A 49,714-nucleotide genomic window follows, 5' to 3' on the forward strand; every position below is an offset into this window, starting at 1 on the left:
GGTCTTCAATCTGTTCGTACTGTGCTTGGGTGATTTCCATTAGCACAGTATATCAAATAGCGTTAACAGGCCCTAGGGGGCTCCAAGCCTGAGCGGGGGGTACCCCGGCAAACGCCGTTTCACCGGTGCGGCACCGGTGAAACGGCGGATCATTCGGGAAGCAGGGACTGCGGGGACTGGCCCGTGGGGGCGGGCGGATCGAGGGCCCCGGCGTGGTAGGCGAGCTCCAGGGCGTCCTGCAGCCACTTGAGCCGCTGCGCGGGCGTGCGGAGGAGAAAGGCCTCGCGGCGCAAACGGTCGGCGTCGGCCCATCCCCCCCAGGGATCGGCGGCTTCCGATGCGGGCAGCGGCGTCGGCTTACTTCCGGTCATGGTCCCCTCTCTGCTGGATCTCCCGCAGCCTCCGGGCATCCTCCTGGTCCGAGTCCCGCCCGGTGGCCTCCTTGAGGGCGATCAGGTCCTCAATGGCGGCCAGATGGCAGCGGCCATCGGGGAGCTCCACGTCCCGGGCCCGCTCCCACATACCCCCGAAAGGGAGGGGCGATTCGACGAACAAGTCTACCGTAGGGGAATTCCCGGATGCATCCCAGAAGCTGAACACGGTGAGCCCCTCCCGCTCGATCCAGTCGCGCCGCTGGTCGGGATCGGCGAATCCCTGGGGATCCACGGGCGCCCCGGCCTGGAAGCCCTGGGCCAGTAGGGTCTCCACGGCGCGCCGGGCATTGTCCGGCTCAAGATCCACCACCAGATCGATGTCGGCTGTCAGGCGGTCCAGCCCGTGGAGAACGGTGGCCAGTCCGCCGACAACCACGTAACGCACCCCGGCCGCATTCAAGGCCTCGAAAACGCGGGTAAAGTTGGTAGGCGCCAAACCGAACCCCGAAAACGGGCCGCCCGGGGGCGGCGGGATCATACCGGGCGGGCGCTCGGACCGCCGGACTGCGGGCCGGGATTCGTCCCGGCGCTCCTCTGGAAATTATTTCCCGCAACGCATCGCTTCTCAACCCGGGCGACGCCCTCCGGCGCCGAAAGCCTCCGCATGTCAAGTCTTTTTACGCTTCCCGGCCGGACGCGCGGTCCCTGTCCCGGAGTCTCGCCGACAGCAGTGGTTGCCGAATGGCTCCCCCAGACACCATGCCCTTCCCGGCCGGGGTGGCCTGTTCCGCGGTTTACAGGTAGGGTCGATTATCGTTTTTTTCAAACTCGTTCTCGGAGAGGAAATATCAACACCTCCGGGAACCAGCCGAAAATGGGGGGATCATGCAGACTGGACTGGGTTTGCGGACGCTGGGCGCCTGCTTGGGCGCCGCCTTGCTGGCCGCCTGCGCGGCGGAGGAGAACGGGACCACCGGAAGCCTCACCCTGGGAGTCACCGATGCCCCGGTGGACCAGGCGGCGGAGGTGGTGATGTCCTTCACCGGTGTCACGGTGAAGCCGGCGGAAGGCCCGGCCGTGGAGCGAAGCTTCGAGGAAGCCCGATCAGTGGATCTGCTGGCGCTCACGGGAGCCGCCCGGGAGAAGCTGCTGGACGGGGTCGCGATACCCGCGGGGGCGTACAGCTGGATCCGCCTGCACGTGGCGGCGGAACGGGGAGCCACCGACTCTTACCTGATGCGCAACGGGGAGAAGCATTCGCTGTACGTCCCCAGCGGCGGGCAGACCGGACTGAAGCTGGTTCGCGGCTTCACGCTCCAGGAAGACGGGAAGGCGGATTTCACGGTGGATTTCGAGCTGCGCAAGTCCATCCACCAGCCCCAGTCGGGCTCCGGCTATCAGCTACGCCCGAGCCTCCGGCTGGTGGACAATTCCTCCACGGGCCACCTGGAGGGCGTGGTGAGTGGCAGCTACGTCACCAACAAGTGCGGCGGCAGCGGGAACGGCCTCGCGGTGTATGTCTACGCCGGCGCGGACGCAACACCCGTGGATCTGGACGGCAGGGAGCCCGAGCCCGTGACCACCGCGCTGGTGGAACAGGACGACGAGAACGGCGCCTATGCCTATGCCGCCGGTTACCTGCCGAAGGGCGATTACACCGTGGCCTTCACCTGCAAGGCCGACAACGACGATCCGGAGCTGGACGACAGCGACGTGGGCCTGCGGGACGCGGCCAACGTGGAGATCGTCGCCGGGGAGACGACGACGCACGACTTCCCGTAGGCCTTTCCGCCCGCAAGGCGAGCACCTGCAAAGGCCCGGCGCAGCCGGGCCTTCCTACATCCCGGCCGGCCGAGCTCATTCCTTCTTCACCCACTCGCCGTTGTCGTTCTTGGTGTAATCCAGCTTCACCATGCTCCAGGCCACCCGCATGGCCACCTCCTCGCGGGGTTCATCGGGGTCCCTGCGGCTCCTTGGATCGGCGTATTCCTCGTAGGCGGAATTGTAAGCCTCCTTGAAGACCTCCTGCCCGCCCTCGGGCAGGTTGTTGCGGACCTGCTCGGGAAGCTCCTCCAACCGATCCTAAGGCATGGCGTTTCTCCGCACGGAATCTTTCCAAAACCCATCCCCTATCCCGCCGGCGGCGATCGCGCAAGCCGGGGAAGCCCCATTACCGGGAGCGGCCGAACGGACGCGCCCCCTAGGACCCTTCGGTCCTACAGGGCTTGCGGAATTTGCTAGGCTACCTGTCCGCTGGCCGCATTCACGCAATCACCTGGACAAGCCGCCCATGAACCATTCGCGCCTCGCCCTGCTACTGGGCGCATCGGTGGCCGTCAGTCCGCTGGCCATGGACGCCTACCTGCCCGCTTTTCCGGAGATCGCCCGGACCTTCGGGATCCCCAACCATCAGGTGGGGATGTCCGTGAGCATCTACCTGCTGGGGCTGGCGTTGGGCCACCTGATCGGCGGCCCGCTTTCGGACCGCTACGGGCGGCAGCGCGTCATGCTCGGCGGGCTGGGCATGTTCGTGGCGGGCAGCCTGCTGCTGGGCTTCAGCGCTTCCTTCGACGCGCTGCTGGGCTGGCGTTTCCTGCAAGCCCTGGGGGGCGGCTTCTGCGTGGTGAGCGTCCCGGCCATCGCCCGCGATCACACCAGCGGCGCGGAAGGGGCGCGCCTGTTCAGCCTCATCGCCCTGGTGACCTTCGTGGCGCCAGCCACGGCCCCCACCATCGGCACCGGCATCCTCCACCTCACCAGCTGGCCCGGGATCTTCTTCTTCCTGGCCCTGTACGCCGCCACCATCGCGGTCTTGCTCCGGGTCACCCTATTCCGCAGCTACCCGCATCAGCCCGGCCACTGCGCGCCGCTCCACACCCTGGTGACCAACTACCTGCACGTGCTGCGGCACGGTACCGCCATGCGCCTGCTCGGCATCCAGGCTTTGGTGTTCAGCGTAATGATGGTGTACATCACCCACGGCTCGTTCATACTCCAGGACTGGTACGGACTGTCCAAGCCCGTGTTCTCCGCCATCATGGCCGGCACCGTCGGCGCCATGGCGGCGTTCAACATCTCCAACAGGTGGCTCCTGCGCCGCTGGTCGCCCGCCATCATCCTCCGCGCCGCCGTCCTGCTCCAGGCCGCCGCCCTGCTCTATCTGGTGGCGGTGGTCCATACGAGCCCCCGCTTGGCGCTGTTCCTTCCCGGGCTGATCCTGGCCCTCGGCAGCTTCGGTGCCGGCGTGCCCAACACCTTCTCCCTGTTCCTGGAATTCTTTCGGGAGATGGCCGCCACCGCCGCGGCCCTGATGGGCGCGCTGCGATTCAGCATCGCCGGCACCATCAGCGGCCTTTCCTCCCAGGTCGTGGGCGGCAGCCTGTCCATGGTGGTGCTGATGATGGCGGGCTGCTCCCTGACGGCCCTCTTCCTGGCCTGGAACACCCCCCATGCTGTGGCCCGGAGCGGCGAGCAGCCGTCGTAGCTCCGGGCCACCTACCCCCTAGCGCCTAATGGCATTCCCGGAAAGACGTCCCCGTATGCCCGCAGCTTCGGGATAGAACCGGCGGTTCACGGGACCAAATCCTGAGGACCGAATCGCGACGCACCGGCGTTCAGGCCCTCCCGGACCCACGCCCGAGGCCGGGGACCCGGGACGACCCAACTCCTGCGCCCCTCGAAAAAGCCTCCCGATTTCGTCGAGAATGATCTGCAAGACCCTTTTCCCCTGCTAGGCCGGATACCGATTTTCATTAGCCGATACCGGGCTACCGGGAGCAACCATGTCGTCACCGGGCAGCGCCAACGCCTCCGGGGTGGATTTTCAGGACGTTCTCGAAGCATCGCAGGACCTCTACGCCCTGGTGGCCCCCGATCCGCCGGATTTCACACTTCTGGCGGCCCGCGACGGCTATGTGCGCAGTGCCATGCGCCCCCGGGAGGAGCTGATCGGACGGAGCATCTTCGATGCCTTTCCGCAGAACCCCGAAGTGCCGGAGGGTCAGGGCGGCAGCGTGCTGAGCGCCTCCTTCGAGCGGGTCCTGCGCAACAAGCAGACCCACAGCATCGGAACCTTCCGCTACGACGCCCCGGACCCCCAAAGCCCGGCGCAGTTCGCCGAACGCTACTGGAGCCCCCGCAATATCCCCGTTCTCGACGGGGAAGGCGAAGTACGCTACATCCTGCACCGAGTGGACGAGGTCACCGACTTCGTCCTGCGCGAGCGCTTCCAGGCTCCCCGCACCTCCAATGTCCGCGGCTCCAAAGAGGGCAAGCACGTGCTCATCGCCGAAGCCGACCCTGGCCGACGCCATTACCTGGAGCAGCTATTCACCACGCAGTGGCACGTGCAGACCGCCGCTTCGGCCCGGGAGGCCCTGGACGAGATCCAGCGCCACATGCCGGACGTGGTCTTCACGGGCATGGACCTGCCCGATCTACAGGGGGACGAGCTCACCAAGATGCTCCGGCAGGAATCGCATACCTCCGATCTGCCGGTAATCCTCACCCTGGCCAAGGCCAGTCCCCGGCAGTTCCGCGAGGCCTTCCGGGCCGGCGCCAACGAGGTGGTGAGCGGCCAAGCCTCGGCGCGGGAGCTGATCGCGCGCGCCGAGGCCCAGGTGGCGGCGGCCGAGCTGCGCAACCCCCTTACCCCCATCGCCAATATTGCCCAGCTCCTGCAGCTGAAGAAGGACGACATGGGATCGACGCAGCTGGAGGAAGCCTCCACAGTGCTGCCCCGGCAGATTACCCACCTGACCCGCATCGTCGACGACCTCCTGGACCTCTCCCGGATCGACCGGGGCCGGATCACCCTCCAGGAAGAGGCCGTGGACCTGCGCGGCGTGGTCCCGCAGGCGGTGGAATCCATTCCGAGCCTACACGAGGGGGACAGCCACGACTTCGCCCAATCCCTCCCCGAGCACCCCCTGGTGGTTAACGGCGACCCGGTCCGCCTCACCCAGGTCCTGACCAACCTCCTCGACAACGCCGTGAAGTACACTCCCAGCGAGGGCTGGATCCGGCTGGAGGCATCCCGGGAGGGCCAATGGGCGGTCCTGCGGGTCCTGGATAACGGTTCCGGCATCGAGCCGCACTTCCTGCCGAGGCTGTTCGACACCTTCGAGCGCGGCCCCAACCGGAGCACCCAGACCATGGGCCTGGGACTGGGCCTGCCCCTGGTTCGCCGCCTGACGGAGCTCCACGGCGGCACGGTGGAAGTCCATAGCCCCGGATCCGGCCAGGGCAGCCGGTTCTCCGTGTACCTGCCCGCCGCCGAGGCACAAACCGAGCGGAGTGGTCTCACCCAGGAGGCATCCGCGGCGTCCTCGGGCCGGGTCCTCGTAGTGGAGGACAACGAGGACGTGGCCAGCTCGCTGCGCTTCCTCCTCGAGGCGTTGGGCCAGGAGGTGGAGCACGCCGCCTCGGGGAAGGCCGCCCTGGAGGCCATGGAACGGAGCCGCCCGGCGCTCGTCCTCCTGGACATCGGGCTGCCGGACAGGAACGGCTTCGAGGTGGCCGGCGAGCTGCGCCGCTCCTCGCGTGGCACCCCCCTGGTGGCGCTCTCCGGGCACCCGCTCTCCAACTTCCCGGACGAGCCCGCGGAGGTCTTCGACGAATACCTGCTCAAGCCGCCCACTCTGGAGCGCCTGAAGCAGGCCTTGAGCCGAATGCGGGACGACTGACACGGAGGGCGCGCGGGTACCGGGATCAGGCCTCCGGCCGCTGCAGCAGGATGACGTCCGAGCCGATGAACCGGGCCGCCAGTCCCTCCTGCCGGGTCCACCATTCGAAGGTGGTCCGGGAGAAGAAGCCAATGTGGGTGGGATCGCGGATATAGTGCCAGGCGGCGAAGCGCTCGCGATCGAGGACCAGCTTGGTCATGAGGCCGAGCCAGCCCCCAGGCCGCAGCAGCGTCGCCAGGCGGCGCAGCTCCTCGCCGGGACGGGCCAGGTGCTCCACCACCTCCGTGGCGGTGATGAAATCGAGGCCGGAACGCAGGGCGGCGCGGTCCGGAGCGTAGAAGGGATCGTAGAGTGCCACCCGGTGGCCGGCCTCCTCCAGCATGGCGGCGAGCGCGGGAGCCGGACCGCAGCCGAAATCCAGGCCGGAGGCGCGGGCCGGCAGCCGCGCCATCAGCGGCTCCGCAAGCCGGCTCAGGAACCGCCGGTAGCCGGGATCGTCCGGGCGGTTCTCGTGGCGATCGTATTCGGCCCGCTCCGCCGCGGGCGAAAGGTGGTAGCGCGGCGGCACGAAGACGAAGCCGCATTCCGCGCAGCACAGGTACCGACGCCGGCCGTCCGCGTGATAGGGCATTGCCTCCCCCCGCCCGCAGAGCGGACAATCCGCCTCCCGCACCTTCCCGCCCTCCCCTGGATGGCCGGTCTGCGCCGGCATGCTGGTTCAATACACCTTGCGGCGCAGGGCCTTCTTCTCCTTGTGCCGCTTCTTGGCTTCCATGCGCCGGCGCTGGGAGGCCCGGCTCGGCCGGGAGGCTCGGCGTTTCGCGGGCCGCTGCCCGGCGCTCTGGACCAGGGCCTGCAGCCGGTTCAGGGCCTCGGCCCGGTTCTGCTCCCGGGTGCGATGATTCTGGGCCTTGATGACCACCACGCCGTCCTTGGTGATCCGCCGGTCCCGCATGGCCAGCATCCCTTGCCGGTAGTGCTCGGGCAGGGAGGAGGCCCGGACATCGAAGCGCAGATGCACGGCGCTGGCCACCTTGTCTACGTTCTGGCCGCCGGCCCCCTGGGCACGCACGGCCGTGATCTCGATTTCCTGGTCGGGAATCCCGACCTTATTGGAGATCCGAAGCATCGCGCCCCTCCGTCATGGCCAGGGAGGCGCCCACCGCCTCGCGCACCGCGGCGGCCAGCGCCTGTCCGGAGGCGGTATGGTAACCGGTAAAGGCCGTGCGGTCCCCGGGCCGGGCAACGACGGCCACGGCATCGGTGCCCGTGCCGGTGGCCGGGCGCCGGGAGCCCGGGACGGTCCGGCCGAGATCGCCGAGCACGGCGGTCTTGGCCTCCGCGACCAGGGCCAGCGCCTCCGCCCGGGCCGAGGCGGTCAGCTCCTGCCCGGTGACTGCGATCACGTTGATGGTGCCGGGACCCGCCGGCTCCGGGGCCGGATCACCGGCATGATGGGCATTGCTGGTGCCGACGGTTGCGAGCACGGACCAGAGGGGCGCCTGGCGTGGCGCCCGGGCCAGGCCGAGATCCTCGGCGGAAACCCCGGTCATGAGTCCGGTGAGCGGGCCCCGCCAGCCCTGCTCGGCGGCCAGCCGCTCGAAGGCCGCGGCGGGATCGGCGCAGGCCGCATGGCAGTCCGGGCCGTGCACGCAGAGATTCACCACCCGCCGGACCCGGACGTCCCCTCCGCCCACCGGGGCGGAGGAAAGCACCGGTCGCGGGCTGTCGAAATGGAGCGCGTTCCAGCGTGGATGGCGCTCCAGGTGGACGCCGGGAGGAAATTGCATGGGCCGGGCCGCGGGCTTGGAGAAGGGAGGCCAAATCTAGCAGATGGGCCCTCCGAGCCCAATGGCCCGCAGCGACTGCGGGCGACCGAGCCGCTTCGCTCCGCTCAGTGGCCCAGCTCGAAGGAGGAGAACCACTGCCCGGTCCCCTTGGGCTTCTGCGGGTCGTAGTACAGGGTATTGAGCCTGAGCCGGCCCGCGTCCCCGAGCAGGGGTCCGGAGGCCAGGGTGTGAAAGGCCTCGCCGCCGATGATCTGGTGGGTCAGGGTCACGTACAGCCGAGACAGGGCCCGGTCCCGGAGTACCGTCTCCATCATCTCCGGCCCGGCGAGGAGATACAGGCGAGTATAGCCCCGCCGTCCGAGGACGCCGGTCATGGCTCCCCCCTCCACGGACCGCCCGGTCCCGGCGAAGTGCACGTCGAGGCCGCGCTCCCGCCAATGCCGCACGCGGTCCTGCGGCGCGTCCTCGCCGGTGATGATGTGCACCTGCTGTTTGTGCGCCTCCAGGGACGGCGGCAGGGGAAAATCCAGCCGGCGGCTGACGATGGCCACGTCGGGCTGCTCGGTGAGGCCCCGCTCGTGCCGCCAGGCGCCGATATCGCGGGCTTCCTCCGATATCCCCACCTGCAGGATGTCCCCGAACTTGCCCTCTGCCAGGGCCCGCAGATAGCCACCGTGGGTGACCTGGCAGTCCGCCTGCGCCTGCAGCTCCTGGAATAGCCGCCAATCATGGCTGTTGGCGAGTCCCTCCAGCACGTAGGGCTCGTCGGTATCCGCCTCCGCGGCGGCGATGCGGCCGTCGATGCTGGATACGAAGTTGGCGTATACGAAAGGAGCTTCCGGCGTCCCCCGGCCCCGTATGTCGTGGGACAGGTAGGTACCCTCCAGGGTCCGTTCCGTCCCGGGCTCGGGATACAGCTCCATGATCTCCGCGCCCATGGCCTCCTCCTGATCCGATGCCGTTCATGCGGCGGCCCCGCGTCGGAGCCTCGGCTCCTATTGGGTTGGGTGGCGCGGGCGCGGATTGGTTTCCCGACAGGCGGCCGGGCTCCCCCCCGGAGGCGGGGCAGGACCGCTAGGCCAGGATCTCCATGGGCAGGCCCCCGGCGTCCCGCTCCGGATCTTCGGGCAGGCGGACGGCCCGGCCCGCTGCGATGCGCCGGGCCGTCCAGAGAACGGCCACCGCATCCAGCAGGTCGTCCCCGGCGAACCCGTCCGGCGGAAGGTCCGCCCGGGCGCGGTCCAGGCGGCCGCCCAGGTACCCTTCCACCAGGGCCGCGCGCTCCCGGCCGCCCGCCACGCTCCGCTTGTTATGGGTCATGGGCGCACCGCCGTTCCAGACCGCGAAGCTCACCTCCGGGTGCACCTCCCGAACCCAGCCCGGCCGGTCGGATCCGGCCACCAGAAAGGCGTCCATCTCCCGGATCTTGGGCAGGATATTCCACGCCTGCCGGGACAGCCTGGACCCGTGAATCCGGTCGCCGATGCGGCAGGCCTCCGCATGGGAGCTCGCTTCGAGCATGGGGCGGATGGGCGGCGGGAAGACGCTGCTTGAGCGGGGCCGGCCCAGGAGCCGCCGGGCCGCCCGGTCACAGGTCCGGACGCCGCGCTCCGGCAGTCCGATGGGGATGTCGGCGCCCACCACCCGTGGTCGGGGCTCCAGAAAGGTCAGCTCCTCCAGTTCATGAAGGATCCGGGCCGCCAGGCGACCGTTTTCCGGGTCGCCCCACAGGCACAGCCAGCCGCCCCTGCATCCGTCCAGTCCCGCCACCACCGTCATTCCTGCTTGCGCCTCCCGCGCTTTTCCGGGCCCGCATCGCGCTCCGCTTCACGCGTCCCGGACCGGCCTGCGGCGATCATCCGCGCTAAGCTCCGCGGAGCCTGTCGCAAGGGGGCGGACAGGCGACCGGGATCGCACCGCAGTTTCATTCCAGCCTGCCCCGCGCACCGGCTCGGGGCCCGTAAGGGGTGTACCCCCCCCCTTTTCAAGGGACTGCCCGTATGATGGCGGCCGCATTTGGGCTATGCTCCGACCCCAGAAGCCACCGTTTTTCCACTGTCACGGAGCGTATCCTTGGGCTTCCGGATCTACCATTTTCTGGTTCTTTCCTGTTTCCTCCTAGCGGCCTGCGATGACCGCCCCGCGGAGCAGTCCAGCGCCCGCAGCCTGGAGGAGATCAAGGCGTCCGGGAAGCTCGTGGTGCTGACCCGCAACGCGCCCACCACCTGGTACATCGACCGCGACGGCGAGGCCGCCGGTCCGGAGTACGAGATGGCACGGGACTTCGCGGAGCATCTGGGCGTGGAGGCGGAATTCAAGCTCCGCCCCAGCCTGGGCGCCATCCTGGACAGCCTCCAAGAAGGAGCCGGGGACCTGGCTGCGGCGGGCCTGACGCCCACCGACCAACGCCGAAAGCACTTCCGTTTCGGGCCGGGCTACCAGGACGTCACCCAGCAGGTGGTCTGCCGCAGGGACAATGTCCAGCCGGAGCGGGTGGCGGACCTCGCGGGCCTCGACCTCGCTGTGGTGGCGGACAGCAGCTACGCGGAGCGTCTTCGGGCCCTAGAGCCGGAGCACCCCGAGCTGCGCTGGCGGGAGATCCCGGAAACGAGCACCGAGGAGCTGCTGCAGAGCGTATGGAAGCGCGAGATCGACTGCACGGTGGCGGATTCCACCATCGTCGACATCAACCGCCGTTATTTCCCCGAGCTGAGCGCGCCCTTCAACCTGACCCGGGAGCAGTCCCTGGCGTGGGCACTTCCGGCATCGAGCGCGGACCTGGAGCGGGCCGTGGCGGAATGGCTGGAGGCATACCGCGCCGACAACCGGCTGAGCCGCCTCCAGGAGAAGTATTACGGCTTCTTCGAGGTCTTCGACTACGTGGACACGCGCGTCTACATGCGGCGCATCGACCGCCGATTCCCCAAGTTCCGCTCCTACTTCCGCCAGGCGGCCGAAAAGCACGATCTCCCCTACACCCTCATCGCCGCCCAGGGCTACCAGGAGTCCCACTGGCGCGCGAACGCCCGCAGTCCCACGGGCGTCCGCGGCATCATGATGCTCACCCTGCGCACGGCACGCTCGCTGGGCGTGGAGAACCGGCTGGACCCCAAGCAGAGCATCTTCGGCGGCGCCAAGTACCTGGCCCGCATGAAGAAGCGCTTCAGCGACGAGGTCACCGAGCCCGACCGCACCTGGCTGGCCCTGGCGGCCTACAATGTCGGCCGGGGCCATCTCCACGACGCCCAGAAGCTGGCGCGCAAGAAGGGCCTGAGCCCGTATCGATGGCGCAGCATGAAAAAGGTCCTGCCCCTGCTCGCCGACAAGGACTACTACCGGGACCTGAAGTACGGATACGCCCGCGGCACCGAGCCGGTTCGCTACGTGCGGCGCATCCGCGAGTACCGGCACGTGCTCAAGAACGAGATGCGGCAGCGGGAGGCCCGGGCAGGCGGCGGGGGATAGGACGGCCCGGCGGCGGGGTCTGATGGGGGCCCGGCTCAGGCCCCGGTTCCGGACTCGGCGCCGAGGGACGCATGGGCCTCCGCCAGGAGCTCGAAGGAGCGGAGGGTGGCCGACGGCTCGTACATCTGGGTGGTGGCCATGATCTCGTCGGCGCCGGTCCGCTCCGCGAACCGAGCGAGCCCCGCGCGCACGCTCTCGGGACCGCCCACCACCGAGGCCCACAGCATCTGGCTGACGCGCTCGCGCTCCTCCGGGCTCCAGTGCGCATCCATGTGCTCCACGGGCGGCGGCAGGGGCCCGGGGGTACGGCCGCGCACCATGGAGACGAACTGCTGCTGGACGGCGGTGAACTGGCGACGGGCTTCGGCGTCGCTGTCCGCCGCCGCCACGTTGAGGCCCGCCATGGTGTAGGGGCGATCGAGGTACTCGGAGGGCTGGAAGCGGTGGCGGTAGAGGGAGAGCGCCTCCAGCAGCTGATAGGGCGCAAAGTGCGAGGCGAAGGCATAGGGCAGCCCGAGCTGGGCGGCGAGCTCGGCGCTGTTCAGGCTCGACCCCAGCACCCAGACGGGCACCCCGAGCCCGGCGCCCGGAACGGCCTGCACCGGCCGGTCGGCCCCCGCCGGCCGGAAATAGTCCAGCAGCTCCTCCAGGTCCTGCGGGAAGCGCTCGGCGCCCTCGGTCCGCTCGCGCCGCAGGGCGCGAACCGTGCGCCGGTCGGTGCCGGGCGCGCGGCCCAGCCCCAAGTCGATGCGATCCGGATGGAGGGTGGCCAGGGTGCCGAACTGCTCGGCCACCACCAGCGGCGCGTGATTGGGCAGCATGACGCCGCCGGCACCGACCCGGATGGTCCGCGTGGCCTCGGCCACGTGGCCGATGAGGACGGCGGTGGCCGAGCTGCCGATTCCGGTCATGTTGTGGTGCTCGGCCAGCCAAAAGCGCCGGTAGCCCCAGGCCTCCGCGTGGCGTGCCAGCTCGCGGGTGTGCCGGAAGGCGTCGGCGGCGTCGCCGCCCTGCCGGATGGGTGCCAGGTCCAGGATGGAAAGCGCGGTCACGGCGGACTCCTTTCGCGGTTCCGGGCCTACCCGACCCTCCATGCCGGGGCCGGGCGGGAGCGCCCACGGCAGTCTAACCCACTATCCGGCCCCGCGCCGAGCATCCTTTCCGGAATGGCAATACCCGGAAAGGGTTACACGCATCCGCGGGAAACCAGTACAGTACAATCCTGCCCTTTTCACATCCGCAGGGAGGGGTCCCCATGAAGAGCCGCCGGCTGCTGCAGTTACCGTCCCTCGCCTTGCTGATCCTGGCGCTAGGCGCCGCGCATGCCGAGAAAGCGCCGCCCGTTTCCGACGGGGCGGCGGGCATCCGGGTAGAGACGGTGGCCGAAGGCCTGGAGCACCCCTGGTCCCTGGCCTTCCTCCCGGACGGCGACCTGCTCATCACCGAGCGGCCCGGCTCGCTGCTGCGGCTGGATCCGAAGAGCGGCGAGCGGGTGCGGATCGAGGGCGTTCCGGAGGTTAAAACCCGCACCCAGGGCGGCCTGCTGGACGTGGCCCTGCACCCGGACTTCTCCGACAACCGCTGGGTCTACCTGACCTGGTCCGGCCGCTGCGATTCCGGCAGCGCCACCCACCTCGGCCGCGGAAGGCTGGAAGGCGACCGTCTGGCGGATTTCGAGACCCTGTTCGTGGCCACGCCCTGTGTGGAAAGCCCCCAGCACTACGGCTCCCGGATCGTTTTCGATGGTCGGGGGCACCTGTTCATGACGGTGGGCGAACGGGGGCAGCGCCATCGCGCCCAGGACCTGAGCGACCACAACGGCTCAGTGCTGCGCCTCAATACCGACGGCTCGGTGCCCGAGGACAATCCCTTCGTAGGGCGCGATGACGCCCGGGACGCCATCTACAGCTACGGCCACCGCAATCCGCAGGGAGCGGCGCTGCACCCCGAGACCGGGCGCCTGTGGATCCACGAGCACGGCCCACGCGGCGGCGACGAGATCAACATCCCCGAGCCCGGGCGCAATTTCGGCTGGCCGAAGACCACCTACGGACGCGAATACTCCGGTCCGGAGATCGGACCCGACCGGCTGCAGGGCACCGTCCAGCCGATCCACTACTGGGTGCCCTCCATCGGACCTTCGGGCATGGCCTTCTACACCGGCGACCGCTTCCCCGATTGGCGGGGCGACCTGCTCGTTGGTGCCCTGGACCATACCCACCTGGCCCACCTGACGCTGGACGGCCGGGAGGTGGTCCGAGAGCGGCGCCTGCTCGACGACCGGGGCTGGCGGGTGCGGGCGGTTGCCAACGGACCCGACGGTTTCCTCTACCTCCTCACCGACGCGGACAACGGCCGCCTGGTGCGGCTGCGCCCGGCGGACTGAAGCACCGCCCCCGGACGAGCACGGAGGCCCCGGTATGGACGAGGAACCCCTGCCCGAGATCCCGGTGAGCTGCCCCTATTGCGGCGAGGGCTTTGCCACGCTGGTGGATACCAGCGGCCGGGACGCCGCCTACATCGAGGACTGCCCCGTATGCTGCGCGCCCATCGAATTCACCGTCTCCTGGCCCCCGGATGGCGGGCCGCCGGAGGTGGTCGTGGCGCGTGACGACGATTGACGGGACTGCCGCGCTCAGCTCCGCCGGCTCGCCAGCACCGCGTTCTCGATGAAGTCCCCGGCGCCCTGGTTGATGTCGTTGCCGTGCTGCCGGGTGCTCTCCGCGGCCACCTCCAGAAGCCGGTTCACCTCCGCCTCGGCGAGCACGCCCTTCTCCTCGAGGGCATTGAGAATGGTCATGATCATGGTGGTATTGGCGGTCTGGACCTCCCGGTCCGTGAATCCGCTTTCCTTGCCGGCCATCGCCGTCTCCTCGGCTCGTGTATTTGCAGTGTCTGTCCGTGGGCCTTAACGGCGGACCTCGGTCCGCGCCGGCCGCGAAAATAGGCCGCGGACGCCCGCGGCCTTTACCGGCTCCCCTCCCGGGACCGGTTTAAGGCCCGGGTACAACGTCGCGGCCGGAGGCCGCTCCCACGCATCCTGCTCCGACCTCAAACGCCCCGTGGGAGGGCCCTCCGGCCCCGACACGGAATCCCGGCTCCGGGAGGTCGGGGCTGGGACCCGCTCCTACCAGGGCAGCACCGAACCGTCCGAATGCCAGAAGGTGCCGGTATTCTCCGGATTCAGCTCGTCCATGCGCCGGATCAGGCGCTCGGCGGCCTCGTCGGGGGTGATATGGCCCTGGTTGCCGGTCATCTCCGTCTTCACGAAGCCCGGATGAAGGATAGCCACGGCGATGCCCCGCGGCCTGAGGTCCACGGCCAGGGACTTGCCCGCGGCGTTCAGCGCCGCCTTGCTCATGCGGTAGCCGTAGCGTCCGCCCGAATCGTTGTCATCGATGGAGCCCATCCGCGAGGTCATCAGACCCACCTTGGCGCCCTCGTTCAGCCGGTCCAGCAGGGCGTGGGTGACCCGAAGCGGACCGAGGGTGTTCACCTCGAACTGCTGCTCCATGGTCTCGAAGTTCATGTTCGAGAGGTTCTCGTCGAGCAGGATGCCGGCGTTGTTATAGAGGAGGTCGATGCGCTCGTCGCCCAGGGCGCCGGGCAGGCGCTGCACGTCCTCGGCCTTGGTCACGTCGATCCCCTCGATGATCCGCACGCCCAGCTCCTTGAGCGCGTCGGAGGGCTGGCGGCATACGGCGATGACCCGGTCGCCCCGCTCGTGCCATTGGCGGGCCAGCTCCAGGCCGATGCCGCGGTTGGCGCCGGTAATCAGGACAGTCTGTGCCATTGAACGCTCCTCAGCCGAAAGTTTTTGGAAATCAGAACGGAAAAGCCTACCAGGACCGCCGGGGTAGGGGCGCGATTCCGGCCACGCCATCCCTGGCCATATTTGGGCGGCACGGGCCACAATCAAGGGGAACCGGCTTCCATCGGCCAAGGAGCGGCACAACCGTGTCACACGCCACTATCGCTGAACAGCGCCTGGACCGCTACGGACCGGAAACGACCACCTACAGCCTCGCCATCATCACCGACGAGGACCAGGCCTCCCAGGTCAGCCTGGAGGACGGTCAGGTGGCCTGGCAGTCCATGCTCCGCTACGACCGGATGCTTCGCTCCCAGGACCCGGAAACCGGCCGGGCCCGCTACGCCTTCGAGGAGGTATCCGAGGCCGAGGGCGGCCGCCACCAGCTCATCAGCCTGGTGGCCGAGGGCGGACGCGGCGCGGAATTCTCCGAGCTGCTCCAGTTCGGCCACAAGCTGCTGGCCTTCGACGACCGCACCGGTCTGGTCTGCGAGATCCGCGACGGCCACAACCTGATTCCCCGTCAGATCCTCATCACCGGCAGCGGCGACGAGAAGTTCAAGGGCTTCAAGGCGGAGTGGGCCACCCTGAAGGACGACCAGATGGTGGTGGGCAGCCACGGCAAGGTGGGCCTCGACGGCGGCGCCGTGGTCCCCGGCAGCGAGGAGTGGGTGAAGCTCATCGACCGGGACTACCGCATCCACAGCGTCAACTGGCACCACCGCTACCAGGCCATGCGCGAGGCGCTGGGCATCGACGCCGCCCGCGGCTACCTAATCCACGAGGCGGCGGAGTGGCATCCCCGCAAGGAGCGCTGGTACTTCTTCCCGCGCAAGATCTCCCGGGAGCCCTTCGACGAGCCCGTGGACGAGCGCGAGCGCGGCGGCAGCACCCTGCTCGTGGCCGACGAGTCGTTCCGTGACATCGAGGTGCGCACGGTGGGCGAGCGCATCCCGGACCGGGGCGTCTCCTCCATCAAATTCATCCCCGGCCACCCGGAGGAGTGCGTGGCCCTGAAGAGCGTGGAGCGCGGTGACGTCACCGAGACCTACGCCTTCTGCTTCGACCTGGACGGCAACATGCTCAGCGACGAGATCTTCCTCGGCGCCTACAAGTGCGAGGGCGTGGAGATCGTCTAGGCCCACCCGGCCGGCTAGGCCTCCGCCGGCCGGTCCACCACCAGCACCCCCGAGCCCTGGAAGGCGCCGCCGCGCAGGGCCTCCAGGGCCTCGTTGGCCTCCTCCAGACCGAAGCGGGTGATCTGCGTGCGTACGGGCACCCTGGGGGCCAGCTCCAGGAATTCCACCCCGTCCCGCCGGGTCAGGTTGGCCACCGAGCGCAGCACCCGCTCCTCCCAGAGCAACCGGTAGGGGAACGCCGGGATATCGCTCATGTGGATGCCGGCGCTCACCACCGTGCCGCCGGGACGGACGGCGGCCAGGGCGGCGGGCACCAGGGCGCCCACCGGCGCGAAGATAATGGCCGCATCCAGCGTCCGGGGCGGCGCCTCGTCCGAGCCCCCCGCCCATGCCGCGCCCAGGGAGCGGGCGAACTCCTGCCCTTCCCGATCTCCCGGCTGGGTGAAGGCATAGACCTCCACGCTCTGGTGGCGGGCCACCTGAATGAGCACGTGCGCGGCGGAGCCGAATCCGTAGAAGCCGACCCGCTCGATCCCGTCCGCCATGCGCCAAGCCCGGTACCCGATCAGCCCGGCGCAGAGCAGGGGCGCCGCCTGCAGATCGGGGAACGCCTCCGGGATGGGGAAGCAGAAGCGGGCATCGGCGGCGCAGTACTCGGCGAAGCCGCCGTCGATGTGATAGCCGGTGAAGCGCGCCTGCTCGCACAGGTTCTCCCGACCAGCCCGGCAATACCGGCACTCACCGCAGGTGGAGCCCAGCCAGGGAACCCCCACCCGGTCTCCCGGACGGAACCCGGTTACCTCCGCACCGACGTCCTCCACCTCGCCCACCACCTGGTGTCCGGGGATCAACGGCAGCTTCGGCTCGTCCAGCTCGCCGTCGATGATGTGCAGGTCGGTCCGGCAGATCCCGCAGGCCCGCACCCGGATCAGGAGCTGGTCCCGCTCCGCCCGCGGCTTGGGCACCTCCTGGAGCTGAAGGGGAGTGCCCACCCCCTCGAAGACCATCGCGCGCATGGCATCCTCGGCGAGCTGTATTCCGGTCGGGTCTCCAGCATACCAACCGCGCCACAAACTACCGAGCCCGGTTCCCGGGACCGCGAAAGGCGCCCTCCGCCGGCCCTCAGGTCTTGAGCCGATAGCCGGTACGGAAGATCCACCAGACCGTGGTCATGCACAGGGCCAGGAACAGCAGGATCATGCCGAGGCTGACGGCGACGCTCACGTCCGCCAGGCCGAAGAAGCTCCAGCGGAAGCCGCTCACCAGGTAGACCACGGGGTTGAACAGGGTCACCGTCTGCCAGACCGGCGGCAGCATGTCGATGGAATAGAAGGTGCCGCCCAGGAAGGTCAGCGGCGTGAGCACCAGAAGCGGCACGAGCTGCAGCTTCTCGAAGTTGTCCGCCCAGATGCCGATGATGAAGCCGAACAGGCTGAAGGACAGGGCCGTAAGCACCAGGAACGCCAGCATCCAGACCGGATGGGCGATCTCCAGGGGCACGAACAGGGCCGCCGTGCCGAGGATGATGAGCCCCAGCACCACCGACTTGGTGGCGGCGGCGCCCACATAGCCGATCACCACCTCGAAGGCGGAAACCGGGGCGGAGAGCACCTCGAAGATGGTACCCGTGAAGCGCGGGAAGAAGATGGCGAAGGAGGCGTTGGACACGCTCTGGGTCAGCAGCATGAGCATGATGAGCCCCGGCACGATGAAGGAGCCGTAGGTGACCCCCTCCACCTCGGTGATGCGCGAGCCGATGGCGGCGCCGAAAACGACGAAATACAGGGAGGTGGAGATCACCGGCGAGACGATGCTCTGGAGCAGCGTGCGCCCGGTGCGCGCCATTTCGTAGCCGTAGATCGCTCGGATAGCGTGGATGTTCATTGCCGTTCCCGCACCAGGCTGACGAAGATGTCCTCCAGGGAGCTCTGCTCCGTGTGGAGGTCGGTGAAATGGATGCCGGCCTCGCCCAGCTCCGTGAGAAGCGCGGCGATGTCCGTGCCCTCGCCGTTGGAATCGTAGGTATAGGTGAGCTCGTAGCCGTCCGCCGCCAGATCCAGGTTGCGGCCGTCCAGGCCCTCCGGGATTCGCTCCAGCGGCTCGGAAAGCTGCAAGGTGAGCCGCTTGCCGCCGAGCTTGCGCATGAGCTCGTTCTTCTCCTCCACCACCACCAGGCTGCCCTTGTTGATGACCCCCACCCGATCGGCCATCTCCTCGGCCTCCTCGATGTAGTGGGTGGTCAGGATCACCGTTACGCCGGTCTCGCGCAGGTGGCGCACCACCTCCCACATGCCATGACGGAGGTCCACGTCCACCCCGGCGGTGGGCTCATCGAGGAACAGCACGCGGGGCTCGTGGGAAAGCGCCTTGGCGATGAGCAGGCGCCGCTTCATGCCCCCGGACAGCGTCATGATCTTGTTGTTTCGCTTGTCCCACAGAGACAGGTCGCGCAGCACCTTCTCGATGTGGTCGGGGTTGGGCGGCTTGCCGAACAGGCCGCGGCTGAAGCTCACCGTGGCCCAGACCGTCTCGAAGGACTCGGTGGTCAGCTCCTGCGGCACCAGGGCCACCCGCGAGCGCGCCTCCCGGTAGGCGGAGAAGTTATCGTGGCCCTCCACGAGCACGCGGCCGGAGGTGGCGTTGACCAGCCCGCAGATGATGCTGATCAGGGTCGTCTTGCCCGCCCCATTGGGGCCGAGCAGGGCGAAGATCTCACCGCGGTGGACCTCCAAGTCGATGTCGCGCAGGGCCTGGAAGCCGGAATCGTAGGTCTTGTTGAGGTTCGAAACGGATATGGCCGGCGTTGTCTCCGGGCGTCCCGCCCCGGAGGCCGGGAAATCGCGATCCAGGTCATGGGGCGCATGCCTGAGCTCGAAATCGTCCTTGCCGTACATCGCTTTGGGGGCTCCCCAGGGTTTTCCGTTGGATGGGAGACGGGTAGAGCACGTGGTTTTCAGCCGGTTAAACGAAACAGCATACCAAGAAGGGACGGGAATACGCCCGGGAACCTCCGGCCCTGGATCGACTCGGGATTGCAGTCGTTAGGATTGGCGCCGTATGGAGGACCGCCCGGTGTCCGGCATGGCCGGAGGTCATACCGTTCGACAACCTTTTCGGGACGGAATGCGGCGGCAACGGGCTCGGTATTGAGGGGATCCGGATCAAGGCAGCCCGCTGCGGACTTCCCCGGGAGGCGAAACGAGGGGCATTGCCTAGTCCGGATGACGTCCCGCCAGGGCGGCGAGCACCATTTGCAGGACCTCCTCGAAGGCCTCGTCGATGCCCGGGTCCTGCCACTGGGCGCTGTGCGCCGGATGGTGGAAGCGCATGGTGGCATCGAAGACCGCGCGCGCGGCGGCTCGCGCGTCGGTGACCGTGAAAATCCCCGCGGCCATCCCGTCCTGGATGATCCGCGCCAGCTGCCCGATCAGCGCCTCCACATGGGCGTCCACCACGCCGCGGGCCTGCTCGGCGAGGGCGTGGTAGGTGGCGAACAATTCCGGGTCGTCGAGCACCTTGCGCCGCTTGGCCCACGCGAGCGCCTGCAGCCATCGCCGCAGACGGTCGTCGGCGGGCCCCTTCTCCGCGGCGATGGCCTCCAGCGGCGCCGATACCCGGGCGAGCCAGCGCTCCGCCACCGCATCGCGCAGGGCGGCCTTGTTCGGGAAGTGCCGATATATGGTCCCGTGGCTGACATCCAGCGCGCGCGCCACATCCACCACCGTAGTCTTCGATGGCCCGAAGCGGCGCAGGACCTCCTCGGCGGCATCCAGAATGCGATCGGCGGTCAGCGGTTCATCCGTCACCGGGCGGGGTCCCTCCTTTGTGCTCGCTGTCCAGCATGGCCATCTGCTCGGCACCATAGCGTTCACCGGCCACCGCGTCCCGGGGCACGGCCGTCTCGATCCGCGCGAGCTCCTCCGCGCTCAGCACCACATCCAGCGCCCCGAGGGATTCCCGCAGCCGCTCGCGGGTACGGGCGCCGATCAAGGGGACGATATCGTCTCCCTGAGCGAGCACCCAGGCGATAGCGAGCTGGGCCACGGAGACGTTCTTCTCCGCCGCGAGGCCGTCCAGAGCCTGAACCAGCGCGAGATTGTTGTCGAGATTGCCGCCCTGGAAGCGCGGCAAATGGCCGCGAAAATCCCGGGCCCGCTCGGACCGGTCCCTGGACCAATGGCCGGAGAGCAGACCCCGCGACAGTACGCCGTAGGCGCTCACGGCGATACCCAGCTCCCGGCAGGCGGGCAGGATCTCCTCCTCGATGCCGCGCGAGAGCAGGGAGTACTCGATCTGCAGCCAGGTGAGTGGATGCTCGCGGTGCGCCCGGCGCAGGGTCTCCGCGCCGGCCTCCGAGAGGCCGAGGTGCCGCACGTGCCCGGCCTGCCGCATCTGCGCCATGGCTCCCACGGTCTCCTCGATGGGCACGTTCGGATCCACCCGGGCGGGCTGGTACAGGTCCACATAGTCGGTGCCGAGCCGCGTAAGCGTATGGGCCAGGAAGTTCTGCACGGCCTCGGGCCGGGCATCGACGCCGGTGAAGCGGCCCGCTGGGTCCCGCAGGGCGCCGAACTTCACGGCGATGAACAGCTCCTCGCGGGGCCGCTCCCAGAGGATTTCCCGCAGAAGCAGCTCATTGTGCCCCATGCCGTAGAAATCCCCGGTATCCAGCAGGGTCACCCCGCAGTCCAGCGCCTCGTTCACGGTGGCGATGGATTCCGCGGGATCCGCGGCGCCGTAGAAATCCGACATGCCCATGCAGCCCAGTCCCAGTGCGGAAACCTCGGGGCCGCCGGCCATTGCGCGCGTATGCATAACCATCCCCCCGCCTGTTCTTCGGTTGCTTGACCCGAAACAGCATGGCTGATCGAATAACAGAAATCAATATCTGTCATTTACAACAGGAGGCCATCATGCCGACGGTTCGCCTGACGGTTCCCCAGAACGATCTTTCCAAGGCCGACAAGGAGGAAATGGTGGAGCGCCTGACCCAGACGGTCAGCACCTTCTTCCAGGAACGGAAGCAGGAGGATGTACGGAACTTCGTCATGGTCCAGATCAGCGAGACCGCGGAAAGCGGTTACGCGCTGGGCGGCGAGATCATCGGGTGAGCGGACCCGCCGGGCGGATTCCGCTTCCGCCCGGCACCCTTTCGGTGTACCCCGGCACCTGGTGGCATCCGAAGCGCGCTGCGGCGGTTCGGCGGCGGAGATCGTGAAAGACCCCGTCTTGACCCCGGATGCCGGCAGGAAGGATCATAAGCCGCCCCCTTTCGCCAAGGAACGATAATCCAATGAGCAAGCCGGAAGTGAAGACCGACGAAAAGAAGCAGCACTTCGACGACATCTACGTCGCGGAGACCCCCGTTCCGTACAAGGAGCGGATCCTGGACGCGCTGGAGTACGTCTCCGACAACTTCAACCGCCAGACCTTCGACCGCCTGATCCTGCCCTGGGCGCAGCAGAAGGCCGCCGACGGCAGCCCGCTGAACTTCGTCGATCTGGCCGGCTGCTTCGGCAACACCACCATGGCCACCCTGAACGGCATGGACTACGACGCCATCCGCAACAACTGGCGCAGCGAGGAAGCGGCCAAAACCGTCGACCAGCCGCGCCGCTTCCCGGCCCACACCACGGGCATCGACATCTCCGCCAACGCCCTGGCCTACGGGAAGTCCGCCGGGCTCTACGACGAGACCATCGAGGCCGACCTCAACGCGCCGGCCCCCGAGACCCGGAAGGCGGTGGACGCGGCCCTGGAGAACGCCGACATCCTCATCTCCACGGCCGCCCTGGTCTACCTGGAGCCGGAGGCCGTGGCCGAACTACTGGACGCCTTCGCCAGGGGCTCCGGGGAAGGCTACATGCTGGTGAACTTCCTCAATCCCTTCGCCCCGGACCAGGCCGATGCCACCAAGCGCCAGCTCCTGGAACGCTTCGAGTTCGTCGGCAGCGGCGCCTCCCGGCACCGCAAGCTCTCGCCGCTGGAGCAGGAGAACTACCCCGGCGAGGAGTGGTCTCTGCTGGAGATCTGGGTGCTGCGGCGCAAGAGCTGAGCCCCGGCCCGGCCACGCCTTACCCCGTCGGCCCCGTTCCCCGGACGGGGCCGACGTGCGTCCGGGCCAGGCAATCTAGAACTTGAAGTAGACGAATAGCCGCCCGTGGTTCTTGGCATCCTTATCCACGCGGGCGTAGCGGGCCTTGATGTCGGAGCGCTCCAGGAACTTCAGCACCCGCTTCTTGAGCTGCCCGGAGCCCTTGCCGTGAATGATCTCCACGGTCTTCACCCGCTTCTCCTCGGCTTCGTCCATCACCCGATTCAGCTCCGCCTCGATGGCGGCGCCATTGCGGGCAATGGGATGCAAGTCGAGCTTCAGCTTGGCCATGCAGGCCTCCTTCAGGGGAAGTCGATCTCCGAAGCCACAGCCGAACCGGCGATCCGGACCTCTGCCACGCCTCTCCGCCGTCCTCCCACACCCTCGCCCCGCCAGAACCACCATCGCAAATTCCCCGGTCATCAAATGGGGTTTTTTCGTATGTGTTCCTGAAATCCCGGAACAAACCCCCGATCTGATCAAGTTCCGGCCAGAACCTCGGTGAATAATGGCGCCGCCCGTTCGAACCTGCCAGAAGGGGCTGCCGGAGCACGCGGCTCTTCGGGGTTGGAAACGAGCCCCGCGGCCAGGGGCTCAGCGCGGACAAAGGAGCCGGTATGTTTGGGACCAACACCCTTGCGGGGGTATGTCTGGCCGGGGTCGTGGGGCTCGCCCTCTATTCCGGAGTGGTGGCCCAGGGAGAGAACGGCCAGGCGGAACGGCCCTCGGGGGGCAGCTATTTCCCCGTGGCGGATATCGATTTCCAGAAGATCCTCAAGGAGGACCGCGCCCAGAAAGACCAGGTTATGCAGGAGCAGCAGGGGCTGCTGGAGAGACGCTACGACTTGTCGGACCGCCCCTCCGACACCATGATGTCCGCCAGCCGCAAACCGGTGCAGGAAGGGGTGCGCGTGAAGCTGCCCGAAGGCGTGGATTCCTGGGATGAACTGAATGACATGACCCCCGAGGAGATCCGCGAGAAGGACCTCTTCCCGCGGGGCTTCATGCCGCTTCCACACGCGAAGCACGAAACCGGCGGCATGGTCTTTCCCGAGGAGCAGATCGAGGCCATCCGCAAGGCCGAGGACCGCAACCTGGAGCGCTTCGATGTGGCCTTCGATCTCCCCGAGCACCTCCTGCCCGAATTCCCGCCGCCGCTGTTCCTGACCAACCGGCCGGACCTCGGCGACGTCTCCCAGGGCAAGGTGATCACCATCAAGAACTTCCACGAGCTGTTCCGGGGCGTGCTGACGCCCGTCCAGCTCGAGGGCATGCGCCTGCTGCTCACGCCCTTCCCGCAGCAGCAGTTCAACGCCACCCACGACCGCAAGGTGCTGGAGCCGAGCAACGGCGTCGCCTGCCTGGACTGCCACACCAACGGCCACACCAACGGGGCCTTCCACCTCAACCCGGACACCCGGCCGAACGAGGCGCGGTTACGGATCGAGACGGTAAGCCTGCGGGGCATGTTCAACCAGCAGATCCACGGCTCCAAGCGGGCCCTGCGCTCGGTGGAGGACTTCACGGAGTTCGAGCAGCGCACGGCCTACTTCGACGGCGACCAGGTGACCGCCGCCAAGAAGGGCGTGAACGTGCTCGACCGCGGTGGACAGGTGGCCGCCATGGGCCAGATGCAGACCATGTTCGACTTCCCGCCGGCGCCCAAGCTGAAGGCCGACGGCGACCTGGACCCGGCCAAGGCCACCGACCAGGAGCTGTTCGGCCAGAAGGTATTCCGCGGCAAGGGCCGGTGCGCCGAATGCCACAGCGGGGCCAACTTCACCGACAGCCTGATGCATGACCTACACGACGAGCGCTTCTTCGAGCCCCGCGAGATCAACGGCAAGTACACCATTCCCACCGGGCCCATCAAGACCTTCACCCTGCGGGGCATCAAGGACTCGCCGCCGTACCTCCATGACGACCGGCTGATGACCCTCGCGGATACGGTGGAGTACTTCAACCTGGTGCTGCAGCTGGACCTCAACCAGAAGGAGAAGGACGCGCTGGTGGCCTACATGAAGGTGATCTAGCGCCGCAACTACCCGGGGAGCTGGTCCGAGTGGAGCCGGAGTCCCGGGGTACCGGTGGAGGCGGCCTGAGGCGGACGGCCTCAGCCGTCCCCGTCCTCCGGGTTATCCGACGGCAGCCAGTAGTCGTAGACGCCCGGCACCCGGCTCGCGCGGGGGTAGGCGCTGGTGGCGTCGAGGTCGGCGTCGCTCTCGATGGGCACGGTGGCGCGGACCCCGAAAACGGGGACCCACCCGCCGTCCATGGCCAGCTGCCCGGCGGGCTCGGCATCGGGGCGCACCAGTCGCGCCCGCCGCTCCCAGCGGGCCGCCGTGTCCAGCTCGCGGGGCAGGGGATCGCCGGGACCCGGCTCCCCGGGCAGGCGGTAGGCGGTCAGATTCGGATCGCGCTCGTTCTCCATGGGCCGAAAATACCACAAGGGGCTTGGGCAAGGCGCGGTGGGAGCGGCCTCCGGCCGCGACGGGCCGGCCCGCGCCCTATGGGGCCGCCCCGCAGGCCCGCCGCAGCGCCCGCCGGTCCGCGGCCGCGAGCCGCAGGCGGGAAAAGTCCTCCCGCTCGTTCAGGTAATACATCACCGCGCCGCGATCGTCCACATGGCCGATTCCCAGGGCGTGGCCCAGCTCGTGGGCGAGGATGAAGCGCAGCCGCCCGGGGCCCCGGTACTGGTTGACGGCGATCTGCTCGGCGCCGCGCCCCGTGCGCATGTAGAAGCCCTGGTGGAATTCCCGCCCGGGCCGGGTCAGCTCCCGGGCCTCGCGGACCCGGCGGTTGTGGCGCTGCACCAGGGCGTTGACCCGCACGGCGAGCCGATTGGCCCGGGTCTTCAGCTCCTTCAGGGAGCGGCGCATCGCCTGCAGCTCGGCGCCTCGCCGGCGGAGCCGGCGCCTTCGGTCCTCCAGGGCCCGCAGCTCCTGCGCCGACGCCCCGCCCTCCTCGTTCACCCGCCGGACGCGGGCCTCGAAGGCCCGCTTCTCGCGCCGGTAGGCCCGCACCCGCTCCTCGAAGGGCGGCAGCTTCCCGCGCAGCCGCTCCTTGGCTTCCTCCAGCCGCTTCTTGCCCGTTTCGATCCGCTCGCGGAGAGCGCCCACGTTGTCCTCCAGGCTCTCCACCCGCTCCGCGGCCTGCTGGATGGCGCCGTAGCGCAGGTGGATGCGGAAGTCCGCCCCGCGCCGGTGCACGAACAGCTCCCGCCCGGCGGCCGCCTCCCAAGCCCGGGCGGCGTCGCGGATCGCCTGCCGGAATTCCGCACGGGAGAGATCGAAGCGGCGGTCCACCTCGCCGATGCTGTAGGCGATGGGCACATCGCAGGCGCGGGCCGCTCCTGGCGGGCCCGCCAGGAGCCCGACGCCGAGGATGAAGCCGAGCAGAATCCGTTGCATGACGCACCTTCCGGGAGTTGCCCGCCCCCTTGTACTACCCGTGGGAATCCCGGCCAATGGTTGTACCCCACGGTGCCCCGCAAGCCCGATCATTCCTCGGGATACCCCCGCTCCGCTCGGCGATCCGCGCATTCACGGGCTGATCCCAGTAAGGCGGGTCGCTGATGTTGTCCACCAGGAAATCGACGAAGGCCCGCACGCGGCGGGCCAGACGCCGGGTCGGCGGATAGACAGCGTGCAGCGCCAGCTCGTTCCAGCGGTAGTCGGTGAGGATGGGCACGAGCGCCCCCCGCCGCACCGCCTCGTAAATCGTGAACGTCGGCTCCAGGATGATCCCTTCCCCCTGGATGGCGGCCTCCCGCAGGAGCTCGCCGGTATTGGCCGCCGCCCGGATCGGCACCTGCACCTCCCCGGAGGAGCCGTCGGGGGCCTCATAGGGCCAGGAGGTGCCGTGCGCGGACAAGGTGTAGACCATGCAGTAGTGATGCACCAGATCCCCGGGCACCTCCGGCTCGCCGTGACGGCGCAAATACTCCGGGCTGGCGCAGACAATGGGCCTGATTGGGGCCATCCGGCGGGCGATCAGCGAGGAATCCTGCAGATTGCCGATGCGGACCGCCACATCGAAGCCGTCCTCGATGAGGTTCACATGGCGATCGCTGAAGTCCACATCGATCTGAACCTCCGGATGCAGCCGCATGAACTCCGTAAGGAGCGGCACCAGATGCGAAATGCCGAAGGTTACCGGCGCCGCGATCCGGAGCCTGCCCCGCAAGGCCCCGTGCGAATCGGCGACCGCCGATTCCGCTTCCTCCATGTCGGCCAATAGCTGCTTGCAGCGCTCGTAGAACTCCCGTCCCGCATCGGTGACCGTAAGCTGGCGGGTTGTACGTGTCAGGAGCTGGGCCCCCAGACGCCGCTCCAGGTCCGAGAGCCGCCGGCTCACCGCCGATTTGGCCACCCCCATGCGCTCCGCGGCCCGGCTGATATTGCCGCTGTCCACCACCCGGACATAGGTCTCAAGCTCGGTGAGCCGATCCAATTTGTTCTCCTGCAAAGAACAATCATTTCAATGAAGAACTGTTTGTTCGGTGCTCCGCGACCCCTAGGGTATCGATTATTGCCACTGGCCGGGAACTACCCGCCCGGCCGGAACTGAGACAAGAACAACCCGAGGAGCGCGAAATGAGCCGCATTCTGGTGCTTTACTATTCCATGTACGGACACGTCGAGACCCTGGCCCGGACCATCGCCGAGGGGGCCGGGCAGGTGCCGGGCGCCGATGTCCATACCAAACGGGTACCCGAGACCATGCCGGAGGAAGCCGCCCGCCAGGCCGGGGCCAAACTGGAACAGTCCGCGCCGGTCGCCGATCCCGCCGAGCTGCAGGACTACGACGCCATCCTGTTCGGCACGCCCACCCGCTTCGGGAACATGGCCGGGCAGATGCGCAACTTCCTGGACCAGACGGGGAGCCTGTGGTTTACGGGCGCGCTGACCGGCAAGGTCGCCAGCGTTTTCACATCCACGGGCTCCGGCGGCGGGAACGAGACCACCATTACCTCCTTCTGGCCCACCCTCGCCCACCACGGGATGGTCATCGTGGGGCTTCCATACGCGGCGCCCGAGCTCGCCGACATCTCCGAGGTCAAGGGCGGCAGCCCGTACGGCGCGGCCACCATCGCCGGCGACGGCAGCCGACAGCCCACGGAGAAGGAGCTGGCGCTCGCCCGCTTCCAGGGAGCACACGTCGCCGGGATCGCGGAACGGCTGCACGGGGGCTCCGAGACCGGCTCCCGCAAGGCCGGGACCCCGTGACCCCGCATCCGTGAACCGAGCTTCAGGAGACACGCAATGCACGCAATCGTCGGCATGGACCACATCGGACTGCGGGTAACGGAGCTGGCGCGCACCCGGCGCTTCTACGAGAAGCTGGGATTCGTCTTCCTGGACGGTCCCCTGGGCCCCGAGCCGGTGGCCATCATGGAGCACCCCGCGGGCGTGAACCTCAACCTCATCCTGAACGGGGACGAAAGCCTCCGGGCCAACCCGCTCATGGACTATCCGGAGAAGCCCGCCGGCTACACCCACGTCGCCCTGCGGGTGAGCGATGCCCGGGAGGTGCAGGAGGACCTTCGGGCCCAGGGCATCGCGGTGTCCGAGGGCCCGGTGGAACTGGGGGGCGGCCTCTCCCTGTTCGTGCGGGATCCGGACCGCAATGTCGTCGAGCTGCACCAGCCCGGCACGGGCTCCTGAATCCGCGCCGTAACCACCGCGAAGCGCTGAAACATGGCCACGGGGCGGGTACCCTGTGGCCATGCTACGTGCCGGGGTAGCCACGATCCCCGCCCGCCCCGGGCCGATGCCCGCCACTACTTTCCGGGAGAACCACCGTGCAGCTTCCGCTCTACCAGGTCGACGCCTTCGCGAACCGCCTGTTCACCGGCAACCCGGCGGCCGTGTGCCCGCTGTCCGAGTGGCCCTCGGAGGCGACCATGCAGGCCATAGCCACGGAGAACAACCTGTCCGAGACCGCCTTCGTCGTGCCAGGGAACGGCCGGCTGGGCATCCGCTGGTTCACCCCCAACCGCGAGGTGCACCTGTGCGGGCACGCCACCCTGGCTGCCGCCTGGGTCTGGCTGGAGCACTGCGCCGGCGAGCCCAAGCCGTCGGCCCTCCACTTCGACTCCGTGAGCGGTCCTCTGACGGTTACCCGCGAAGCGGACGGCAGGCTCACGTTGGACTTTCCGGTGGCGCCCGCCGAGCCGGCCGAGCCGCCCGCGCCCCTGACGGAAGGGCTGGATGCCGCGATCGTGGAGGTGGCGGCGGGCGACGACTGGCTGGTGCGCCTGGAGAACGAGGCGGCCGTACGGACCGTGGCGCCGGACATCGGCCGGCTGCGCGCCCTGGACCGGCGGGGCGTGATCGTCACCGCCGAGGGCGACGAGGCGGATTTCGTCTCCCGTTTCTTCGCCCCGAACTTCGGCATCGCCGAGGACCCGGTCACCGGCTCCGCCCACTGCATGCTGACCCCTTTCTGGGCGGAACGGCTGGGCAAGGAGCGGTTCCGGGCGCAGCAGCTCTCGGCGCGGGGCGGCGAGCTGGCATGCGCGCTCGCCGGAGATCGGGTCCGGATCGGCGGCCACGTGGTGCCCTACCTGGCGGGCACCCTTGAGCTTTCCGGGAATTAGCGCCGCCCGGGCGGTACGTGGAGGCGCCTGGCCGGCCGATTCCGGGGCATGCGGGCCCGGACTGATCCCGCCGCTGCCGATACCCCTTGCCCGGAAGGTGCCCTTGGGGGAGTGGCCTCCGCCCGCGTCACCATAAGGTGCGTGCTCCGCTGGGATCCGGAGCCGGTGGTAATGGCGGACGGCCAATGGGTCCCGAGCGGAGGGCACGCCTTCCTGGAACGGGCCTTCGCCTGGCTGCTCTACACCGCCCCTAACCGGTTCCCGGAATCACCCGGGAGCTCGCCGCCCGCTTGTTGCTCCGGCCCAGGGCGTTCAGGGCGTCCCAATAGGGGATCGGGTTGGCAATGATCGCCCGGGCGAAGCCGCGCGTGGACTCGATCAGCTCCCCGTCCCGCTGCTCGGGCCGCCCGCCCTTGCGCGCCCAGACCTGGATGGCCTCTTTCACGCGCGCCACTCGCTTCTCCATGCTGTCCCGCCACTCCAGGACCGCGCCCTCCCGGGCCACCAGCTCCTCCCAGCCGTTCAGGTCCAGCCGGGCGGCGGAAGCGGCGAGCTGCGCCCGGATGAAGAAATACTTGGTGGCCACGAAGCGGATGCCGTCCGCGATCCCCTCCTCCCGGGAGACCAGCTTCGCCTTGATGTCGAAGCAGCGCTGGTCGAAGCTGTGCAGCTGGTTGCACCAGTTGAAGGTGCTCTTCTTGCGCTGCAGGAAGGAAAGGATGAACCGGGCATTCTCCCGGATCCGGTCCTGCTCTTCCCGGAGCGCCGACCGGGAGGCGGTGACCTCGTCGAAGAACTGCATCCGCGCCTGGTAGCGATTCATGCCCAGCTGGTTGTAGCCGATGAACAGCAGCGCCCCGGTCGCCACCAGCAGCAGGACGAAGGCGAGCCCCAGCACGAATCCGGAAAGCACGGATCCCCCGTTTCCCCTGCGCAATAACCTCCCCTCCTCGCGGCTTGCCGAACAGCGCCCCGGAAGCCCGTTCCGGGGCCGGAGATGCCCAAGGGGCTTTTGTACCGCACGGGGAAGCTTTCCGGGAAGCGTGCGGGAGAATTTAAGTCCGGACGCGCCCCGCATTCGGCGACCGAATGCCCGTTGACGCCGGCTCAATACTTAGTAAGCTAACAAATATTAGCAAGCTAACCTTCGAGGACCGCCATGCTGCTCAACCTCCACCGCACCGCCGCCGCTCTCGCACTGGCCAGCATCGCCCTCTTCTGGCTTTCCACCGTGACGGTGGAAGCCATCGGCTCGCCCGACGCCATCGCCGCGGTCAAGCGGGCGATCCTGTGGGGCCTGCTGGTCCTGGTACCCGCCCTCATCGCCACCAATGCCAGCGGCTTCCGTCTGGCGCGGGGCATCCCGCCGGAGGTTGTCCGCCCCAAGCTGCGCCGGGCAGTGATGGCGGCCGCCAACGGCCTCCTCATACTGGTGCCGGCCGCCTTCTACCTGGACGCCCTGGCCCGGGCCGGCTCCTTCGGCACTCCGTTCGTCGCCGTCCAGGCCCTGGAGCTGGTGGCCGGGGCCACCAACTTCCTGCTGCTGGCCGCCAACGTCCGCGCCGGCCGGCGCCTGCACGGGCGGGTCGCGGGATGAGCCTGGCGCGCTGGGACTCCCTGGGCTACATCATCAACCACGTGGCCCGGCTGTTCGCCGACCGCCTGTCCCGCCGCATCCGGCGGCACGGCGTCACCATCGGCCAGTTCCCGCTGCTACTGGCCCTGTGGGAGGAGGAAGGAATCAGCCAGGCGGAGCTGTCCCGGCGCCTGGACATCGAGCCGGCCACCACCAACAACACCCTGCGCCGCATGGAGCGCGACGGCCTCGTCACGCGCCGGCGGGACGCCAATGACCAGCGGAGCACCCGGATCTATCCCACCGGGCGCGGCCGCGAACTGGAGGAACCGCTCACCGCCGAGGCGCGAGCCGTGAACGCCCGGGCTTCGCGGACGCTTTCGGGGGAAGAGGCCGCGGAGCTGCACCGCCTTCTGGGGAAGGTCATCCGGGCCCTGGAGCGGGAAGAGGCCCCCCTGCCCGGCTCCGGGGAGGGTCACTCGTCCAGCTCGGGGTAATGCCGGAAGATGCCGTCCTCGTTGAAGGGGATGCGCCGCTCGGAATCCAGGTAGGCGCTGATTCGAGGCAGGTCCCGCACGCGCTGATGCAGCAGGGTCACGCGCGGCGTGCTGTATTCCGCCCGGGCCATGGCGTTGGGGAAGGCGTAGCGCAGCCCCGCCACCACCTGGAACATCGACAGGTCCGCGTAGGTGCACGCCGTCCCGGCGAGCCAGCCGGCATCGGCGTTGTCGGCCAGGACACGCTCGAAGTAGCCGAGGAACTTCGGGAGCCGGTATTCCCGGAAGCCCTGGGCCTTATTGAGCGCCTCCTCCTTCTGGTCCTCGTAGTAAAGCTGTACGCCCACCGGATGGTGGGTGTCGTGAATCTCGCCCACGAAATCGGCGATGGTAAGCTGCAGCTGATTCACCCAGAGCCGGTCCAGCTCCCCTTCCGGCGCCAGGCCGTGCTTGCCGCCGAGATAGAGCAGGATATTCGCGGTCTGGGCGATCAAGTGGCCGTCCACATCCAGCACGGGCGGCGCGAACGCCGGCGGCCCGGGCTGCTCCCCCCACAGGATGCTCGATACCGCGCCGAAATTCGGGCCCTCCGGGGTCCGCCCCACATCCTCGTATTCCGCCCCGACCGCCTCCAGGGCAAGCCGCACGAGCTCGCCGCGCCCCTGGATCGTGGGCCAGTAATAAAGCCGGTAAGTCATTGCCGGGCCTCCATGGTTACTCCGGACGGGAGGGCAGCATGCCACCTGCCCTTCCCTTACGGGAGCCGTTTCCCGCCCATGGCGTCAATACGGAAAGCCGGAGGGGCCGGAATCCGGACGGGTACATCCAGGATTTTCCGGAAGGCAGCCAGCAAAAAGCAAGACCTGACCCCACTTAAAACGGCCCCTGGGCCCCGGATGGAGCCCGGCAAGGCTCCGCCCGGGCTTGCCGTCCCTTTGTGGTCTGGGCGGCCGTGGCGGTCCTACCCCAGGGCCTCCAACAGCGTCCGGGCAACCGTCGCGCTGGAGGTGGGATTCTGTCCCGTGATCAGATTGCCGTCAGTGACCACGTGCTCCTGCCATGCCTCGACGCCACTGTAGTCACCGCCCAGTTCGCGGAGCTTGTCCTCCAGCAAGAAGGGCAGGATATCCGCCAATCCGGTCTGCTGCTCCTCGGTGTTGGTGAACCCGGCCACCTGCCGGCCCGCCACGAGGGGCTGTCCGGAGGAATCGGTGGCCCCGATCAGAGCGGCCGGACCGTGGCATACCGCCGCTACCTGGCCACCGCCTTGGGCCAGCGCCGAGATCATGGCCGCGGAAGCCTCGTCGGTGGCCAGGTCGTACATCGGACCGTGGCCGCCGGGGGCGAACACCGCGTCGAAATCCTCCGCGCGCAGATCGCGCACCTTACGGGTACCGAGCAGCGCCTGGATGGCGTCGCCGTGGCGGCTGGTATCGGTTGACGGCAGGCTGCGCGGCTCGATGGGCACGTCGCCGCCCTCGGGGCTGGCTACGGTGATCTCGGCCCCGGCCTCGGAAAAGATCTCATAAGGTACGGCGAATTCGTCCAGCCAGACGCCGGTGCGGGCGCCCGGGACCATATGGTCAGTGCTGGTGCAAATTATCAGGATGCGCTTTGCCTGGCTCATGGATTGCTCCTGGTCGAATGGATGGACCGTTCAACGGACGCCATCCTAAGCACCCACCATTTATGCAACAATAGACATTTATTAAAAATTTCTTTTCGGGTTTGCAAAAATGGCCCTACTGCAAGGCATCGAGGAATTCGTGGCCATCGTGGACGAGGGCTCCATGACCGCGGCGGCCGAGCGTCTCGGGGTCTCCGTGGCTCGCGTAAGCCGCCAGCTAGAGCGGCTGGAGGACCGGCTGGGCGTCCGCCTTTTGGAGCGCTCCACCCGGCGGCATAGCCTTACCCCCGAAGGCGAGCGTTTCTATCAACAGGTTAGCCCCCTGACCACGGAGCTACGCGCCCTCACCGAAGAGATCGGCGACCACGCTTCCGAGCTTTCCGGACCCATCCGGCTCGCCTCCCCCGGCGGCTACATGGTCGACTATATGGCGCCCCGCCTGGCCCGGTTCTCGGCGGAGCACCCCGAGGTGACCATCGACTGGGAGGTCTCGTCCCGGGTAGTGGACCTGGTGTCGGAGCCCCTGGACCTCGCCGTCCGCCAATGCCAACTGGAGGACAGCTCCCTGGTGGCCCGCAAGCTCTTCGAGCGCCGGCTGGCCCTGTGCGCCAGCCCGGACTACCTCCGCGCCCGACCCGCCCCCGAGCATCCGGACCAGCTCAGCGACCACGACTGCCTCGTTGGCTGCAGCGACCGCTGGCCCTTCCGGACCAATGGCCAGACCTGGCAGGTCCGCGTAAACGGCCGTTGGCACAGCGACAACGGCGCCGCCCTGCTGGAGGCGGGCCGCCAAGGCCTGGGTCTGCTCTATCAGCCCCTGACCCTGGTGCACGAGGCCCTGGAGCAGGGCGAGCTGGTCGAGGTTTTGGCTGACTTCACCGTGGCCGACGTCCCCGTCTGGGCCGTCCACCCCAGCCGCCGCCACGTTCCGGCGCGGGTGCGCCGGCTAATCGAATACCTGGTTAATTGAAAGCGGGTCGGCCGGAACGGTCCCCATCTGGGAGCAGTCCAACGTCATTTCCCGGGTTGTCCGGCCCACCCGCACCTTCCGCACCCCCGTCGAGGACACCCCGCCTAGGCCGAGCCCGGCCGAAACCAACGGAAAGGAGCCCACTCCCGTGTCGACGAGCTTTTGGGACGAGCGTTACCAGGCGCGCGAATTCGCCTACGGGACCGCGCCCAATGACTTCCTGGTGGAGAACGCCGCTTACCTTCCGCCCCGGGGGCGGCTCCTGCTGCCCGCCGACGGCGAGGGGCGCAACAGCGTCTGGCTTGCGGAGCGGGGCTATCGGCCCACCGCGGTGGATTTCTCCAGCGTGGGCCTGGAGAAGGCACGGACCCTGGCCGCGGAGCGCGGCGTGGCCATCGAGACCGTACACACCGACCTCACCGACTGGGACTGGCCGGAGGACACCTTCGACGGCGTGGTCGCCGTGTTCTGCCACCTACCGCCCGGACACCGGCAGTACGTGCACCGCGCCATGCTCGGGGCCCTGCGCCCGGGCGGCCGGCTGCTGCTGGAGGCCTATACCCCCGACCAGCTCGCCTACCGCACCGGCGGTCCGCCCGTGGAGGAAATGCTATACAGCCGCGCGGCTCTGGAGGAGGACTTCGCCGGGGCCGCGATACTGCACCTGGAGGAAAAGGTGCGGCCCGTCATGGAGGGCAAATACCACCACGGCGATGGCGCCGTGATCCAGCTGGTGGCGGAGCGGCCCGCATAGCGTGTGCCCCCTTCGGAGACGCGCCCCCGGCCGCCCGGAGGCCTTAAACCACATGGAAAGCCGGGAGGCTCCATTAGGCAAAAAGCAAGACCTGACCCCCAGCTTCAAATTTGTGATCCCAGCTTTGGTAGTGCTCATGCCCGCTCCCTACCGCCCCGATGGCGACCCGCCCCACCCCGTCCCCCGACGGAACCTTGGGCGCAACGCTGGAATGCCGGCAGGTGGCGTTGTTGGGAGGCCTCCTGGAGATTGCGGAACACGGCCAGGATGTCCTCCCGGGCGGTCGCGTGCAGCAGTCGGTCATACAGCCTGCCGTTGGCAATTTCCGCGCCGACGCCCGCCTTGCAGGCATCCCGCAGGCTGTCATAGCGGTCCACCTTGCCCGGCCAGGGGTTGTCGGGGATGGGCAGGTCGTAGCGGGCGAACAGCGTGCACAGCGCCTCGATATGGCGCGCCTCCGCCTCGCGGATCTTGCTGAACGGCCGCACGGGACCGAAATCGTCCAGCACCTGGTCGTAGGTAGCCCAGGCGCGGTACTCGTCGTCCAGCGCCTCGTGAAGTGCGTGAATCTCGGGGGCGGTCAGGTCGCTCATGGGGCGTTGTGGGAATGGGACCCGCTGGGATGGGAGTGGGCGGCCACTCAAGACCCTTCGCGGCCAGCCCGGGTCTTCCCAACAGTGCACGCCCGCCGGAGCGCTCCGGTCAAGGGCTCTCGGCGTAATTCCCTGGTTGGGAGGCAGGACCCGTCGGCTGGCGCTATCAGGTAGTTCCGCCACTTGCGACCCAACACCCTATGGGGAAAACCCGCGGTCCGACGGGTATCGATCCATATTCGGCACGTGGGCCCACCCGTATACATTGGGAAAACCGTTTGGCGACGCACGCAGCGAAGCCCATCGGGAGCGGGCAGAAACGTAAACAAAGGGCGGGGAGGAAAGATCATGCATATCGCAAAGGAAGACGTTCCGGTACGAATCGATGCGCCCGGAGCAGTCGCCCGGCAACAGACCGAGTTCGGTGACGTCACGGGCTACGGAAAGATGGGGGCGGAATACTTCTCCTTCGGCGCCGGGACCGACATCACCGAGCTGCTCCACGGGCTGGAAGACGATACTTGCCAATCCCCGCACTGGGGCTATGTGGTAAAGGGTGCCATTACCGCCCTGTATACGGACGGCGAGGAAGAGACCTCGCGGACCGGCGACCTCTTCTATTGGCGCCCCGGCCACAGCGTCCGGGCGGAAGAGGACACCGACGTCGTCATGTTCAGCCCGCAGGAAGAGCACGGCGCCGTCATCGACTATATCCGCGGCAAGGTCGGCGGCTGACCCCCTCCATGCGAAGGGCAGGGGGTACGCCCTGCCCTTCCTTTCATCCTGCTCCCCCGATGCAATAGCGCATTCGGTCGCCTGTCCCAGAAGGGCATGGGCGAGCAGCGCCCATTTGTGCCCGGAAGGCGGCCACGTTACAGTCTCGGGCCTATCGGCCCGGGCCGCCGGGTCTGGCCACCCACCTAACCCCAAGGACCACCATGTCTTCCTACCTGGGCCGAATCCTCGGCCTCGAGCTGCTGTTCGTCCTGCTCTGGAACTCCGGCTTTATCGGGGCCGAATATGGCCTTCCCTATACCGGCCCATGGAGCCTGCTGTTCTGGCGCTATGTCGCCCTGGCGGGTCTGCTGGGGCTATGGCTGGCCGCGAACGGGCGGCTGAGCTGGCCCGGGAACCGGGCGGTTGGGCATACGGCGCTGGTGGGCGTGCTGGCCCACGGGGTCTGGCTCGCCTGCGTACTGGTGGCGCTGGACATGGCGGTCCCGGCGGGCATCGTGGCCCTGGTCACGGCCCTCCAGCCGCTACTGACCGGGGCCCTGTCCGGCCCCGTGCTCGGCGAGCGCACCGATGCCCGCCAATGGCTCGGCCTGGTCTTGGGCTTCACCGGCGTGGTCATCGCCGTGGGTGCGCGCCTGTCCCAGGACGCCGCCACCCCGGCGCTGGGCTACCTGATCCCCTTCGGCTCCGTGGTGGGCATTACCATCGCCAGCCTCCTGCAGCGCCGCTGGGCGCAGGCGGGCACCAGCGCCTCTCTTCCCCTGGACACCACCCTGTTCTACCAGAGCGTCGCCACCGCCCTGGCCCTGATGCTGCCGGCCTGGTGGCTGGAGGGCTTCGCCGTCCAGTGGGCGCCGCCCTTCCTGGCGACCATGGGCTGGCTGATCGTGGCCGTCTCGCTGGGGGCCTACTGGGCCATGTGGCGCCTGCTGGCCCGGGACGAGGCGACCCGGGTAGCGAGCCTGTTCTACCTCAGCCCGCCGGTGACCATGCTCATGGCGTGGGCGGCCTTCGGTGACGGCCTGATCGCCACGGATGTGCTCGGTCTGGCGGTGGCCGGGGCCGGGGTGATGCTGGTCTACCGGATCGGGGCTCGGCGCCCGGCTACGGCGTCCAAACCGTCGGAATAAATCCCTCCGGCCCGCCGGTCAAGGGCGAATAATCGAATGGGGGCGGAAGGCGCCTACCTCACTTGTACTTGAGGTAGGCGTAGCCCTTCTGCTGATAGCGGATGATCTCCGCCTCGGCCATGGGCACCAGCGTAACGAAGCCGTGGATGTCTCCGGGCTTGTAACCGTGGAAGCTGGCCGCTTGCTCGCACATGCGGAATTCAATGACCCCGTTCATGGTCAGGCTGTTCGCCCTTTTCATCAGGTCCTTGTGCTTTTGAAAATTCTCAATGGCGAAAAACGGGATCTCGTTGCCGTGCAGGACCAGCACCACCGAGGTGTCGAAGGGGTTGGCGCCATTGAGCTTGCTGATGTAGCTGGCGCGGTCGAGCACGGAGCTCAGGCGCTCGACGCTGTCCACGGCCACATCGAACACCACCTCCTGCCGGCTGTAGTCAATGTCCTTGGCCGAAGCCTTACCCCAGGGCGCCTGGGCGGACTCGGCGACGGCCGCTGCCGGAGCGGCCAGGGCGCCCGCGAGCAACAGCGCAAACAGCTTCCGGAACATGGCGTCCTCCGTGGTTGGATCCGATTGCGCAAGGAAAACTTGTCCGGACGCGGAAATCAACCATCCAGTCCGGAGCCGGCGGGAAGGATACCGGGATCGCCCGGACGTTGCGGGGTATCGCCACGGCTACTAGGGATGGGATAAGACCACCTGATCAGGAGGGAATCCCATGAAGGCAGCCATAAGCACCCTGCTGGGAAGCGCCGTGCTGGCGCTCACCGCCACGCCGGTACAGGCCGAGGAAGCCACCTTCAACAACCCGAGCCTGGTTCCCGAAGTCGCCATGAAGGCGGTCAAAGCGGCCGTGAAGGCCTGTCGCGAACAGGAGACCCAGGTTACCGCCGCGGTGGTGGACGAGGGCGGCAACACCCAGGCCCTCATGCGCGACCGCTACGCCGGCCCGCACACCGTCGACACCGCCATCAGCAAGGCCTGGACCGCCGTCAGCTTCCGCACGGACACGCTGGAGCTGCGGGACATAACCGAGCCCGGCAAGTCCGGCTACGGTATCCAGAACCTGCCCAACGTAACCATCCTGGGCGGCGGCAAGCAGATCATGGTCAATGGCCGGATCGCCGCCGGCATCGGCGTCTCCGGAGCACCAAGCGGCGGGATCGACGACCAGTGCGCAACCGCCGGCATCGATGCCATTCAGGAGGAGCTGCTGTGAATCAAGCTGGGGTGCCTTTTGCCTTGTTGACCCGCTTGGACCAGTGGAAGCCCGGCATCGGGCTTTTACCTTGGGGCACTGTCGCCTCCCGAACAAGATAGGCTGTCGACCCCCTATAGTTGTATTGAGGCGGCCTTGGCCTAGGGATAGGCTGCCTCTGTCTTGTGGATCGCAAGGCACTCTCCTTGGTGTGTGTAGACCGCCCCGCCAGGTTGTTCCCCCCACCTCTCCCCTGGCGGGGTCTTTGTTTCCCGCCCTTGCGCTAACTGGCGCAATCGTCCTGAAGCGAGCTTCCCGCCGCTGTGCTATTCGCTGCCCGATTGCGGGCAATCAAAGTGGGTGTCCCGTAGGGCCTTCTGTCCCGTAGGGCCTTCTGGGCCTGCCCGTGGCCGGGGCGGGGGCGGGGGCCGGGGCGGGGGCGGGCATACTGCTGGTGTACCGAATTGGGCGCTGCAACCGGCCCCGGCGCCGCGGTAACTCCCTGTCGAAAATCTTTACAGGATCCAGCCTGTCTGCTGGCCCTGCCAACGAAGGTCCAATCCAGGACAATCCGGGACCGCAAGCCCCGTGGGGCCGGCCAGCCCCCCTCCCCTGCGGAGCATAGCGCTCTGAGCCAGTGTAGAAATCCTTTACAACACGGACCGCCGAAATTCTTCACACCTTCGCTTGGTCTGTCCGAGCCCCCACTTGTCCGGGTCTGGCATAACGCTTGCGGGGACACAACCCGGGAGGCAACCGATTTTCCTGCTGCAAGGAGCGCGCTATGCAAGCAAGTAGCGGCGCTCCCGGTGTTGGCCTCCATTACGATGTGGCCCCCAATGTCTACGGATCCCCGGACTGGGGACCCTGGCTTCAGGACACCAGAGACGATGTGGCGGACGGATCCTTTACCAACATGGGCTCGGGGGCTCACCCCGGGCAGTCCAAGTTAGCCCCGCGGGAGATGATCTCTTATTCAAAAGGTTGCCCCGGTCCCCAACGCCAAGACCCTGTGGCTACTCCTGGCCGTCAGCGGGGTTTCCTATTGGGCCAGTCGTCGTCGTCAGAGTGCCGGATCCTGCTAGAGCTCGGGTAAGGGAAAGCAAGCCACCATCTGGCCCCCGAACAAAAAGGGCGTCCTATGCGGTGCTCCTTCTGGCGTCAATCCAACCCTTTTAGGCAAAAGACAAGACCTGACCCCTCTTACAGGTCGCTCATGGTGCGGTGCCGGGGGCAAGTGGCAGGGACTCTTCCACAGTGGACTCCTCTCCGGCTGCCCGATCAAGGGCCTGCGGCGTTCTCCGCTCGGAAGAAACCGGGGCGGCCGCATGGGCCGCCCCAAGCGAGCGCATCCCCGCCTCTTCCTGCCGCCGCCCCCGAGCATCCGCCCTGCTTTATCTTCATCTTCGTTGGAAGGCCAGCTTCGGGGGTTATTCCACGCCTTTCCCGGCCACGGCGCCATAGCCTTCCATGGACTTCTTGTACCGCAGGGGCTTGTTGTTCATGAAGGTGGTGGAGTCGTAATTCTCATCCGCGATCACACCCCAGACCTTGCGCCGTTGCATTCCCATGTTCCCCGTATCGTACAAGGGGAAGATCAAGCTCTCCCGCATGTGCTTTTCCAGGGGATTGGCAAGGTCAACGGAGTTAATTCCAACCACTTGCATGCACTGCCAAACGGCCTCCTTAAGCACCTCGCCGGCGTAGATCTTGGCCATCGCCCCTAGGGCATGGCCTTCGCCCTCATGGGTGTCCAAATAGTGGGCGCCCTTCCAGGAGAGATAACGTGCCGCTTCGATCTTGGTGGCGATATCCGTCAGCAGGTAGCCCACGTTCTGATAATTGATAATGGGCTTGTCGCTGCCCGCGGTGTAGGTCTTGCACCAGTCGAGTGCCCATTCGTAGGCGGCGCGGGCATTGCCCACCGCCGAGGCACCGGCCGCCGGTCCGGACCAGGTGAAAGCCTTTTGTATCACCAGGTCGCCGTCGCCGACGGCGAACACGTTTTCCTCCGGGATCCTGGCGTTGTGGATCTCGAACCAGTTGTTCTGGTCGAGGAATTGGCCGACGGTCCGAAGCGGCTGGCGGAAGCGCAGCCCCTCGGTCCCGCGGGGGATGATGGCGACACCGAGTCCTTCGCTCCCTCCCTTGGACTTGTCCACCCGGACAATGGCAACGATCACATCCGCGCCCTGCAGGTCCCAGCCGCCGCAATTGGTTGGCCAATACTTCTCGCCGTTGATCACGTACTCGCCGTTGGCCGGATCATGTTCGGCGACCGTCTGGATGCCTACGGGGTGCTTGCCCGGGTGGTCGAAATTGGCGGTACCCCCGGGAGCACCCGGAGGCTCGCTGACCGCCCAGCCGGCGAGCCAGGAGCTCTTCTCGCCGCTGGTCGCCATTTTCAGCCATTTTTCCTTCTGCTCTTCGGTGCCGAACCAGAGGATGGGCAGCAGGGCCAGTCCATTCACCAGGAGGGTGGTGGCAAAGCCCGGGTCCACGGTGGATATCTCCTCCGCAGCGATCAGGTAATCCACGTTGCTCAGGCCCGAACCGCCGTATTCCTCGGGGAGGAAGCACATGGCGAAACCCGCCTTGTAGGCTTCTTCATAGGCGGGCTTGGTCATCACAAAGGCCTTTTGCGGATCGGGTTCTTGCCAGGCCTCCTCCACGATTGGCTTGAGGGTGTTCCGGGCGAAATCCCGGGTAGTCTTTTGGATTTGCTCCTGTTCTGGCGTCAGGGTGAAATCAATGGGCATGGGGGACCTCCTCTGCTTCAGGAGGTTATATCCGGCGAGCCCTCAGGGCGGGCGGGCATAACCTGCAATTCACATTCCATATTTCTCCATTGGGCACCTTTTTTGGATTTTGTCAATATCTGTTTTTACGATATTACCTGCTGATAATCAAGAATAATTTCCAGAAAGGGGCCGAACCTTCCCCTTTCTGGAATAAAATGGGTGCCCCCTAGCTTCGCAATGGCCACGACTCAGGATGCATCCTCCCGGGAGTCCTCCGCAGCCGTCTTCCGGGAATACATAGCGCGATCGGCCACCCGGAACAGGGTCTTTTCATCGCCGGCATCCGCTGGGTAGCGGGCCCAGCCCAGGCTCAGCCCCACATGGACCACCCGACCGTCCTCCAGCCGGATGGACCGGGCCACCTCCTCATTGATCTTCTCCACGACCGTCTCGACATTATCGGTGCCGCCCACCTCCTCCAGCAGGATGACGAACTCGTCCCCTCCCAGACGTCCGACGGTATCCGACTGCCGCACACTGCCGCGCAGGCGATCGGCCACCTGCACCAGAACCTGATCGCCGGCGGCATGGCCGAGGCTGTCATTGATGGGCTTGAAGCGATCCAGGTCGCCCACCACCAGGGCCAAGCCGTGACCATGGCGGTCGCCCCGGGCCATGGCGGCCTCCAAGTTTTCATCGAAGACGTTGCGATTGACGAGGCCGGTCAGGGGGTCGTGGCCGGCCTGATACTCCAGCTGCGCCTGGCTCTCCATGAGGTCCTGATTGGCCCGCTCCAGGTCATGCGTGCGCTCTGCCACCCGCTGCTCCAGCTGGCGCTCGCTCTCCCGCAAGGCCTCCACCTTCTCCTGACGGGTGCGAAGGGCCTGCTCCTGCGCCTCGTCCCGGGACTGCTGCAGGGTCTGAATGCGGTCGGCCAGGGCCAGGGAAAGCAGCAACATTTCCATGGCCGAGCCAATGAGCAGGGCATTGGCCGTGACGACGTTGGAGGGCAGCACGCCCAGATTGTGGAGAGAGATGATGACCACCCCGGTCAGCAGCGCCACCCAGGCCAGCACGAAGAAGCGCGCCCCGGGCTGCCGCTGATAGAGACTGACCGCCCCCAAGCCCAGCGCCCCGGCGGCGAAAACCAGGGAAAGGAGGTTCACGGAAAGCGCCGCCAGGTGGTAGGACCACAGCACCACGCAGAGGAAAATGGCGGCATAGCCGGCGGCCACCAGCGGCATGAGCCAGCCCAGCCGCACCCGGGACGGCGTATCGCCCAGGAAACGCCGCACGAAGAGCGCGCCGAAGAAGCCCGCCAGGGAGACACCGCCGGTGGGCGTCAGGTTGGTTAGCCAGGGGTTTTCGGGCCAGAGGAACTGCCCCGTGAACCCGGCCAGCCCAGCCTGGCCGATAGCCAGGGTGGCGATAAAGGCGACGTAGTTGAGGTAGAGCGGATCGCGAAGGGAGAGGTAGAGGAACAGGTTGTAGATGAGCAGGGCAAGCAGGATGCCATAGTAGAGGCCCAATGCCGCGTACGCCCGCAGATCGTGCGCCCAGAGGGCATCGGCCCGCCAGATGGTCAGCGGCGCCGTGAGCGTCCCCTCCGATGCCACCCTCAGGTAGAGGGTGTAGTCCGTCGCCGGTTCCAGGTCGAGGTCGAAAACGTGGTTGCGATGGGGAATGGGGCGGTCGCGGAAGGGGAGCTGATCGCCGGAATGGTGGGCCCGCCACCCGCCCCCATCGGAAGCCAGATAGAGGTCCACCCGATCCAGGGAGGCATGCCCCACCTCCAGCAGCCAGCGCCCGGTAAGATCGGCCTTTGTGGACAGCGGCAGCCGCAGCCAGATCTCGTCCCGGGTCAGGCCGAAGTTGGTGGCGCGGGCCCCCTCCCCCGCCAGGGAGCGGAAGCCGCCTTCGCCATGGACCGCGCGCACCGCCTCCAGGGTAAGGGGCGCCCCGTCATGGCGATGCAGGCTGGCGGCAGCATCAATCGGCTGGCGCGTCTCGGCCCCCACCGTCACCCGCTCCCCCCCGGCCGCAGCAGCCGGTCCCGCGACCATGGTAAGCACCACCAGCGCGACCGCCGCCCAGAACCCCTGCCAGCTCATGCGCCCACTCCACCAACCATACCCACCCTCAATCCACTGGTGTCTTAATCGCGGAATGTGGCTGCCCCCTCCCAGACACTCCGATGCGCGCTCCCGCAGGGCAGGTGCTGTTCACCCGCCCGGCGGGTCCCGGCTACCACCAGGACGCTGTCCTCTTTAATGGCCTTGGAAACCCTGTGCGTTATACGGCTATTGACCGTAGCTCGGTCCGGCCCTGTCCGCAAGTGCGCAAAGGAAGAGCTGTCCGAATGGGCAAGAAGCTCGGCCAGAGCAGAGCTGCGGGATCGGGGAGTGTGCCGGAAATGGCAACCAGCACCGAGGAGGGGAGGCCCAGGGAGGCTGCCTGAGGACAAGCAAGAAAGTGGGTGTCCCTTTTGCTCTTTTGCTCCGGCCCAATTCCTAACTGGGAACTGCCCGGCCTTTCTGGCATCCTATTTTGTTGAAATATTCAACAAAAGAAATCCGCTTCGGGAGTCTCGGCTATGGCTACGGTCAACTACTCGGTACCGGATGAGATCCGGAATGAATTCAACGAGGCCTTCGCCGGAGAGAACAAGAGCGCGGTTATCGCGCGTCTGATGCAGGAAGCTGTGGAAGAGCGGCGCCGGCAGGAGCGCCGGCAGACGGCTATAGAAGGCCTGCTGCGGCTCCGGGAAGAGATGCCGGGACTGACCGAGGAGGAAATTCGGGAGGCCCGGAAAGAAGGCCGGCCGTGACGCACCTGGTAGTGGATGCCAGCGTCGCCCTGAAGTGGATCTTCCCCGACGGAGCGGAAGAACTGGAGGATGCGGCCCTAACCCTCCTGCACCGTGTCGGCTCCGGGGAGATCACCCTGATTCAGCCGCCCCACTGGCTGGCGGAGGTAAGCGCCGTCCTGGCCCGCAAGGCGCCGGAACCGGAGCGCCGGGAACAAGCTATCGGCTTCTTCTACGCCCTGGAACCGGAGATCCCGGACTCCCCCGACCTATACTTCCGCGCCGCCGACCTCGCCGCTCACCTGGAGCATCACCTGTTCGACACCCTCTACCACGCCGTCGCCCTGGAGCATGAGGCCGAATTGATTACCGCCGATACTGCCTACTTTCGCAAGGCCGGCCCGGAGGCAGCCAACCTGGGCGCCATACGGCATCTGGGGGATTTTTCAGGTTAGTTGGGGGAGCCGGACCAAGACGAAAATCTTATTCCCCCTTACTGCCTCCGCCGCTAAGCCGCCGCGGAGAACAGCCGCTCCGCCGCCCGAAGGCCCCGGAGGTAGGCGCGCTGGCGCCGAGACCGGGCGACCGTAAGCGAGGCGGGCGCGCCCACCGCCGAGCCGAAGGCCCGCAAGAGCCGGTCGGACTCGGCAGCCAGGGCCTCGGCATCCATGCCGAGGCGGTCCAGGATTTTGGGCTTTCCTGGCGGAATGCGCCCCCGCTTGGCCGGATGCACCGCCCGCCCCAGCCAGTCCACCAGTTCCAGATAGTCGTCAAAGGCATAGGGGATGGCCCAGTCCAAATGCCCTGTCGCATCGAAGGGCATGAGCGGTGCCTTGGGCAAGGCAGCCGTCCCCTCCTCGGAGTCCTCCGCCCCTGCCTCGGCCACCGGACCGTCCACCCGCTCCGGTTCCCGTCCTAGTCGCTGCTGGATGGACGTGTAATCCGACTCCTCCGGTGTCTCGGCAATTCCCGCCCGAATGGGATTCAGGTCCACGTAGGCCAGGGCCGCGATCAGCGCCTGCTCGTCCAGTAGGGCCTGGCTCTTGAACCGTCCCTCCCAGAACCGCCCCCGGACGCCGTCCTCGGCATTGGCCTGGCGAGCGATGCCCTCGTTCAGGGTGCGCATGAACCAGGACAAGTCCTGCAGCCGGGCGCGGTACTGCTCGGCCCACTGGGTCACGGCCAGGACCTCCCCTTCATCGAGCCCCTGGCGCCCTTCCGCCAGGTACCGCCGAACCAATAGCGGCCCGGAGTACAGGGCGGTCCAGCGGGCCAGCACCTCGTCCACGGTCCAATTTTCTGCCCGCTCCGCATCGATCCGGACCACCACGTGGAAATGGTTGTTCATCACCGCGTAGCCCGCCACATCCACCGCGAAGACAGAGGCAAGCTGCTGCAAGCGGTCGGCGATCCAGCCGCGCCGGTGCTCATAGTTCACACCAGTAAATCGGTCCTCCCCACACAGGAAGGCCCGGCGCACGCAGCGGGAGACACAGTGGTACCAGGGGGTATCGGAGACAGAAACCAGGGCGGAGCGGGGCTGGGTCATGGGGAAGCCCTCCTAATAAGAACATATTGAGAACTTACCAGGGAGGCTACCTGAGGGCAATCAAAGTGGGTGGCCCATATCTATCCTACCTTGGGGTTCCCCCTGGACAGGGGCTTTTCGGCCTGGAAAGATCTAGGAACGAGAACGTCGCTAGATAGCTGAAAATAAAGGGGCTACCTGACGAATCCGGTTGTGCCAGTGGGTTTTTCGAAGAAGGGGGGCACATGGATCCCGCGCAGATATTCCAAGCGCAGATGGCCAAATTCTACGGCTTCGTCTTCCAATGGATATTCCCCGCCGTGCTCATTGTTCCCGGGGTGTCGCTGCTGTTGCGCTCCTGGCTGAAGGACCTTAAGGGGCACGCGGGCGAGAAGGGAGTGGCCAAACGCCTGGCACGGTTCGCCGCCGATGTCCGCAACGACGTGCTTCTTCCGGACGGCAGGGGTGGCTTGACCCAAGTGGACCATCTGGCCCTGCTGCCTTCCGGGATCTGGGTGGTGGAGACGAAGAACTACGGAGGGGAAATCTTCGGCAAGCCCCGGGAAAGCAGTGGACCCAGAAGATCAGCGGGCGCCGCTACCAGTTCCACAATCCCCTCCGCCAGAACTATGGCCACATCAAGGCCCTGGAGACCTCCCTTCCCGACACGCCGGTACATGGCCTGGTGGTGTTCTCCGACCGGGCGGCTTTCCCGAAGGGGCACCCCGAAGGCGTGGTGCAGGTCCGGGAAATGCTGGAGAACCTGGGCCCCGATCCGCTTGTGGAGCCGGTACCTGTAGGTCTGCGGGCGAAGTGGGAGGCCCTCGAATATCGCATCCGGACAGGGAAAGAGGCCCGAAAAGCCCATCTCGCCCAGTTCCGATCGAGGACGCGGGAGCGTCTGGGTCGGATCCTCACCATGGTCCTGATCGGATTGGGGATCTCCGTGTTCATCGGATCCCGAATCGTTTACTGACCACCTCCCTCCCATGAGGAAGCACCGTGCGTCTGCGTTCCCCGTGAGTGCGGGAATGAACCAATCTTAAAACCAGGAACTACGGGGCGGCCACTTAGGAAAGTGGGTGTCCCTTACCTGGTCTGAAACGCCCTCCGCGGCCCCTGAACGGACCTCCTCCAGGCGACGCCGGGCCTCCTCGGCCCATTTCCGGTCGATTTCCGCCTCCGGTGGGTTGAGGCTGCGCAGGAGGGAGTCCACCACCTGGGCCCGCTCTTCAACCGGAAGCGAGGCGGCCTCTTCGAGGATCTCTTCAATTTTCATGGCAGGCCCTATGGCCGTACAGAACAGTCACCAGAAACCCGTCCGGTCCTGGTTGGATTATCGCCCGGGGAAGCGTCGCACACCATAGCGGGGAGGAACTAGAACGTTTATCAGGTCGAGATTGGAGCGGAAGGTACCGGTGCCGTTGAGGGAAAGCGAAGGCCGTAGCCAAAGGAGGCGCCCAGTAGGAAAGTAAGGAAAGTGGGTGTCCCTTAGGTTAGGTCAAGGTGGGTGTCCCATACCTCCCATACCTTCACCATACCTTCATATTGCCCTCCCGATTGGCCGATGGCATGCTAGCAAATTGCTAGCATCAAAAAAGGAGATTCCGCCATGGGTGCCATCACGATCCGCAACCTCCCCGAGGAGCTGGTAGACCGCCTCAAGGAGGCAGCCGAGGCCCATAACCGATCCATGGAACAGGAAGTCCGCGAACTGCTGGAGCAGCGCTACGCGCCCAAGGGGGAGGTCTTGAGTCGGATGCGCGAGCGATGGGAAGAGCTCCCTCAGACCGATCCGGACGAAGTGGCCCGTTGGCGTGAGGAAGGGCGGCCTTGAGCAAACCCCTGGTCGTGGACACCATGGTGTTCGCCTATGCCTTGCTGGGGGTATCCACCCACCGGGAGACCGCCCTCGCAGCTCTTGAGGCAGCAGATCCCATCGTGGTGCCGGACTCCTGCTATGCGGAGCTGGCGAATGTAGTGTGGCAATGGACCCGGGCCAAGGAAATCTCCAGAGAGACCGGGCACGCCCTCCTTACGGACGCCGAGGTACTGATCAATCGCTCCCACCCCACTACCCACCTCTGGAGCCAGGCCCTGAGCCTGGCGATCGACGCCGACCACCCTGCCTACGACACCCTTTTCATTGCCGCCGCCCAGCGCGAAGGGACCCAAGTGGTCACCTTTGATAAGCGGCTACAAACCGCCTTCCCGGACTGGACCTTGGCTCCGGAACTGTTTCTAGGGCTCCGGAACTGTTTCTAGGCTGATTTCCGAATTTCAGCCGCCAGCTCGGAGGGCAATCAAGGTAATCAAAGTGGGTGTCCCATTTAGTTTCTTGCAACGAGGAAAGAAAGCAGGGGGCTTTTCCCTGAATCTAGGTGGGCGTCCCTTACCTAATTACCAATTTTCTGTTTTACCTTCCACGACTATCCTTCCAGCCCAAGGTATATATTTCTACATTTTCCACATATTCTAAGTTTTTCCAAGTAATATCAGGGCCACTTAATGGGATAACACCCTCAGACTGAGGTCCTGAAAATTCAATAGGATCTTTATTAATATCCCCCCATACGATAATTCTACCAGTAGAAGGCCGAATTTTTACCCTTAGGTGAACCTCCTCAGCATCCGGAGGAACCTGCAATTCTCTTGAATTGAAGGGGTTACCCCCCTCATCAGTTATAAAATATTCAAATTTCCCAATATGCACATTAGGTCTTACTTTTGCCTGAATAAAATTATACGGAATATCAGGAAGCTCAGATTTTTTACTGTAACTTGGGAACTTTTCCTTGTAGCCAGAAAAATCTTCAGGATTTAGAAGGATGGTACGCTTTCCCTCCATAACAAAATCTAGCTCTTTAGTCCCCTCTAGCTTGGCAGTCCCTGCCAAATAATAGCTTCTATGCAATTCGGCAGATATATAAAAGTCCTGCAAATAAACCTTACTGCCATTAATATCCCTCTTAAAATAAGATCCTTCTATATCGTCCGGCCGCCATTCTATTTTATCCACCTCATCCTCTAATTCAATCTCATTATTGTTCCACTTACCCTTAAAAAGTTCTGAAATATCAATATCATTAACTAATGCATTTTTTTCAAATTTTCCCCCTTCCTCCAAATGCATTCCAAACATCATACTCAACCCTAACAACTCCACCTCTTCAATAACGATAGGGATATCTAACTTAACAGGCCATTTGTAGGTCCTAGCGGCATGTGCAGTGCACAAATCAATCCCAAGCCTTTTTGCCTTTTTTTGGGCAGTATTAGAAAAACCCTTTCTGGCGACCAGAACTGCCTTATGGGCTTTTATATCTTGCATTTTTGAGGATAGGGCATCGAACTCAGTAACCGTAACCTTTTTGTTATAATCTTTACACTCTACAATAGTCACCACCTCAACAGGCCCTATTGATCCAGTGACCAGCACATCCACTTCTCGCTTTCCGTCATGACCTTGCACGTAAACATTCTTTTCAACTTTTTCATATTCTGGATTCTTAATAAGAATTTTGAAAATCTCAGCCGTCAAATCTTCAAATTCTTTAAAATCTGACATATATTAAACGATCCCTTTTAGGCATTTTGACCTTGGGGGCCACCCTCCAAATCAAACCGGGTGTCCTATAGAGTTTTCTAATTATCCCCTTTCCTCCTCTAGCCTAGGCTCTCCCGTTTCGTTTTCTTTACCCGCTTCATGAAACTTCCTTAGTTTGGAGTTTGTTGGGTACAATACTTTTGCGCTAGGAACATCACCTGCAGCTGGTTCCAAATGGGAGTCTTGGTCATCGAAAAATATATGCGGCTTATATGCCTTCAGAAACCGGCTTTTTTGTAATCCCCCCAAGAAAAATGCTTGATCAACATATACATCCCAAGAACGTAAGGTTTTTATAACTCTCATCTCCGCTGGACTATTTCTTGCCGTTATTATAGAAATACGCACGGGGGAAAAATCCACATTTCCAGGTAAGCGCTCCTGCATTTTAGATAATTTTCTAAGAAGATTTGCATGAGGGCCTTCAGGCAAAGGCATATCCTGTTTATTATCCTCTTCTGACCAAAAGGCTGAAATACCTTTAGTCTTATTAATCAATTCACTTTCATCTCCGAAAATTACTGCGTCTGCATCAAAAGCAAACCTGACCTGCTGCTCCGTTAGACTTTCACTATCCTTGGGAGGCTCTTTGACTAGGGCCGCAGCGGATACCCCGCTATCAATAACTCTTTGCGCATCCCTTTCACTTGTTGTTAAAAATAAATCTACATAAAAAGCTTCCAAGTAATCTGAGCTATTTTCCCCCGCAGTAAACTGCGGACCTTGTTATATCCAAACCTCTCCTTCTAATTTCCTTCAGAACTCTATAACCCGTTTCCGGACTATTTCTTGAAATAACTACCACCTCAACTATAGGATTGTTTTGTTTTTCATCTATGAATTCATTAAGGTTAAGGAGAGCTTTAACCAGGGGCATTCCTGTTCCGCTATTTAATGGCGCCTCCTCGTGCTCCAGCATTGAAGTGGACCCCAAAAACTGGACAGGGGTAGAAGTAAACGGCTGAGGGGGTATGCTCAGGCTCAGAAAGGAGCCTC

The 49,714-nt window shown here is 66.0% G+C and carries 55 protein-coding genes and 2 pseudogenes; 26 read left to right on the forward strand and 31 right to left on the reverse strand.

The features are described from left to right. Nucleotides 1–149: 149 nt before the first annotated feature. Nucleotides 150–371, reverse strand: coding sequence for a hypothetical protein (locus ACERLL_RS16775; protein WP_373657254.1), 222 nt, complete (start codon nt 369–371; stop codon nt 150–152). Further along, a complete protein-coding gene (locus ACERLL_RS16780) occupies nt 358–870 on the reverse strand; it encodes a hypothetical protein (RefSeq protein ID WP_373657255.1) in 513 nt (170 codons plus the stop codon). Before ACERLL_RS16780 ends, ACERLL_RS16775 begins: the two co-directional genes overlap by 14 nt. Before the next feature lie 389 nt (nt 871–1,259). Here ACERLL_RS16780 and ACERLL_RS16785 point away from each other — a divergent pair, with 389 nt between their 5' ends. Further along, nucleotides 1,260–2,156, forward strand: a complete 897-nt coding sequence (locus ACERLL_RS16785) for a DUF4382 domain-containing protein (protein ID WP_373657256.1) — start codon at nt 1,260–1,262, stop codon at nt 2,154–2,156. 75 nt (nt 2,157–2,231) lie between these two features. Here the strand turns inward: ACERLL_RS16785 and ACERLL_RS16790 are convergent, their stop codons facing one another. After that, complete coding sequence (locus ACERLL_RS16790) at nt 2,232–2,450, reverse strand: ChaB family protein (RefSeq protein ID WP_373657257.1); 219 nt, start codon at nt 2,448–2,450, stop codon at nt 2,232–2,234. A gap of 214 nt (nt 2,451–2,664) precedes the next feature. Between ACERLL_RS16790 and ACERLL_RS16795 the strand changes: the two genes are divergently transcribed. Continuing rightward, nucleotides 2,665–3,858, forward strand: a complete 1,194-nt coding sequence (locus ACERLL_RS16795; protein WP_373657258.1) for a multidrug effflux MFS transporter — start codon at nt 2,665–2,667, stop codon at nt 3,856–3,858. 298 nt (nt 3,859–4,156) lie between these two features. Further along, on the forward strand, nt 4,157–6,058 hold the full coding sequence (locus ACERLL_RS16800) for a response regulator (RefSeq protein ID WP_373657259.1): 1,902 nt from the start codon (nt 4,157–4,159) through the stop codon (nt 6,056–6,058). Nucleotides 6,059–6,083: 25 nt separating this feature from the next. Here ACERLL_RS16800 and ACERLL_RS16805 read toward each other — a convergent pair whose 3' ends face one another. The 5 genes from ACERLL_RS16805 to ACERLL_RS16825 form a co-directional block, all read right to left on the reverse strand. After that, nucleotides 6,084–6,689, reverse strand: coding sequence for a class I SAM-dependent methyltransferase (locus ACERLL_RS16805; RefSeq protein ID WP_373657260.1), 606 nt, complete (start codon nt 6,687–6,689; stop codon nt 6,084–6,086). A gap of 87 nt (nt 6,690–6,776) precedes the next feature. Further along, a complete protein-coding gene (gene arfB, locus ACERLL_RS16810; protein ID WP_373657261.1) occupies nt 6,777–7,187 on the reverse strand; it encodes an alternative ribosome rescue aminoacyl-tRNA hydrolase ArfB in 411 nt (136 codons plus the stop codon). Next, nucleotides 7,168–7,848 carry an adenosylcobinamide amidohydrolase gene (locus ACERLL_RS16815; protein WP_373657262.1) on the reverse strand — a complete coding sequence of 227 codons (681 nt, stop codon included), beginning with the start codon at nt 7,846–7,848 and terminating at the stop codon, nt 7,168–7,170. Before ACERLL_RS16815 ends, arfB begins: the two co-directional genes overlap by 20 nt. Nucleotides 7,849–7,952: 104 nt before the next feature. After that, nucleotides 7,953–8,786 (reverse strand): RibD family protein, encoded by an 834-nt coding sequence (locus ACERLL_RS16820; RefSeq protein ID WP_373657263.1) that lies wholly within the window; start codon nt 8,784–8,786, stop codon nt 7,953–7,955. A gap of 136 nt (nt 8,787–8,922) precedes the next feature. After that, nucleotides 8,923–9,627 (reverse strand): DUF429 domain-containing protein, encoded by a 705-nt coding sequence (locus ACERLL_RS16825; protein ID WP_373657264.1) that lies wholly within the window; start codon nt 9,625–9,627, stop codon nt 8,923–8,925. 294 nt (nt 9,628–9,921) lie between these two features. On the opposite strand from ACERLL_RS16825, the gene mltF reads away from it, so the two are divergent. Then, nucleotides 9,922–11,313 (forward strand): membrane-bound lytic murein transglycosylase MltF, encoded by a 1,392-nt coding sequence (mltF, locus tag ACERLL_RS16830; RefSeq protein WP_373657265.1) that lies wholly within the window; start codon nt 9,922–9,924, stop codon nt 11,311–11,313. Nucleotides 11,314–11,348: 35 nt separating this feature from the next. On the opposite strand, the gene ACERLL_RS16835 is transcribed toward mltF, so the two are convergent. After that, a complete protein-coding gene (locus ACERLL_RS16835; protein ID WP_373657266.1) occupies nt 11,349–12,365 on the reverse strand; it encodes an LLM class flavin-dependent oxidoreductase in 1,017 nt (338 codons plus the stop codon). Between the two features lie 203 nt (nt 12,366–12,568). On the opposite strand from ACERLL_RS16835, the gene ACERLL_RS16840 reads away from it, so the two are divergent. Both ACERLL_RS16840 and ACERLL_RS16845 read left to right on the forward strand, forming a co-directional pair. Further along, the gene (locus ACERLL_RS16840; RefSeq protein WP_373657267.1) at nt 12,569–13,699 is read left to right on the forward strand and encodes a PQQ-dependent sugar dehydrogenase; all 1,131 of its coding nucleotides are present in this window, start codon (nt 12,569–12,571) and stop codon (nt 13,697–13,699) included. Nucleotides 13,700–13,733: 34 nt separating this feature from the next. Then, nucleotides 13,734–13,934, forward strand: a complete 201-nt coding sequence (locus tag ACERLL_RS16845; RefSeq protein ID WP_373657268.1) for a CPXCG motif-containing cysteine-rich protein — start codon at nt 13,734–13,736, stop codon at nt 13,932–13,934. Between the two features lie 14 nt (nt 13,935–13,948). Here the strand turns inward: ACERLL_RS16845 and ACERLL_RS16850 are convergent, their stop codons facing one another. After that, on the reverse strand, nt 13,949–14,176 hold the full coding sequence (locus ACERLL_RS16850) for a hypothetical protein (RefSeq protein ID WP_373657269.1): 228 nt from the start codon (nt 14,174–14,176) through the stop codon (nt 13,949–13,951). 264 nt (nt 14,177–14,440) lie between these two features. Beyond that, nucleotides 14,441–15,106 (reverse strand): SDR family oxidoreductase, encoded by a 666-nt coding sequence (locus ACERLL_RS16855; protein WP_373657270.1) that lies wholly within the window; start codon nt 15,104–15,106, stop codon nt 14,441–14,443. Nucleotides 15,107–15,270: 164 nt separating this feature from the next. Between ACERLL_RS16855 and ACERLL_RS16860 the strand changes: the two genes are divergently transcribed. Continuing rightward, a complete protein-coding gene (locus tag ACERLL_RS16860) occupies nt 15,271–16,263 on the forward strand; it encodes a hypothetical protein (RefSeq protein WP_373657271.1) in 993 nt (330 codons plus the stop codon). A gap of 14 nt (nt 16,264–16,277) precedes the next feature. Here ACERLL_RS16860 and ACERLL_RS16865 read toward each other — a convergent pair whose 3' ends face one another. From ACERLL_RS16865 to ACERLL_RS16885, 5 genes are all read right to left on the reverse strand, one after another. Then, nucleotides 16,278–17,279 (reverse strand): zinc-dependent alcohol dehydrogenase family protein, encoded by a 1,002-nt coding sequence (locus ACERLL_RS16865; RefSeq protein ID WP_373657272.1) that lies wholly within the window; start codon nt 17,277–17,279, stop codon nt 16,278–16,280. Nucleotides 17,280–17,385: 106 nt separating this feature from the next. Continuing rightward, nucleotides 17,386–18,147, reverse strand: coding sequence for an ABC transporter permease (locus ACERLL_RS16870; protein WP_373657273.1), 762 nt, complete (start codon nt 18,145–18,147; stop codon nt 17,386–17,388). Beyond that, nucleotides 18,144–19,157 (reverse strand): ABC transporter ATP-binding protein, encoded by a 1,014-nt coding sequence (locus ACERLL_RS16875; protein ID WP_373657274.1) that lies wholly within the window; start codon nt 19,155–19,157, stop codon nt 18,144–18,146. The genes ACERLL_RS16870 and ACERLL_RS16875 overlap by 4 nt, the downstream gene beginning before the upstream one ends. Nucleotides 19,158–19,475: 318 nt before the next feature. Then, the gene (locus tag ACERLL_RS16880) at nt 19,476–20,069 is read right to left on the reverse strand and encodes a TetR/AcrR family transcriptional regulator (RefSeq protein ID WP_373657275.1); all 594 of its coding nucleotides are present in this window, start codon (nt 20,067–20,069) and stop codon (nt 19,476–19,478) included. Continuing rightward, nucleotides 20,059–21,078 (reverse strand): aldo/keto reductase, encoded by a 1,020-nt coding sequence (locus tag ACERLL_RS16885; RefSeq protein ID WP_373657276.1) that lies wholly within the window; start codon nt 21,076–21,078, stop codon nt 20,059–20,061. The genes ACERLL_RS16880 and ACERLL_RS16885 overlap by 11 nt, the downstream gene beginning before the upstream one ends. 98 nt (nt 21,079–21,176) lie before the next feature. On the opposite strand from ACERLL_RS16885, the gene ACERLL_RS16890 reads away from it, so the two are divergent. Then, nucleotides 21,177–21,374 carry a tautomerase family protein gene (locus ACERLL_RS16890; RefSeq protein WP_373657277.1) on the forward strand — a complete coding sequence of 66 codons (198 nt, stop codon included), beginning with the start codon at nt 21,177–21,179 and terminating at the stop codon, nt 21,372–21,374. 182 nt (nt 21,375–21,556) lie between these two features. Next, nucleotides 21,557–22,318, forward strand: a complete 762-nt coding sequence (locus ACERLL_RS16895; protein ID WP_373657278.1) for a class I SAM-dependent methyltransferase — start codon at nt 21,557–21,559, stop codon at nt 22,316–22,318. A gap of 75 nt (nt 22,319–22,393) precedes the next feature. Here the strand turns inward: ACERLL_RS16895 and ACERLL_RS16900 are convergent, their stop codons facing one another. Further along, a complete protein-coding gene (locus ACERLL_RS16900; RefSeq protein WP_373657279.1) occupies nt 22,394–22,648 on the reverse strand; it encodes a Smr/MutS family protein in 255 nt (84 codons plus the stop codon). Nucleotides 22,649–22,974: 326 nt separating this feature from the next. Here ACERLL_RS16900 and ACERLL_RS16905 point away from each other — a divergent pair, with 326 nt between their 5' ends. Then, on the forward strand, nt 22,975–24,390 hold the full coding sequence (locus ACERLL_RS16905; RefSeq protein WP_373657280.1) for a cytochrome B6: 1,416 nt from the start codon (nt 22,975–22,977) through the stop codon (nt 24,388–24,390). A gap of 80 nt (nt 24,391–24,470) precedes the next feature. Here ACERLL_RS16905 and ACERLL_RS16910 read toward each other — a convergent pair whose 3' ends face one another. From ACERLL_RS16910 to ACERLL_RS16920, 3 genes are all read right to left on the reverse strand, one after another. Further along, nucleotides 24,471–24,788, reverse strand: a complete 318-nt coding sequence (locus tag ACERLL_RS16910; RefSeq protein ID WP_373657281.1) for a hypothetical protein — start codon at nt 24,786–24,788, stop codon at nt 24,471–24,473. A 76-nt stretch (nt 24,789–24,864) separates the two neighbouring features. After that, nucleotides 24,865–25,767: a matrixin family metalloprotease gene (locus ACERLL_RS16915; RefSeq protein ID WP_373657282.1), complete on the reverse strand. Its 903-nt coding sequence runs from the start codon at nt 25,765–25,767 to the stop codon at nt 24,865–24,867. Nucleotides 25,768–25,801: 34 nt separating this feature from the next. Further along, nucleotides 25,802–26,809, reverse strand: a complete 1,008-nt coding sequence (locus ACERLL_RS16920) for a LysR family transcriptional regulator (RefSeq protein WP_373657283.1) — start codon at nt 26,807–26,809, stop codon at nt 25,802–25,804. 143 nt (nt 26,810–26,952) lie between these two features. On the opposite strand from ACERLL_RS16920, the gene wrbA reads away from it, so the two are divergent. The 3 genes from wrbA to ACERLL_RS16935 all read left to right on the forward strand — a co-directional run bounded on the left by wrbA (nt 26,953) and on the right by ACERLL_RS16935 (nt 28,958). Next, nucleotides 26,953–27,585, forward strand: coding sequence for an NAD(P)H:quinone oxidoreductase (gene wrbA / locus ACERLL_RS16925; protein WP_373657284.1), 633 nt, complete (start codon nt 26,953–26,955; stop codon nt 27,583–27,585). A gap of 36 nt (nt 27,586–27,621) precedes the next feature. After that, complete coding sequence (locus tag ACERLL_RS16930) at nt 27,622–28,023, forward strand: VOC family protein (protein WP_373657285.1); 402 nt, start codon at nt 27,622–27,624, stop codon at nt 28,021–28,023. A gap of 137 nt (nt 28,024–28,160) precedes the next feature. Next, nucleotides 28,161–28,958 (forward strand): PhzF family phenazine biosynthesis protein, encoded by a 798-nt coding sequence (locus ACERLL_RS16935; protein WP_373657286.1) that lies wholly within the window; start codon nt 28,161–28,163, stop codon nt 28,956–28,958. 250 nt (nt 28,959–29,208) lie between these two features. Here the strand turns inward: ACERLL_RS16935 and ACERLL_RS16940 are convergent, their stop codons facing one another. Continuing rightward, nucleotides 29,209–29,895 (reverse strand): hypothetical protein, encoded by a 687-nt coding sequence (locus ACERLL_RS16940; RefSeq protein ID WP_373657287.1) that lies wholly within the window; start codon nt 29,893–29,895, stop codon nt 29,209–29,211. A 222-nt stretch (nt 29,896–30,117) separates the two neighbouring features. Between ACERLL_RS16940 and ACERLL_RS16945 the strand changes: the two genes are divergently transcribed. Further along, entirely contained in the window at nt 30,118–30,555 is a 438-nt protein-coding gene (locus ACERLL_RS16945) for a hypothetical protein (RefSeq protein ID WP_373657288.1), read from the forward strand. Next, nucleotides 30,552–31,031, forward strand: coding sequence for a MarR family winged helix-turn-helix transcriptional regulator (locus ACERLL_RS16950; RefSeq protein WP_373657289.1), 480 nt, complete (start codon nt 30,552–30,554; stop codon nt 31,029–31,031). The genes ACERLL_RS16945 and ACERLL_RS16950 overlap by 4 nt, the downstream gene beginning before the upstream one ends. Here the strand turns inward: ACERLL_RS16950 and ACERLL_RS16955 are convergent. Both ACERLL_RS16955 and ACERLL_RS16960 read right to left on the reverse strand, forming a co-directional pair. Beyond that, on the reverse strand, nt 31,010–31,729 hold the full coding sequence (locus tag ACERLL_RS16955) for a glutathione S-transferase (RefSeq protein WP_373657290.1): 720 nt from the start codon (nt 31,727–31,729) through the stop codon (nt 31,010–31,012). The genes ACERLL_RS16950 and ACERLL_RS16955 overlap by 22 nt on opposite strands. A gap of 263 nt (nt 31,730–31,992) precedes the next feature. After that, nucleotides 31,993–32,658, reverse strand: a complete 666-nt coding sequence (locus ACERLL_RS16960) for a type 1 glutamine amidotransferase domain-containing protein (RefSeq protein WP_373657291.1) — start codon at nt 32,656–32,658, stop codon at nt 31,993–31,995. 109 nt (nt 32,659–32,767) lie between these two features. Here ACERLL_RS16960 and ACERLL_RS16965 point away from each other — a divergent pair, with 109 nt between their 5' ends. Both ACERLL_RS16965 and ACERLL_RS16970 read left to right on the forward strand, forming a co-directional pair. Further along, a complete protein-coding gene (locus ACERLL_RS16965) occupies nt 32,768–33,628 on the forward strand; it encodes a LysR family transcriptional regulator (protein ID WP_373657292.1) in 861 nt (286 codons plus the stop codon). Between the two features lie 148 nt (nt 33,629–33,776). Continuing rightward, on the forward strand, nt 33,777–34,382 hold the full coding sequence (locus tag ACERLL_RS16970; RefSeq protein ID WP_373657293.1) for a class I SAM-dependent methyltransferase: 606 nt from the start codon (nt 33,777–33,779) through the stop codon (nt 34,380–34,382). 134 nt (nt 34,383–34,516) lie between these two features. Here the strand turns inward: ACERLL_RS16970 and ACERLL_RS16975 are convergent, their stop codons facing one another. Beyond that, complete coding sequence (locus ACERLL_RS16975; RefSeq protein WP_373657294.1) at nt 34,517–34,975, reverse strand: ferritin-like domain-containing protein; 459 nt, start codon at nt 34,973–34,975, stop codon at nt 34,517–34,519. 348 nt (nt 34,976–35,323) lie between these two features. On the opposite strand from ACERLL_RS16975, the gene ACERLL_RS16980 reads away from it, so the two are divergent. Together ACERLL_RS16980 and ACERLL_RS16985 are read left to right on the forward strand one after the other, a co-directional pair. Beyond that, nucleotides 35,324–35,710 (forward strand): cupin domain-containing protein, encoded by a 387-nt coding sequence (locus ACERLL_RS16980; protein WP_373657295.1) that lies wholly within the window; start codon nt 35,324–35,326, stop codon nt 35,708–35,710. 203 nt (nt 35,711–35,913) lie between these two features. Continuing rightward, the gene (locus ACERLL_RS16985; RefSeq protein ID WP_373657296.1) at nt 35,914–36,840 is read left to right on the forward strand and encodes a DMT family transporter; all 927 of its coding nucleotides are present in this window, start codon (nt 35,914–35,916) and stop codon (nt 36,838–36,840) included. Between the two features lie 58 nt (nt 36,841–36,898). Here ACERLL_RS16985 and ACERLL_RS16990 read toward each other — a convergent pair whose 3' ends face one another. Further along, a complete protein-coding gene (locus ACERLL_RS16990; protein WP_373657297.1) occupies nt 36,899–37,387 on the reverse strand; it encodes a DsrE family protein in 489 nt (162 codons plus the stop codon). A 169-nt stretch (nt 37,388–37,556) separates the two neighbouring features. On the opposite strand from ACERLL_RS16990, the gene ACERLL_RS16995 reads away from it, so the two are divergent. Beyond that, complete coding sequence (locus ACERLL_RS16995) at nt 37,557–38,057, forward strand: GlcG/HbpS family heme-binding protein (RefSeq protein WP_373657298.1); 501 nt, start codon at nt 37,557–37,559, stop codon at nt 38,055–38,057. 1,409 nt (nt 38,058–39,466) lie between these two features. On the opposite strand, the gene ACERLL_RS17000 is transcribed toward ACERLL_RS16995, so the two are convergent. Both ACERLL_RS17000 and ACERLL_RS17005 read right to left on the reverse strand, forming a co-directional pair. Further along, a complete protein-coding gene (locus ACERLL_RS17000) occupies nt 39,467–40,795 on the reverse strand; it encodes an acyl-CoA dehydrogenase family protein (protein WP_373657299.1) in 1,329 nt (442 codons plus the stop codon). 230 nt (nt 40,796–41,025) lie between these two features. Continuing rightward, nucleotides 41,026–42,888, reverse strand: a complete 1,863-nt coding sequence (locus ACERLL_RS17005) for a 7TM diverse intracellular signaling domain-containing protein (RefSeq protein ID WP_373657300.1) — start codon at nt 42,886–42,888, stop codon at nt 41,026–41,028. Nucleotides 42,889–43,370: 482 nt separating this feature from the next. On the opposite strand from ACERLL_RS17005, the gene ACERLL_RS17010 reads away from it, so the two are divergent. After that, the gene (locus tag ACERLL_RS17010; RefSeq protein WP_373657301.1) at nt 43,371–43,604 is read left to right on the forward strand and encodes a hypothetical protein; all 234 of its coding nucleotides are present in this window, start codon (nt 43,371–43,373) and stop codon (nt 43,602–43,604) included. After that, nucleotides 43,601–44,038 carry a type II toxin-antitoxin system VapC family toxin gene (locus ACERLL_RS17015; RefSeq protein ID WP_373657302.1) on the forward strand — a complete coding sequence of 146 codons (438 nt, stop codon included), beginning with the start codon at nt 43,601–43,603 and terminating at the stop codon, nt 44,036–44,038. Before ACERLL_RS17010 ends, ACERLL_RS17015 begins: the two co-directional genes overlap by 4 nt. A gap of 53 nt (nt 44,039–44,091) precedes the next feature. On the opposite strand, the gene ACERLL_RS17020 is transcribed toward ACERLL_RS17015, so the two are convergent. Then, entirely contained in the window at nt 44,092–45,132 is a 1,041-nt protein-coding gene (locus ACERLL_RS17020) for a transposase (RefSeq protein WP_373657303.1), read from the reverse strand. A gap of 254 nt (nt 45,133–45,386) precedes the next feature. Here ACERLL_RS17020 and ACERLL_RS17025 point away from each other — a divergent pair. Both ACERLL_RS17025 and ACERLL_RS17030 read left to right on the forward strand, forming a co-directional pair. Next, nucleotides 45,387–45,748 (forward strand): annotated as a pseudogene (locus ACERLL_RS17025) (nuclease-related domain-containing protein); the annotation flags it as partial. Between the two features lie 48 nt (nt 45,749–45,796). Next, the gene (locus ACERLL_RS17030) at nt 45,797–46,087 is read left to right on the forward strand and encodes a hypothetical protein (protein ID WP_373657308.1); all 291 of its coding nucleotides are present in this window, start codon (nt 45,797–45,799) and stop codon (nt 46,085–46,087) included. Between the two features lie 66 nt (nt 46,088–46,153). Here the strand turns inward: ACERLL_RS17030 and ACERLL_RS17035 are convergent, their stop codons facing one another. Then, nucleotides 46,154–46,390 carry an addiction module protein gene (locus tag ACERLL_RS17035; protein ID WP_373657304.1) on the reverse strand — a complete coding sequence of 79 codons (237 nt, stop codon included), beginning with the start codon at nt 46,388–46,390 and terminating at the stop codon, nt 46,154–46,156. Between the two features lie 333 nt (nt 46,391–46,723). Here ACERLL_RS17035 and ACERLL_RS17040 point away from each other — a divergent pair, with 333 nt between their 5' ends. Then, entirely contained in the window at nt 46,724–46,948 is a 225-nt protein-coding gene (locus ACERLL_RS17040; RefSeq protein ID WP_373657305.1) for a FitA-like ribbon-helix-helix domain-containing protein, read from the forward strand. Further along, nucleotides 46,945–47,376, forward strand: a complete 432-nt coding sequence (locus ACERLL_RS17045; RefSeq protein WP_373657306.1) for a type II toxin-antitoxin system VapC family toxin — start codon at nt 46,945–46,947, stop codon at nt 47,374–47,376. Before ACERLL_RS17040 ends, ACERLL_RS17045 begins: the two co-directional genes overlap by 4 nt. 151 nt (nt 47,377–47,527) lie before the next feature. On the opposite strand, the gene ACERLL_RS17050 is transcribed toward ACERLL_RS17045, so the two are convergent. Both ACERLL_RS17050 and ACERLL_RS17055 read right to left on the reverse strand, forming a co-directional pair. Next, on the reverse strand, nt 47,528–48,679 hold the full coding sequence (locus ACERLL_RS17050) for a restriction endonuclease (protein ID WP_373657307.1): 1,152 nt from the start codon (nt 48,677–48,679) through the stop codon (nt 47,528–47,530). Nucleotides 48,680–48,760: 81 nt separating this feature from the next. Then, nucleotides 48,761–49,637, reverse strand: a pseudogene (locus ACERLL_RS17055) (5'-nucleotidase). Nucleotides 49,638–49,714 lie beyond the last annotated feature (77 nt).

Origin of the sequence: Thiohalorhabdus sp. Cl-TMA (assembly GCF_041821045.1) — a bacterium.
Lineage (GTDB): Bacteria > Pseudomonadota > Gammaproteobacteria > Thiohalorhabdales > Thiohalorhabdaceae > Thiohalorhabdus > Thiohalorhabdus methylotropha.

Coding starts and splice junctions, on each gene's coding strand:
- ACERLL_RS17035 (WP_373657304.1), bottom strand. CDS start 46,390: ATGAAAATTGAAGAGATCCTCGAAGAGGCCGCCTCGCTTCCGGTTGAA.
- ACERLL_RS16885 (WP_373657276.1), bottom strand. CDS start 21,078: ATGCATACGCGCGCAATGGCCGGCGGCCCCGAGGTTTCCGCACTGGGA.
- wrbA (WP_373657284.1), top strand. CDS start 26,953: ATGAGCCGCATTCTGGTGCTTTACTATTCCATGTACGGACACGTCGAG.
- ACERLL_RS16855 (WP_373657270.1), bottom strand. CDS start 15,106: ATGGCACAGACTGTCCTGATTACCGGCGCCAACCGCGGCATCGGCCTG.
- ACERLL_RS16800 (WP_373657259.1), top strand. CDS start 4,157: ATGTCGTCACCGGGCAGCGCCAACGCCTCCGGGGTGGATTTTCAGGAC.
- ACERLL_RS16895 (WP_373657278.1), top strand. CDS start 21,557: ATGAGCAAGCCGGAAGTGAAGACCGACGAAAAGAAGCAGCACTTCGAC.
- ACERLL_RS16775 (WP_373657254.1), bottom strand. CDS start 371: ATGACCGGAAGTAAGCCGACGCCGCTGCCCGCATCGGAAGCCGCCGAT.
- ACERLL_RS17050 (WP_373657307.1), bottom strand. CDS start 48,679: ATGTCAGATTTTAAAGAATTTGAAGATTTGACGGCTGAGATTTTCAAA.
- ACERLL_RS16795 (WP_373657258.1), top strand. CDS start 2,665: ATGAACCATTCGCGCCTCGCCCTGCTACTGGGCGCATCGGTGGCCGTC.
- ACERLL_RS16950 (WP_373657289.1), top strand. CDS start 30,552: ATGAGCCTGGCGCGCTGGGACTCCCTGGGCTACATCATCAACCACGTG.
- ACERLL_RS16825 (WP_373657264.1), bottom strand. CDS start 9,627: ATGACGGTGGTGGCGGGACTGGACGGATGCAGGGGCGGCTGGCTGTGC.
- ACERLL_RS16990 (WP_373657297.1), bottom strand. CDS start 37,387: ATGTTCCGGAAGCTGTTTGCGCTGTTGCTCGCGGGCGCCCTGGCCGCT.
- ACERLL_RS16985 (WP_373657296.1), top strand. CDS start 35,914: ATGTCTTCCTACCTGGGCCGAATCCTCGGCCTCGAGCTGCTGTTCGTC.
- ACERLL_RS16965 (WP_373657292.1), top strand. CDS start 32,768: ATGGCCCTACTGCAAGGCATCGAGGAATTCGTGGCCATCGTGGACGAG.
- ACERLL_RS16805 (WP_373657260.1), bottom strand. CDS start 6,689: ATGCCCTATCACGCGGACGGCCGGCGTCGGTACCTGTGCTGCGCGGAA.
- ACERLL_RS16845 (WP_373657268.1), top strand. CDS start 13,734: ATGGACGAGGAACCCCTGCCCGAGATCCCGGTGAGCTGCCCCTATTGC.
- ACERLL_RS16945 (WP_373657288.1), top strand. CDS start 30,118: ATGCTGCTCAACCTCCACCGCACCGCCGCCGCTCTCGCACTGGCCAGC.
- ACERLL_RS16960 (WP_373657291.1), bottom strand. CDS start 32,658: ATGAGCCAGGCAAAGCGCATCCTGATAATTTGCACCAGCACTGACCAT.
- ACERLL_RS17000 (WP_373657299.1), bottom strand. CDS start 40,795: ATGCCCATTGATTTCACCCTGACGCCAGAACAGGAGCAAATCCAAAAG.
- ACERLL_RS16890 (WP_373657277.1), top strand. CDS start 21,177: ATGCCGACGGTTCGCCTGACGGTTCCCCAGAACGATCTTTCCAAGGCC.
- ACERLL_RS16900 (WP_373657279.1), bottom strand. CDS start 22,648: ATGGCCAAGCTGAAGCTCGACTTGCATCCCATTGCCCGCAATGGCGCC.
- ACERLL_RS16850 (WP_373657269.1), bottom strand. CDS start 14,176: ATGGCCGGCAAGGAAAGCGGATTCACGGACCGGGAGGTCCAGACCGCC.
- ACERLL_RS16915 (WP_373657282.1), bottom strand. CDS start 25,767: ATGCAACGGATTCTGCTCGGCTTCATCCTCGGCGTCGGGCTCCTGGCG.
- ACERLL_RS16785 (WP_373657256.1), top strand. CDS start 1,260: ATGCAGACTGGACTGGGTTTGCGGACGCTGGGCGCCTGCTTGGGCGCC.
- arfB (WP_373657261.1), bottom strand. CDS start 7,187: ATGCTTCGGATCTCCAATAAGGTCGGGATTCCCGACCAGGAAATCGAG.
- ACERLL_RS16875 (WP_373657274.1), bottom strand. CDS start 19,157: ATGTACGGCAAGGACGATTTCGAGCTCAGGCATGCGCCCCATGACCTG.
- ACERLL_RS16910 (WP_373657281.1), bottom strand. CDS start 24,788: ATGGAGAACGAGCGCGATCCGAATCTGACCGCCTACCGCCTGCCCGGG.
- ACERLL_RS16980 (WP_373657295.1), top strand. CDS start 35,324: ATGCATATCGCAAAGGAAGACGTTCCGGTACGAATCGATGCGCCCGGA.
- ACERLL_RS16840 (WP_373657267.1), top strand. CDS start 12,569: ATGAAGAGCCGCCGGCTGCTGCAGTTACCGTCCCTCGCCTTGCTGATC.
- ACERLL_RS17005 (WP_373657300.1), bottom strand. CDS start 42,888: ATGAGCTGGCAGGGGTTCTGGGCGGCGGTCGCGCTGGTGGTGCTTACC.
- ACERLL_RS17020 (WP_373657303.1), bottom strand. CDS start 45,132: ATGACCCAGCCCCGCTCCGCCCTGGTTTCTGTCTCCGATACCCCCTGG.
- ACERLL_RS16995 (WP_373657298.1), top strand. CDS start 37,557: ATGAAGGCAGCCATAAGCACCCTGCTGGGAAGCGCCGTGCTGGCGCTC.
- ACERLL_RS16815 (WP_373657262.1), bottom strand. CDS start 7,848: ATGCAATTTCCTCCCGGCGTCCACCTGGAGCGCCATCCACGCTGGAAC.
- ACERLL_RS16975 (WP_373657294.1), bottom strand. CDS start 34,975: ATGAGCGACCTGACCGCCCCCGAGATTCACGCACTTCACGAGGCGCTG.
- ACERLL_RS16865 (WP_373657272.1), bottom strand. CDS start 17,279: ATGCGCGCGATGGTCTTCGAGGGGGTGGGCACTCCCCTTCAGCTCCAG.
- ACERLL_RS16955 (WP_373657290.1), bottom strand. CDS start 31,729: ATGACTTACCGGCTTTATTACTGGCCCACGATCCAGGGGCGCGGCGAG.
- ACERLL_RS16870 (WP_373657273.1), bottom strand. CDS start 18,147: ATGAACATCCACGCTATCCGAGCGATCTACGGCTACGAAATGGCGCGC.
- ACERLL_RS16930 (WP_373657285.1), top strand. CDS start 27,622: ATGCACGCAATCGTCGGCATGGACCACATCGGACTGCGGGTAACGGAG.
- ACERLL_RS17010 (WP_373657301.1), top strand. CDS start 43,371: ATGGCTACGGTCAACTACTCGGTACCGGATGAGATCCGGAATGAATTC.
- ACERLL_RS16820 (WP_373657263.1), bottom strand. CDS start 8,786: ATGGGCGCGGAGATCATGGAGCTGTATCCCGAGCCCGGGACGGAACGG.
- ACERLL_RS17040 (WP_373657305.1), top strand. CDS start 46,724: ATGGGTGCCATCACGATCCGCAACCTCCCCGAGGAGCTGGTAGACCGC.
- ACERLL_RS16905 (WP_373657280.1), top strand. CDS start 22,975: ATGTTTGGGACCAACACCCTTGCGGGGGTATGTCTGGCCGGGGTCGTG.